The following is a 57,671-nucleotide window of genomic DNA, read 5'->3' as shown; positions in this document are numbered from 1 at the left end:
ATAAGCAGGACTTTGTTGGCGCCCTATTTTTCGCCACCACTGTCTTACATCTTTAAACCAATCTTTTTGCTCATGCCAAAAAGCTAAAGTATGAACGCCTTGGCGTTTTTGCGTCTCTATCCAAACAGCTACATAAGGTTTATGGTATGGCTGAGTTGTTATTTTTGGGATAGTGATTTCAACCGATATTTGCTGTGCCAAACTATTAGGACTGGCAAGTAATAAACAAGTACAAGCCAAAATAGGTAGTACTGATAAATGTGTTTTCATAGTTGTTCCTCTGCTGTTATTTAAACGTCATTAATTATTTTTTGTTCCTGAGGCTCTTGTACTAATTTTTCTTTAAATAACTCTATTTAACACCCTTCTATTACTAAGAAGTTACAGATTATTTACTGAGTACTTACCGAGCATTAAATGAGTATTAAATGAGTATTAACTGATTCGAGGCACCATAAATAAATAAGCAAACCAAGGGGCAAAACTGCCTAATAAGAGATAAATAATGCCCTTAACGCGTCGTTTATTGTTTTGTAATAAGATGACCAAACCAGTAAGTGAGAAAATCAACATGAGTCCAGCGCTTAGATCAATGAGCCACGACCAAAACTCACCACTGTGTCGACCTTTGTGAAGATCGTTTAGTAAACCAATTAGAGAGCCTGATTTTTTCTCTATTTCTATTTCACTGCTATCAAGGTAAACAGTGACAAAAACATAGCCAGCAGGGATAGGGTAATCGAAGCTAATTTCGCCCAGGTCTTTATCGACATCAATGCTGCGTACCTGATCAAGGCCAATAAGCTTTTCAATATGCTGTTGTAGGTTAAACAATGCCAACTCATCGTCATTTGTAAGTGAACTCAATAGTGATTGTGGTAAAGGCGCTATTTTTAGCTGTTGCTCTCCATCGTTTGAGAACCAAGCAGCATGATTTAAGGTGATGCCGGTAAAACAAAAAAATACCAACAAGCTAAAGAGCGCTGTTGATACATAAATATGTAACCATCGACTGAACGAAAACACTTTTTTAGCTATGAGAGTTTTAGTCCACTGCCAATATATTCGACCTGTTTTTTTAGATGTCTGCTTCAATGAGTAACCTCGGTTTTTTTTAACTTTGTTAGGACGTTTTTTAATTTCGTTATTTCAATTGGCTAGTTCATTTAGCTGGTTAAACCTGAACATTGTCATGTGGTTTTATTACGTACCTTTAACGCTATTTTGTACGCATAAATGAGCAGTCATATTGCTATGACTGCTCATTATTTTTAGTTAAGAATTTCAGTTATCGTAAAGCTATGTCCCTAGAACTGATAGGCTATAGTCGCCTTAATATTTCTACCTGGTTCATAATCCATTAAATACAGCTTGCCAAACAGTGGGTGAAATGAAGTACCTGTATGTGACGATTGTGAGGCATAAAATTCATCAAAGACATTATCAATACCAAAAATTATGCTCAAGCCATCAAGTTGATTTGGTTGCCAGCTGATTGATAAATTGTGAACTGCGTAGCTCATTTTAGCGTTATCAAGTGAAGGGCCATCAATGGCTAAACCATCTTCAACATCATCAACCATCAACATATCCCAATGTAGAGCAAGGTCTAAGTCGGTGAAACTATAATCAGCCGCGGCACTTAACGTATCGCCTTGTTGTCGATCGAGTCTACCGCCATCAAGTGATAAATAATCATCAAAAGCGCTTAACTCACTTTCAGCAACAGAATAAGTTAATTGCAGCTTTAAGCCACCTAACGAGTAACCGGTATAAAATTCAAAACCTTCAATCTCCATATTGCCAATGTTATCTTTCCAAGTATCTCTTGGTCCACCACCAGGTAGTTGTGCGTTATCATAGATATAATCGTCAATTTGGGTATTAAACAAGGTCAAGCCGGCAGTAAATGAATCGGCACCTAAAACATCATCTTCATAAGCGAAAGCTAACTCATTATTAAAGCCAGTTTCTGCTTTTATATTTGCATTAGCGCTATCTCTTGAGCCAGCACCGGTAAATACTTCACCAATTTCAGGGCCTTTAAATAACTGGGTGCTACTCGCTTTAACAATAAAGCTATTAGTAAAAGTGTACTGAGCTGCTAAAGCAGCTGAAACCTGAGTAAAAGTATCATCAACCACTGCTGATTCAATATCATAACTGTCATAACGTACGCCAGGAATAACAGCAAAGCCATTACCAAAATCGATTCTATCTTCAATAAAAATAGCGCTATTAAGTGCTTTTTCGTTTGATGTATTTACCTTGCCACTTATTAGTTTTGCTTGGTATTTAGTTTTATATTGCACTACATCTAAGCCATAAGTCAGCTCATGTTCAATAGCACTACCAAGTAAAGAATTACCTAGGATGTGTACACCAGAATTTGTCGCCGTACCGGTAATATCACCCGCCCAACCAGCAAACTTTGGGTTTTGAGCATAACCACTTTCATCGCGGTTTAACTCACTTTCATTAGTAAAAACAGCCGCTTTTATACTTGAGCTTTCGCCCCAATTAGCATCGTAATTTAGTGTAAATGTTTCTCGAGTAAACTCTGTCGGCCATAATAAAGGCACTTTTAATGACTCTGTAATTGCGGTGTCTGTCGCTAAGCCCATGTCAGGACGGTAGCTATAATCGCCTTTATCTTGATATAACTCATAACCCACTTCAAAACGTTGCTCTGCATCAAAGTCCCAACCAAACTTAATCAGTGCATCATTTACTTCCCCCTCAAGACCGGCTACTTCTCCTGAAGTACCAGCTACTTCATTACCATCAGCATCCAGTATTTTACCTCCACCTACGGTGTAATTATCTTTATCAACCAGGTTGTAATAGGCTAAAAAGTCAACGCTATCGCTCAATTGTCCATAACCCGTTAATGACAAACCCGAAGATGAGTTATCACCGTAATTAACTTGTACACGTCCACCAAAAGTTTCACCTTCATTAAGTAAGTCTTTTGCTTCTTTGGTTTCAAAATGGACCGCGCCGCCTAAACCACCATTAATAACAGAATTACTGCCTACCTCAATATCAACAGATTTAAGAATATCAGCATGAATTTGCAAGTTACCCATATGGTGATACATATAAGTATTTTGATTTGCACCATCAATTGTTATTTTTAAGTCTTTGTCATCCATACTACGAATAGTAATACGTTGATTTAGTGAATGAGCTCCGCCAACATCAACACCAGGAATGGTACGTAATAAATCACTGATATGATCAGCCTGCTTAATTTCAATAGCAGCGCCGCCCATATAGACAGATGAAGATTTAACTTCTGTGCCCCACACTTTCACTCGTTCAATGGCGGTAACTGCCTCTGAGCTTTGGTCAGCGACTGTTGATTTTTGTTGCTCAGCATAAAGTGCTTGGCTAGTAAAAAGGCTTGATATTGCTAAGGCTATAGCGCATTTAGCAAATGGTTTACGGTTCATAGGTTTTCCTTTGTTAATGAGGGCATCAAAATAACACAAAATAATTGATAATGATTCTCATTATTATACAAAATTGTTATGCTAGGTAACTCACTAATGATTTTGCTAAAACGTCAATTTATAATGCTAGATCGTCAAACTTAGGAAACAAGATGAACGTTAGTGCATCGGCAAGCCAAATATCTAGAAATGACCTAACTCGAAATAACTTATCTATAAGTGAAGTGCCTAGCGATAAATTATCTGAAATTGAATTGACCAGAAACAAATGTTCAATGAGTCAAGCATCATTTAATGACTTACCTATTAACATTAATAGCCAAGCTTTTAGTAGCCTAATTTCTTCGTCTGGTTTTATTAATAAACTAGTGGTAAATGATAATAAAAATAATCTCATGAATGGCCATTTTTTTCATAATGAGCTATTTTCTGGCCTTAGTATCCATGGTGGAGACGTTGTAGAGTCAAGTGATGCGATAAGCTCTACACAACTGCCGGCAAGCTTAAGTTTGAATATATTGTTTCACGGAAAAGTTAATTTTTGTTTAGGAAATAAAGCTTACGAACTCAATGCTGGGCATGCTAAGAGCACTAAAAATTCTGTGGCCGCCACTTGTGCTTTAAGTGTACTAGCAACAAGCGATTTATTAAGCCGAAAGATGACGACTGGTCAGGCTGTGAAAAAAGTTAACCTGTTTGTAAAACGTGCATGGTTAGAGAAACGCTGTACAGATGTACAAAGTAAAGTATTACTTAAGAAGTTATTTAGTAACCATACAGCATTATACCAATGGCAGGACAATGTCACTTTCACTAGCCTAGCGCAAAAGTTGCTGGACTTACCTACAGAGAGTTCTTTACAAATCGATTTACTGAAGGAGCAAATGGCTCTTACTTTATTAAATGAATTGTTAGCAATTTTACCGGATAAGATTGACCAACCACAGCCCCCTTTAACCGATAATAAAAACCTATGGTTAAACAAAGAAAGACATCAACTAAAAAAGAAAGCAAATATTGAGCGCTATATTGAACAAGAGTTAGAAAACGTTATAACCTTACCAGCAATCGCAAAACACTTTGCTTTGAGTGTTTCTAGCTTACAACGTTATTTCAAACAAACCTACAAGTTAACTATCACGGAATATATAAGGCAACAACGGTTAGATAAAGCCAAAATAGCCATTACCATTAAGGAATTAAGTATTAGTGAGGCGGGTTATCAGGCCGGTTATAATCATGTCTCGAATTTCACTTCTGCTTTTAAAAAGCAGTTTGGCATTACGCCTGCTAACTTATTAAAACTGCATCAAAAAATAACTCAGCAATAATCTTAACCTGTCACCTGTTACAACTATCTACAACGAAATTTATCAGTAAATTTTAATAATCATCACTATTTATCAATTATTACCAAGTCGTTTTAATTATGAACTGGCGTGATAAGTCGAGTAATACCGAAATCCCCTTAACCTTGTAATGCTTTAAGGAGTTTTTATATCGAATAATGATATTTACCTGCTATTTTGATAAAAATTCGATTAATAAAGTAAAAAAATGTAATGAAGATAAATACACACAAAAAAAAACAGCCCTAACCAGATAAAATCCCACAAAACGTAGGTATATATGCAAACAATAAATTCAATAGTATACAAAACAAAAAAACGACAAATAAAAACCTGCTGTAAACAAAAGAACACACCAAGTACAAGCAACCTATAAAAGAGATTAAAAACGTAGCATTAGAAGTAAAATACAAAAAAATCAAGTAAAAGCACGTGTAAATAATAATTTACAAAACATCAACACCAAGCCTAAAGTGAATAAATACACATAAAAACCTCATTTATTGCATATATAAAACACATATAAGACACATCATTAAACAGGGTATTTATTCAAATAAAATTAATTGTTGCCATATCCCCTGATAACGAGAGCCAATCACACTCATACAACAATCAACCTTAAAAGATATGCACTTAAAAAATTTATAAAGTTCTATATTTAAGCATTTTCTGCTTATAAATAAAACATGACAAACAACATATAACCTTTGGTTATAACTTAGTTTATTTTGTATAAAAATCCATTACTTAGTCGTAACCCCTTGTTTTGCATAAAAGTCCTATTGTCAGCCTTAATTCATATCTTTATAGTTTTGGTTGTTTGTTTGGGAAGGTGAAAGGACTTCACGGATGTAGTCCTTTCACCTTTCGTTTTTATCAGAGTAGAAATTGTGGGGAAATTGAAAGTTCAGCTTCAGTGAAAGGGCCACAGTTAATCCACCTTTTAAGTAAACAAATAACATTAAATCTAAACATGAATGAGCTTAGCGCAGAACCGAGCCATATAACAAAAGGTAACATCATGAAGAATAACAACATAACCAACAAAAAATCATTGATTTACATGGCAATAATAGCCAATTTATCAGCTTCAAGCCTGACTTACGCTGCAGAAGAAGTTACTGAAGAAAAAGCAACTAATGCAGTAGAAAGAATTCAAGTAACTGCGCGTCGTAAAACCGAAACAATTCTAGAAATTCCGATGGCGATATCCAGTATTTCAGCCATGGAAATTGCAGATAGAAACTATACCCAAGCTGAAGATTTATACAGAACTTTAGCTGGTGCCGCTATGCCAGGTGATGAGTTAATTTTGCGTGGTTTAAGCGGCGGTAACTCAGATTCCCCAGGAACTACGGCTACTTTCGTTGATGATATTCCATTTGAGTTTACCAACCTCTCTGATATTGAGCGTGTTGAAGTATTGCGGGGTCCACAAGGTACTTTGTATGGCTCAAATGCTATTGGCGGTACAGTGCGTATTATCACTAAAAAACCCAAGTTAGACGAGTTCGAATTATTTGGTTCTATGGTCGCGGGCGGAGAAAAGGATGTTGCCGGTTATGACTCGAACATGTCTTTGGGAATTAATGTTCCCCTAATGGACGATACTCTAGCATTACGTATTAACGGTAATTTAGAGCATGATCAAAAACAATACGTCAATATGAATACTGGCGTTCAGTCAGACGAAGACAATAGTTTTGTTCGCAGTCAATTATTGTGGCAGATATCTGACGGTATAGATTTTACCTTAGGTTATTCAAATATTAAAAGTGCAGCCCGTGGTAAAACTCAAGGCGATCGCTCGCAACCCGAATATTACTATGATTATGCGTTAACTGATAACCCTGATGCATTTCATGGTTATGACGTCGATATTTTCACCGTTGACTGCCCACAAGGTGTAGAAAGACCAGAGTGTCGTATGGGCACAGCGCCTATAGCACTTAATGGTGTTCCCAAAAAATTCCAAATATGGGAAGCAATGGACCCATGGTCAGAAGAAGAAACAGATCTTCTCACTCTAAATTTCAATGTCGATAATCTTTTTGAGATGGCATCACTTGCTTACGCGGGCTCGTATCGTAAAGTAGAAAACGCATCACTGCATGACTGGACCCGTTTAGACGGTGTTGACATGTTTCAAACCTGGATTATCAATGATTGGCCAACAGAAAGAACCACCCATGAATTACGTTTACAAAACTTTGATACTGTTAGTCCTTTAGCTTGGACCTTAGGGGTATTCTACGATCGGTCAGAACAGAATAATGTACCTAACTATCAGGTGCAATACCATGCTGGTGACGATATCAGCCTCAGTGTTTTTGAGCAATGGAACGAAACTGGAGAAGATATGGCTGCCTATGGCCAAAACTTATTCGGTAATCGCCAAGAACATTGGCAGAGCTCTGTTATCGACTCTTGGGATGAAGAGTTATCATTTTTTGCTGATGTCAGTTATGTCTTTGACCTAGGGAATGCCGGTGATCTTGAAGTAAATGGTGGTATACGTAATTACCATATCTCTGACAATGAGATCACATCATCACTTGGTCTATGGGGCACCAGTAACGATGAGCTAGGTGGTAAAGAAAGTGGTAATCGTTATAAATTCAGTTTGTCATATCGTCCGACAAATGACTTATCAGCTTACGCTTTATATTCTGAAGGTTACCGCCCAGGTGGTAACAATGCACCTTTAACTGGTGCTTGTCTTACTGATCCAACAGCGGGTGATTACACAGAACGTTATGAGTCTGATCAAGTTCAAAACTATGAATTGGGTGTAAAAGGTTTAGCGTTTGATAACCGCTTTAACTATGCAGTTGCAATTTATCAAATAAATTGGACTGACATGTTAACTGACGTATACATGGATGAGTGTGGTTTCAGCTATACAGCTAATGGCGGGAGTGCAAAAACCCAAGGTATTGAGTTTGAATCAACAATGCAGTTGACTGATGACTTAACCATGACCTTAAATTTCTCACAAACTGATAGTGAAATTCTAGAAGATAATGATGCGATAGGTGCTAAAAAAGGCGATGACATGACTATGGTACCAGAGTCAAATGCTTACCTAGCATTTGATCAAGGTTTCAGCATTATGGGTAAACAAGCCTTTGTTCGTGCTGATTACACCTATTATGGCGAATATAAAACTCATTTTGACGTAAAAGAGGAAGATATTGTGCCTGCATACGGTTATGTCAATTTATCGACCCGTCTTGAAGCAACCGAAGATGTCACCATCAGCTTTCATATCAATAACTTACTTGATGATGAAGCGATTAAATACAAGCGTTCAAGAAGTCGCTCTGACAGCACCATTGCTCAGCAATACATCACTTACCTACAAGGCCGTAGTATTTCAGTGCGTTTAGATTATACCTTCTTTTAAATTGGTGTAATCACAAGAACGTTTTGACTTAAACAAAACAACATTCAAATAAGCAAGGCACCTTAGGCATCATCAAGGCTGTCTTGTATCAAAAAATAACAATACTTATATAATTTTGGAGACAATATGTTTAGTAATACAAAGGTAGCTAAAGCCATTCGCTTAGCCATGATGATTGGTGCTACGGCATCAGTAGCAACACCAGCTTTTTCAGCCGAGCAAAGCCAAGCGGAAGCGGAAGCTGATGTAGAAAAAATTCAAGTTACTGGCTCTCGCATTAAGCGTACAGAGTTATCTACACCTGCACCTGTTTTAACTATAAATGCTGAAGAATTAATGCGTTTTGGTAACCCTGATTTAGGCAGTGTATTAGCTGAGTTACCGGCAATTGGCGCAACCAGTACAATTATTGGTAATAATAATAGTAACCAAAATGCCGGTATTAGCTCGGTAGATTTACGTCGTTTAGGCACAAAACGTACCTTAGTTTTGATTAATGGTAAACGTCATGTTGCTGGTGCACCTGGCTCATCACAAGTAGATTTATCAACCATTCCCGCAGCGCTTATTGAGCGTATTGAGGTTATTACTGGTGGCGCTTCAGCAATATACGGCTCTGATGCGGTATCGGGTGTTGTTAACGTCATTTTAAAAGATGACTTTAATGGCCTTGAGTTTAACCTTACCGGTGGTAATTCAACGGAAGGTGTTGGTAACGAGAATTATACCTTTAATGTACTTGGTGGTGGTGATATTGCCGATGGTAAAGGTAACGTTACCTTTTTCGCTGGTATTGAAGATATTAAACAAGTAATGAAGTCTGATATCCGTCAATTTGATAATTGGGGAATGTTTGATAATCCTGATGATACTGGCGAAGAAGATGGTATTTCCGATAGACTTTATGGGCCAAGGCGAGGCTCAGAAATGATCAATAATAATGGCGTTATGAACCCATTCGCTAGCAGTCGTTTTACTTTTGATACCGAAGGTAATCGCCATGATGCCTGTGAACGAGGCTTAAGATCTAGCTTTGCTTTTGGTCAAATCCCTGCAGAGTGTAGTGACTATTCTTTTCAAACTGAGGAGTTTGAGAACTACTCTCCGGGTATACAAAGAACAACGATTGGCTCAACAATAAACTACGAAATCAGTGAAAACATAAACTTCTTCGGTGACGTTAAATATTCAAGAGCAGATATACAGCAACAATACCAACCAAGTTTTAGCTTTGGTGGTATTGATATAAATGTCGCTGATAATGCTTATTTAAGTGATGATGTGCGCACTGAACTTGGTGGTACTGGCACAGCAAGTATGGCCAAGTTTTTTGGTGAATTGGGTAATCGTTCAGCTAAAAACACCCGAGATTTATTTCGCATAGTTACTGGTTTTGATGGCGGATTTTCAGTCGGTGACACCGACTTTGATTATGAATTGTTTTATATTTATGGCGAAACTAAAAATAAACGCGTAATGGAGAATGATTTAATTCCGGGCAATATGCACGCAGCAATTGATTCTGTGATTGATCCAGATACCGGCCAAGCAATATGTCGAAGTCAACTGACCAGCGCCCAAGGTGAAGATTATGTAGATTCTGCCACAGTAAATGCTGGAGCTTGTGCTGCTTATAACCCGTTTGGTTATGGTCAAGCTTCTGCTGAGGCCATGGACTGGATTTCTGCTGATGTAACCCGTGAAGATGTTATCAAACAAGAAGTTATTGGTGGTAGTTTATCAACCGATTCTTCGGCATTTTTTGAATTACCTGGTGGCGCCGTAGGTATTGCAGCAGGTTTTGAGTACCGCACTGAATCATCCGCTAGCTACACCGATGAGTTAACGAAAAGTGGTGTATTGTTAAGCTCTGCAACGCCAGATCAATTTGGTGAGTATGATGTGAGTGAAATGTTTGCCGAAGTAAGTTTACCCATTTTGGCAAACGTATTTTTAGCTCATGAATTAACGCTTGATGCCGCTTATCGTTATGCAGATTACTCTCATGCGGGTTCAACTGACGCATGGAAAGTGGGCATGATGTATGCTCCTATTGAAAGTTTTTCTTTTCGCGGCACAATTGGTGAGGCGGTACGTGCGCCAAATATTAATGAAGCGTTTAGCCCAATATCACCCGGTTTCGCTAGTATAGAAGATCCTTGTGATGCTAATAGAATTGATGATGATCCAGACAGAGTAGGTAACTGTGCTTCACTTGGGATCCCTGTTGGCTGGCTTGCCAGTGATAGTGTAAGTATTGATACATTATCAGGGGGCAATGATCAATTAACACCAGAGAGCTCAACCTCATTAACGGTTGGCGCCATATGGACCCCTGATTTTATTGAAAACTTTTCAATTACCTTAGATTATTACGATATTGAAATTGAAGACGCTATTATAGAAGTTGCATCACAAGACATTATCGATAATTGTGTTGATGCCACTGGTGGCATTGATGCTAATTACTGTGATGCTATCGATAGAGACCCATCAGATCATAATATTGATTTAGTTCGATCAGGCTTTTTAAATGCTTCTGCTTACAATGCCGCAGGTGTAGATATGGAAATTTTCTACGGCCTTGATCTTGGTGAGTTAGGTGCTGCAGGGCAGATGGATGTTAAATTATTTGTTGGCAAATTACTTGAGCTTGAGCGTTTTGAATTTCAAGACCGCCCTGATGAAATTGATGTTAAAAAAGGCGAAGTAGGAGACCCTGAATTACAAGCTCGCTTCACTGCAAGTTATAGCATAGAAGACATAAAAGTAAGCTGGACTGCGCGTTATATGGATAAGGTTGCAAATTTTGATGTATCACCAGGTGGCGGTTCACCAGAAGATATTTCACCTGGCTATGCACCTTCAATTACTACTCATGATATATCATTAGGTTATGTGGTTAACGATCATGTGCAAGTGAATGTTGGTCTGCGTAACATGTTTGATAAATTACCTCCGGGTTATATTGAAGACGCTTTATATGATCTAGTAGGTCGTCGTGCTTATGCAAACCTTAAAGTGAGCTTTTAATAAAAATGGTTAACTCATAGTAATCAATAATATTAGCTTAAGCTAAAACAAAAAAACCATAACAATCGTTATGGTTTTTTCTTTTTATCACTGAGAACTTAGCTATAACAGTTTAATGACTCACTGATTAGTCTTTAAAGTTAGTATACTGGAAAGATTGCTCTAGCTCAGCGGCTTTTAGTAAACGCATTACTGCTTGCAAATCATCACGTTTTTTACCTGTTACCCGTACTTGCTCACCTTGAATAGCCGCTTGTACTTTTAACTTTTCAGCTTTAATAAGTTTTACAACTTTTTTAGCCATATCTTGCTCGATACCTTCTTTAAAGGTTACTTGCTGACTCCAGTTTCTACCGGTAGCGCTCGCATCACCAACGTTCATGGCTTTAGCATCAATATTACGTTTAGCTAGTTGGCTGCGCAACATGTCGCACATTTGCTTTAATTGAAAATCACCTTCGGCTTTCAAGGTTATATTGGGCTTTTTCCACTCAAAACTAGCCTCAACACCACGAAAATCAAAACGTGTGGTTAGTTCACGACTAGCATTATCGACCGCATTACGAACTTCTTCTAAATCAGTTTCTGATACAATATCCATTGAAGGCATAATCTATTCTCTATAATGGTGTTAATTTATTCAATGCTCGCTATTATACCTTTGCAATTCAAGCACGCAACCATAGTGATGTCTTAAATATGCAACTAAGTATCTTACAAGCCCCAACAAGAAATTCAGAGTAAATCATGCTAGTATCTGATTACTTAATTACTTAGCTGTAGATTCTTTGTGAAAGCTCGTCAACATTATTACTTCTTTCTTACAGTAATTATCGTTTCAATAACATTACTCTTTGCCCATGAGTTCCTCCCCGATAATTTAAGAAAACGAATCTTTCAATTTCCTGAAATTGATACCATAGGGCACTTAACTAGTTTTTTCATTTTAACTTGGGTATGCCACTCGGTTATAAAACTATCCTTGACTGTCTGCATACCTTTACTTATTTTTTATGGCGCTTTGACAGAAATAGGCCAATCTTTCTTAGGTTTTCGAAGTGGTGAATGGGGTGACTTTTTTGCTGATGTTATTGGTATTAGTTTATTTGTATTAGCAAAATTTTTGTACCTTAATATATTTAAAAATAGCTCTCGACAGGCTAAAAACTAGCCTTACTGGCCCCTAGTAATTAAAAATGGTAGATAATAAGCTCATGACAAATAAACTAAATAATATTGTTGTTGTTGGGCAGGGAGCAATGGGCTTACTTTGGTACCACCATTTATCGCAAGCCAGTGAAAGTTTGAACATAAAACTCAGCCTGCTTGCCTCTAATCAAACATTATTAACTAAAGATCAGCTAAACTCAGCCAGCTATCAATTTACCCGGTATATACAAGAGCAGGCTGAAGATTCTAAACTTAACTCTCAGCTCAACTATCAAACTAGCTACCCACTTAGTTATAGTCAAACGACTGATATAAGTAGTGCCGAGGTCATTATCTTATGTCTTAAATCATTTCATATTGCTAATGCTCTCAAGCAAATAGCTAAAGACATTAATCCAAATTGCCTGGTCATTCTGGCTCATAACGGTATGGGGACTTTGGCGGATGTAGTTAAATTATTACCCAGTCAGCAAGCGATCCTTACTATGTTAACTACCCATGGCAGTTACCGATATGCACCTTTAGCTGTCACCCACACGGGGCTTGGTCAAAGTGATATAGGGCTACTGGCGGGCGAGCTAAGTTTAAGGCAACAAGAGCAATTGATCAGTCAGCTGAACAGCGCCCTACCCCAAGTAGACTTCCATCAAGATATAGTGACAAAGCAGTGGTTAAAATTGGCAATAAATTGTGTCATTAATCCAATTACGGCTATTGAAAATATTGACAATGGCAAAATAAATAACAAGAACTATAGTGAACAAATTAATTTACTATTAACTGAAATTATCGCAGTCAGTCAAGCAGAAAGCATAGATTTACTATTAAGTGACTTACAACTAACGGTGCATAGAGTAGCCCAATCAACAGCTAAAAATTGCTCTTCAATGCGTAGTGATGTTTTGGCGGGGAGATCTACAGAGGTTGATTACATTAACGGTTATATTCACCGTTTAGGTCAGCAGCATAATATTGCCACGCCAGAAAATACTCGGCTGTGGCAACAAGTACGAAATATTAAAAGTACGACTTGAGGCTAAGATTAAAACTAATATTTAGCGTCATAACTAATAGTTAAACCTTCCAATAAAGTAAACCATGAAACATTAATCATGGGATTAATGCTTCACTAGTTCAATTAAGGCTTAAATAAAACTTATAATAAGTGACAGTTAAGGGCGGTACACTTTTACGTTTTTGAAACCATTATCAAGTAAGTACAACGCTTGTAATTTACTCATCACACCGTGATCACAATAAAGTAAATATTCCTTTGACATATCTAAATCGCCAAACTGAGTAGCAAGTTTATAGAAAGGGATATGTTTCACTTCGACATCGCCAAGGTCTAGTGGTTTATCTTCCTCTTCTTCTGGACTACGGATATCAACAATTACCGCGTTCTCAGGGATATTTTCAATAAGATCTACCGCACGAATTTCTTCTTCAGTCTCTTTACCAATATCGCGAATATCATAGACACGCGTCTCGCTGACAACCTTATCTAAAACATCGAAATCAAAGTTAGATTCCTCTTCTTCAACTTTAGACAATACAGCTTTAACTGTTGGTTTTTTAGAGATAACACCACAATATTCAGGAATGGTTTTAGAAAACTCTTCTGTGCCAATTTTGCGCGCAATATCGATAATATCCTGCTTATCGTAAGCGGCTAAGGGACGTAATATTAAAGTGTCAGTTACTCGGTTAATTACGTTTAAATTAGTCAATGTTTGGCTTGATACCTGACCTAAACTTTCACCTGTAACCAGTGCTTGAATTTTTCCTCGTTCTGCTATTTTTGTCGCGGCACGAATCATCATTCTCTTTAATACCACACCCATCTGGCTATTTTCGACGTTATCTAATATCTCAGCAACAACAGGCTCAAAATCTACCGCAAAGAATTTTACTTTATGTGAAGCGCCATATTTGTTCCACAAGAAGTAACTTATTTGTTTAACACCCACTTCATGTGCTGAACCGCCAAGGTTAAAGAAACAATAATGCGTACGGGCACCTTTTTTGATCATTTGGTAACTGGAAACACCCGAGTCAAAACCACCAGACATAAGTGACAATACGTCTTCTTGGGTAGCGATTGGGAAGCCGCCTAAACCAATATGGCGCTCAGTGACTATAAATAAGTCTTTATTTTTAATTTCAAGACGTATGGTAACATCAGGATTTTTTAGTTTAACTTTGGCACTTTCTACCGCTTGATTTAAACCACCACCAACATATTGTTCGACTTTTAATGAGTTAAACTCATGATTACCTGTACGTTTAGCGCGTACACAAAAAGTTTTGTTTTCAATAGTTTCGGCGTGAACAGCCAAGGTTTTTTCATAAATATCATGAACATCAACAAACTCAGTTTGTTGAACTTCCAAAAACATTGGGATACCAGGAATACATTTTAATGCTTCAACTAGGCGTTCACGGTTTTCAGCTGAATTGTCTTTAGTATTAACTTCGATATTATCCCAGTTCATACGTGTAGTGACTTGCTCGTCAATACGACGTAAAACATTTTTAACGCTCGATTCTAATATTTTAGTGAAACGTTTACGGACGGGGCGAGATTTAATGGTGATCTCGGATTGAAGCTTTACGATAAATTTCATCGGTTATAACCTAAAAAAGACAAAAAAATAATGGCGCGGATTGTACACTATCTGTCAGTCTTTTTTAAGCTTTTAACGTTAAGACAACGAAATACCGCTAAAGTATTGCTTGTTAGTCTTTTGTAATGCCAATTCGCTCAGTTTCTTTCGCTTTACCTTGATTAATAGCAATTTCAACACGACGGTTTCGACGGCGATTCAGCGCATTGGTATTTGGTACTAACGGTCTAGTATCGGCGTGACCAGCAACCACTAACCGAGTCTGGTCAAAGTTTGGCACTTTAACGAGTACATGGGCGATTGCTACCGCACGTTTGCTTGAGAGATCCCAATTAGAGCTAAATAATTCGGAATCAACACCGCGGTTGTCAGTATTACCTGACACCATGATTTCACCGGGTACTGTATTTAGTAATTCGCCAATTTCTCTAATAACAGGGTGAAATTTAGGTTGTAAAAATGCCGAACCAGAAGGAAATGAACCATTTTCTCGAATACGAATAATGACCTGCTGACCTAATGATTCTAACTCAATTGCACCATCTTGAATTTGTTGCTCAAGTTGCTCAGCTATTTTTTTGACTAAGTCATTTACTTGCTCTTGCGCAGCTTCTTCCATATCCTGCTTAGCTTGATCCAGGGCCTGTTGTGAAAGAGCATCTTCGGTATTTTGAGACTGACCACCACGCTCGGTACCGCGTTGTTCTTGACGACCACCAGCCGATGTTTCATCACCCGCTTGAAACTCAAGCATTTGCTGGGTCATTTCCATGGTTTGTTGCTGAATGACTTCAATCGGCGTTGGCTCAGGTTTACCAGGGCGAAACTCTTGCGCGATAATACTAGTGCCTTTAGGAATATCTTTTACTTCAATTTTATTTTGCACACCAAAAGCAAACTTCATCGAACCTGCAATTTGTTTGAATTTTAAAACATCCATTTCAGAGAAAGATAACAGCAGCACGAAAAAACACATGAGCAGTGACATAAGATCAGCAAATGTGCCCATCCAAGCAGGGAGACCCGGAGGTGGGCACTTACATTCTTGTTCAGCCATAAGGTACTCCCCTACTCTTCGGTAGTATCGACTTTTCTTTTACCTTCAGCTAAATAATTTCTTAATAAGCCTTCGATAACACGGGGGTTTTGACCATCTTGAATACCAAGTACGGCATCGAGTACCAACTCTTGATTCATTTTTTCTTCGGCCATGCGAAGTTTCAATTTTGAAGCAATAGGAATGGCAATAACATTGGCTAGGAAGGCGCCATAAAGTGTTGTTAATAAAGCCACGGCCATTGCAGGACCAATAGATTTAGGGTCATCCATATTTGATAACATAGCAACTAGGCCAATAAGCGTACCTATCATACCCATTGCCGGCGCAACATCGGCAAGTGCCATCATCATATTTGAGCCAGTTTCATGGCGCTCTGTGGTTAAGTTGATATCTTTTTGCAAAGTTGCTCTGACCACATCAGCATCGTGACCATCAACCAGCATATCCACGCCTTTTTGCATAAAAGGATTAGTAATCTCGGCTTCTTCTAATGCAAGAAAACCACCTTTACGTGCGGCATCAGCCATATCTACTGCTTTTTCGATTAACTCTTCCGGCTTTTCTAGTTTAAACATGAAAGCTTTGCCGATGATTTTTCCTATCCCGAAAAACTGGCCAAGGTTATAATTAGATAAAACAATAAAGAGTGAACCACCGAAAACAATTATGACTGACTGAGTATCTGCAAACATCATGATGTCACCAGATAACACCATCGCCATGATTAATAAACCGATGGCACCTAAAATGCCGATTAACGTAGCTAAATCCACAGACTTCTCCTAAACAACCAACGATTTATAATTCAAGACCATACTTCAATAAAAGAATAGTACATTATGTGAAAACTATTCGCTAATACCTAACGAATAAATCACGAATAATAAAAAACACACAATAAGTATATTATCGCCCATAGTGTCAATAACTTAACACTAATGATAAAATATTTTTTAACATTTATTACCGTAGGTCAATTGACCCAAGTGGCAAGCTAGGGTAAGTTTGCCAAAATTATTTTTTCATTATCTGCTTAGAGTAAAAATCATGGCTAAAAAGAAATTAGAAAACCTCTCTTTTGAAGAGTCACTAAACGAACTTGACACTATAGTACAGAGTTTAGAGCAAGGTGAATTAAGTTTAGAAGAATCAATGGCACTTTTTGAACGTGGTTTAAATCTTAGCCAGCTAAGCCAGGTAAAATTACAAACTGCCGAGCAAAAAGTACAAATTCTGCTAGAAAAAAATGGCACTGCCCAGCTGACTGACTTTGATAGCAGTGCAGGCGAAAGTTAATGACAACGTTGACTTCCTATGAACACTATCAACAACGAATCAATAATTTTTTAGCTGGCAAGCTTGAAAGTCTTACCAGTAATGATCCTAAGTTACTTGAAGCCATGCGTTATGGATTACTGATTGGTGGTAAACGTATGCGCCCTTACTTAGCTTATATTACTGGTGAAGCCATATCCGCAAACTTAGATGATATTGATGCAGTTGCTGGCGCATTAGAATGTATTCATGCTTATTCTCTGTTACATGATGATTTACCCGCCATGGATGATGACGATCTAAGGCGCGGTAAACCTACTTGTCATAAAGCTTTTGATGAAGCCACTGCGATTTTAGCCGGCGATGCCTTACAGACACTGGCTTTTGATATATTAGTGAATCACAGTTTTGCCTCGAAAGATGACTCATCCAACTATCAGGTACAAATACAACTTATTCAGCAGTTGGTTCATGCCTCTGGTTACCAAGGTATGTGTGGTGGGCAGGCGCTTGATTTAGCTGCAACCAACAAAGCCATTCCACTAAGTGAATTGGAAAAATTACATTCTCTTAAGACGGGCGCGTTATTAAAAGCTTCTGTATTGATGCCAACGACATGTAGTGAACAAGTCACCAGTGAACACAAAAAAATATTAAGTGATTACGCCCAACTAATAGGCCTAGCTTACCAAGTACAAGATGATATTATTGACTTAACATCGACCGAAGAAGAGCTGGGTAAACCTGTAGGATCTGACTTAGCGGCAAACAAAAGTACCTATCCCGCACTCCTTGGTTTAGAGGGCGCACAAGACAAAGCGGAAAACTTATTACAACAAGCGCTTCAAGCTTTGACTAGATTACCTTACAATACCCAATCTTTAGCAGATTTTGCTACCTTTATTGTTAAGCGCAGCCACTAAGCGACTAGGCAGTGCAAAACCTTAAATAAAATAATTATTACCAATAGACAAACTATGACTACAAACCTTGCTGACTACCCACTACTTTCACAGATAAATACGCCAGAAGAGCTGCGCAAATTTCCGCAAGAGCAATTAACGCGTGTTAGTAATGAATTGCGTAGCTTCTTACTTAATTCAGTAAGTAAAAGTAGTGGCCACTTTGCATCTGGCTTAGGCACAATTGAACTCACCGTTGCCTTGCATTATGTTTATAACACACCATTTGATCATTTAATTTGGGACGTTGGCCATCAGGCCTATCCTCATAAAATACTGACCGGTCGCCGTGATCAATTACATACCATCAGACAAAAAGATGGCTTGCACCCTTTTCCATGGCGTGAAGAAAGTGAATACGACGTTTTAAGTGTTGGCCACTCTAGTACTTCAATTTCTGCGGCTTTAGGTTTATCTGTCGCGGCAGAAAAAGAAGCTAGGAATCGTAAAACCGTCGCAGTTATTGGCGATGGCGCTATGACTGCCGGTATGGCCTTTGAAGCGTTAAATCATGCAGGTGACATTAATAAAGATATGTTGGTTATCTTAAATGATAATGAAATGTCTATTTCACAAAACGTTGGTGCGCTAAATAATCACTTGGCAAAAATGCTCTCTGGCAGCTTCTATGCTGGCTTACGCGAGGGCGGAAAAAAGATTTTAGGCAATATCCCACCGATTAAAGAATTGGCTAGTCGTGCTGAAGAGCATTTAAAGGGCATGGTTGTGCCGAGTACTTTCTTTGAAGAACTTGGTTTTAATTATATTGGCCCTATTGATGGTCATGACGTAAATGGCTTAGTTGATACCATTAAAAACATGCGTAACCTTAAAGGCCCACAGTTACTTCATATTGCCACTAAAAAAGGTAAGGGTTATCAAGCGGCAGAGCAAGATCCAATTAAGTATCATGCGGTACCTAAATTTAATCCCGAAGACACAAATTTACCCAAAGCTAAGCCTAGTTTACCTAATTATTCAAAGATATTCGGTGACTGGTTGTGTAAAACCGCTGAAGTTGATAATAAATTAGTTGCTGTTACCCCTGCTATGGCCGAAGGCTCTGGTATGGTTGAATTTAGCCAACGTTTTCCAGACCAGTACTTTGATGTAGCAATAGCTGAACAACATGCAGTTACCTATGCTGCAGGCCTTGCTATTGGTGGTCAAAAGCCAGTAGTTGCGATTTATTCAAGTTTCTTACAACGTGGGTATGATCAATTTATTCACGATGTCGCCATCCAGAACTTGCCGATTATGTTTGCTGTTGACCGTGCGGGTATTGTTGGTGCTGACGGCGCTACCCATCAGGGCGTGTTTGATTTAAGTTTTTTACGTTGTATTCCTAATACCGTGATCATGGCCCCTTCTGATGAACGAGAATGCCAGTTAATGCTTAATACTGGTTTTAAACATAATGGCCCTAGCGTTGTTCGTTACCCTAGAGGTTGTGGTACTGGTGCGATGTTACCTAGCGTTGATGAAACTATTGAATTAGGCAGAGGTATAAACATCCTCACCGGTGAGGCGAGAGAAAGCAAAAATAAAGCAAGTAAATATATAGCCATATTAAGTTTTGGCTCTATGTTGGCAGAGGCTAAGAAAGCCGCGCTAGAACTTAATGCCACCTTGGTTGATATGCGTTTTGTTAAGCCACTAGATGAAACACTGATTGATGAACTCAATGCCAATCATGACTATCTAGTGACTATTGAAGATAATGCCATTGCCGGTGGTGCAGGCTCAGGTGTTAATGAGTATCTACTTTCACAAGGTAAACCAGTGAGTATTCTCAACATTGGCGTTGCTGATCATTTCGTTAAACATGGTACTCAAGAAGAAGTACATCATGAACTAGGCTTAGATGCCCAAGGAATTATTGCTAAGATACGCAAGTTTACTAGCTAGTTCTATTGCAATTCATATTGAATAATCTTACTAGGGCTAGCGCCCAATAAAAAAGGATAATGAATTTACTTCATTATCCTTTTTTATTAACAAAACATATAAAATCCAGCCTAGTTTAGCAATCGTAAACCGCTATAAAGCCCTCTCAATTATAAGTTTGTTACGTCAATTTTGTTTCTTAAGTTATCTTCAAGTGCTGCTTTTTTTTCTCGTTCTTGACGCTTTTCACAAGGGTTATCACAGTTACACTCTTTATCGATGCCAACACTTGCTAAACCACCACAACTCCCTGCTAATGTTCTGTTTTGAAAAATATAACCAACTGCCATTGCAGCGCCTACCACAAGGAAAAAACCAAAGGTAATAAAGAAAATCATCATAATGTTATGCTCTCAACTCGTTCAATTTGCTTACTTAACTAAAATAGCCAATGCTCTGGACAAGAGTCATTGTCATAAAATAAACCTTACACATTTTACTTTAAATATTGTTTGAATTTTACCGTAAATCGCTCATCAAAGCCATTTTCAGTCTTAGAAATAAATAATGCCGCCAGATCGTTATCCGCAGCAAAAGCCATGCCCTTTTCCATTCCCATGACCATTAAACTAGTAGACAAGCCATCTGCTGTCATTGATGAGGGGTGAATAACAGTAACGGATACTAAATTATGATTAATAGGCTTACCGGTATCGGGATCAATTATATGTGAAAACCGAACACCACCCGCCTCAAAATAATTACGGTAATCACCCGAAGTTGCTACAGCATTATCTTTAGGAATAATAACCTGTTGTACACTACGTTCTGTCGTTATCGGCTTTTCTATAGCAATAGCCCATAACTCACCCGTGTGTTTAAAGCCCTTTAAGCGCATTTCTCCGCCAATTTCTACTAAGTAGTTGGTAAAGCCATTACTTTCAATTAACTCAGCAACAATATCTACACCGTAGCCTTTTGCCGTGGTAGATAAATCAACATATAAATCAGGTACCTTTTTAGAAAGTAGGTTGCCTTCTAGTAATAAGTTTTGTAAACCAACGCGCTTTCTAGTTGCCGCTAATACCTCATCACTTGGCACTGTTTCTGGACGTTGCTCCGGGCCAAAGCCCCAAAGATTAACTAATGGCCCAACCGTTACATCAAGCTTGCCTTCAGTTAATTGACCAAGACGAATTGATTCTTTGAGCACACGTGCAAAGCCTGCTGATACTTCGATTGATTCGGTGGATTTTGACTGGTTAAACAGTGAGATTTCTGAGTTATTTATATAAGTCGACATTTCTTGGTTAACTTGCTTTAACACGGCATCAATTTTTTGCTTCAACTTCAGTGCTTCAACTTGCTCTTCGGTCGCAACAACCTTGATATTATACGTAGTACCCATGGTGCGACCTTGCAGTAATACTTCAATTTTATTTGAAGGATTACTCGGGAAACAAGCCGATAGCAACAACACTGATGCTGTAAAAAACACTAGTTTTAGTTTATTCATAAGGATTCCAAATTATTATTTATATCGCTATATTCTTTTGAAAAAAACATAGCGATATAAATAATAAGGACGACCGAAGTCGTCCTTATTTTAATGTGCTTCAACAGTATATTTTAACCTTAAGCGCTGACTGGGGGTGCTAATTCAAGGCGGATGCACGGAGCCTATGACTATAGGTGAGTACATCTAACGATGAAGTAGCGCCACTAAGCAAGCTTAAGTAAAATATTAGCCACCAAAGTCATCCAACATTATATTCTCGTCTTCTACACCAAGATCTTTAAGCATACCGATAACAGCAGCATTCATCATTGGTGGACCACACATGTAGTATTCACAATCTTCTGGTGCATCATGATCTTTCAAGTAATTTTCAAAAAGTACATTATGAATAAAACCTGTCATGCCATCCCAGTTATCTTCTGGTTGTGGATCAGACAAAGCAACATGCCATACAAAGTTGTCATTTTCAGCCGCAAGGCCGTTATAGTCATCTTCATAGAACATTTCACGTTTAGAACGGGCACCGTACCAGAAACTCATCTTACGCTTAGACTTAAGACGCTTAAGTTGGTCAAAGATATGAGAACGCATTGGCGCCATACCAGCACCACCACCGATAAAGACCATTTCATTATCAGTTTCTTTAGCGAAGAACTCACCAAATGGACCTGAAATAGTTACTTTATCACCAGCTTTAAGACTGAAGATGTACGAAGACATTTTACCTGCAGGTAAATGTAAGCGTCCAGGAGGAGGCGTAGCAATACGCACGTTCAGCATAATAATGCCTTCCTCTTCTGGGTAACTTGCCATTGAGTAGGCACGTAAAGTTTCTTCTTCAACTTTCGATTCAACATCGAAGAAACCAAAGTGTTTCCAATCGCCACGGTACTGCTCATCAATGTCAAAATCACTGTATTTAACATGATGTGCTGGTGCTTCAATTTGTATGTAACCACCCGCTTTAAACGGTACTGATTCGCCATCAGGAATTCTTAACACTAATTCTTTGATGAAGGTTGCTTGGTTATCATTAGAGATAACTTCACATTCCCATTTTTGCACGCCAAAGATTTCATCTTCAACTTCAATTACCATGTCTTGTTTAACTGCAACTTGACATGCTAAACGACAACCAGCTTTCGCTTGACGTTTATTGATGTGACCTTCTTCCGTTGGAAGAATATCGCCACCGCCTGAATGCACATCAACACGACATTGGCCACAAGTACCGCCACCGCCACATGCTGAAGGAATAAAAATCCCTTGATCAGCTAATGCACCTAATAATTTGCCACCCGCAGCAGTTACTACTGCTTTTTCAGGGTCGCCATTTATGCTAATCGTAACATCACCACTTGATACTAATTTAGACTTAGCAAATAAAATCACTAACACTAAAAGAACAACTATTGTGGTAAACATCGATACGCCGAGAATTATTTCCATCGACTTTTCCTTAAACTTCTCTAAGGGTGTAGTTCGCATTTTTGCGCACTACACCAACCAAACCTATAGGGAAATACCACCAAAAGATAGAAAGCCAAAAGCCATCAATCCTGAGGTGATAAACGTAATACCCAAACCTTTAAGGCCGTCTGGAATATCAGAGTATTTCATCTTCTCGCGCAAGCCAGCTAATAAAACAATAGCTAGTGCCCAACCAATACCAGAGCCAACTCCGTAAACAACACTTTCACCTAGTGTTAGGTTTTTCGCTACCATGAAAGACACGGCACCAAAAATTGCACAGTTTACAGTGATTAATGGTAAGAAGATTCCTAGTGCTTGATAAAGCGCAGGGAAGTATTTGTCTAGAACCATTTCCAAGATTTGAACTAAAGCTGCAATTACACCGATAAAGGTAATAAAAGATAAGAAGCTTAAATCAATTGATTCTTTTGGATCGGTAATGCCCATAAGGCTATCAAGTGCACCTGGTGCTAATACTGCTTGATAAATGATTTGGTTCATAGGAACAGCCAAACCAAGTACCACAACAACAGCAACACCTAAACCAATAGCCGTATCAACTTTTTTCGATACCGCAAGGAAAGTACACATACCTAAGAAAAACATTAAAGCGATGTTTTCAATGAAAATAGCTTTAACGAATAATGCAATATAATGTTCCATGCTATTAATCCTTCTCTACTTGTTCTGGTTTCCATTGGCGAATAGCCCAAATGATTAAACCAATAACGAAGAATGAACTAAATGGTAATACTAATAAACCATTCGCTTGATACCAACCACCATTTTGAACGAGTGGTAAGATCTCAATATTGAATAATGTACCAAAACCAAATAACTCACGGAAAAAGGCAACAGTCATTAAGATTGCACCGTAGCCTAAGCCGTTACCGATACCATCTAAAAAGCTCACTACCGGCTTTTCTTTCATAGCAAAAGCTTCAGCACGACCCATTACAATACAGTTAGTAATAATTAGGCCAACGAAAACGGCTAATTCTTTTGATAACTGGTAAGAGAATGCTTTCAATACTTGGTCAACCACAATTACCAGTGACGCGATAATCGCCATCTGCACGATAATACGTACACTTGATGGGATATGGTTACGAATAATTGAAATAAACAAGTTAGAAAATGCTGTTACGAAAACAACCGCTAAGGTCATTACTAACGCATTAGCCATTGAGCTTGTTACAGCCAATGCAGAACAAATACCCAGTACTTGTAATGCAATCGGGTTATTGTCAACAATAGGACCCGTTAATACTTTTTTAGCATCTGAAGACATTATTTAACCCCTTCTGCACGATAGTTAGCAATGAAAGTTTTAAAACCTTCTTTACCAAACCAAAACTGTAATGTGTGAGTAACACCGTTACTTGTTAACGTTGCACCTGATAACGCGTCCACACCGTGGATGTCATTAGCTTTAGCGCCACCTTTAACAAGTCTAGCTTTTACTTCACCAGCGTCGTTATATATTTTCTTACCTGGCCATAAAGCTTTCCATCTAGGGTTAAGTACTTCAGCACCTAATCCAGGAGTTTCTTTATGATCAGAATAGATAACACTTTTCACTGTATTTAAATCAGCTTCTAAGCCAACATAACCATACATTAAGTCCCATAAACCAGAACCTACGATAGGGAATACTACAGTGTCAATTGAACCAGCTTCGTTTTTAACTAAATAAACAACAGACGTATTTGAACGACGGTTGATACCCGCTAAATCATTTTCAGGTTTAATTGATAAAGCTTTATCACGAGCGTTACGACGTTCATCAAAGTTGATTACATCACCTTCAACGAATTCACCAGAATCAAGGTCAACTAAACGTGCCACAACAAATTCATTGTAAGTTTTTACAATGTCTTTGCCGGCTTTTTCTAAAAGCCCTGAAGCTTCTAAAATTTTAGTTTGTTGATCAAGTAACTTGTTTGCTTGTTGTAATGGTTTTAACTGCACTGCAGAAAAAGATACTAACAATGCACAAACCACACAAACAGCTAGTACAAAACCAACCGTTCCACCGAATGTTTCTTTTTTACTAGACATTGCGTGCAAGCCTCCGTTTTATATTGCCTTTAACAACAAAGTAATCAAACAATGGCGCAAACAAGTTAGCAAATAAGATAGCTAACATCATACCTTCAGGGAAAGCAGGGTTTACTACACGTACTAGTACAACCATGACACCAACTAAGGCACCAAACCAATACTTACCAGTGTTAGTAAATGACGCAGAAACTGGGTCTGTCGCCATAAACATCATACCAAAAGCAAAACCACCAATAACTAAGTGCCAATGCCAAGGCATAGCAAATAAAGCATTAGTATCGCTACCAATTAAGTTGAATAGCAATGATGTTGCCACCATACCACCGAACACACCTAATACGATGCGCCATGAAGCAATGCCTTTATAAAGGATATATGCACCACCAAGTAGGATAGCGAAAGTTGATACTTCACCTACTGAACCAGGAATAAAGCCCCAGAAAGCGTTCCACCAGTCAGCATTCATTGAGTAATCAACAAGACCTTGACCTGCAGAGCTAAGCATAGTTGCGCCAGAGAAACCGTCAGCAGCAACCCATACAGCATCACCAGAAATTTGTGCTGGATAAGCAAAGAATAAAAACGCACGACCTGCTAATGCAGGATTTAAGAAGTTTTTACCTGTACCACCAAAGATTTCTTTAGCGATAACAATACCAAAAGTAATACCAATGGCTACTTGCCATAAAGGAATACTTGCTGGCAGGATAAGTGCAAATAAAATAGAAGAAACGAAGAAGCCTTCATTCACTTCATGTTTACGCACAGCAGCAAATAGCACTTCCCAGAAACCACCTACGGCAAAAGTAACCGCATAGATAGGTAGGAAGAAACAAGCACCATACAACATCATGCTAAACCAGTCAGCACTTGCGGTTAGCGTTCCACCAAGCAAGGTAAATAAATCAACCTGCCAAGATTGTGGTAAAGCATAACCAGCGGCTAAGGCATCAACAGCTTGATAACCAATGTTGTACATACCAAAGAACATGGCAGGGAAAACCGCTAACCATACTGTGATCATGATACGTTTTAAGTCGATGCTATCACGAAGATGCGTTTTACCTTTGTTCACATACCCAGGAGTAAATAAGCCGGTAGCAACTGCTTCGTAAAGTGCAAACCACTTTTCATGTTTGCCGCCTTTTTCAAAATGCGGTTCAATATCTTCAATAAACTTTTTCAAGCCCATGACTAACCTTCCTTTTCGATTGTGGTTAGGCAATCACGTAGAATTACACCGTAATCTGTTTTGCCAGGGCAAACAAATGTACACAGTGCTAAATCTTCTTCGTCTAGCTCTAAGGCACCTAGTTGTTGCGCGCCATCGGTATCACCAGAGCAGATATCGCGTAAAAACAAGGTAGGTAAAATATCTAATGGCATAACACGTTCAAAGTTACCGATTGGTACCATGGCACGTGAGCTACCGTTAGTCGTAGTAGTCATATTAAATAACTTACTTGGAAAAAAGTGCGATAAATAGGCACGTGTTACCGAGAACTTATTTGCACCTGGATACATATAACCAATAAAGTCTTTTTCTCGACCTTCAAGAATTAATGATACTTGCACATTGTAACGACCTAAGTAACCGTGAACCGCAGTAGCCGTTGAACCCATTAATAATGAGCCAGATACTACACGTAATTCACCGTCAATTGCTTCGCCTGCTGATAATTCAGCAGTGCTTGCACCCAGAACCGTACGTATTAAACGTGGGTTAGTTGCTGCAGGACCGGCAAGAGAAATCACACGGTTATTATCAAGTTCACCGGTAGTGAATAACTTGGCAATAGCAATTACATCTTGGTAACCAACATGCCAAACGAAACGTTCTGCACTTGCTGATTTTAAGAAATGAATATGTGTACCTACAAGGCCTGCAGGATGTTTACCCGCAAATTCAGTTACAGTAGCATTGTCATCTACAGGGATGTTCGCCCCTGGTGCTTTGCTAACAAAAACTTCGCCTGTCGTTAAACGAGATAAAATGGTTAGACCATTTTTAAACGCTTCACTTTGCTCATTGATGATAACTTCTGAATTTGCAGCTAAAGGATTAGTATCCATAGCGCTAACAAAAATCGCAGCAGGAGTACTATCAACAGCAGGTACTTTGCTAAATGGGCGAGTTCTAAACGCTGTCCATAAACCTGAATCGACTAGGTTTTTTACAACATCTTCACGTGCTATTGAAGCGAATTCAGTTGCTGGATAAGCGGTAAATGTTTCTTGATCATAGCCATCTACATCGATAACAACTGATTGTAAAACACGTTTTTCACCACGGTTAATTTCTTTAACAACACCGGCAGCTTGAGCTGTGAATTTAACGCCAGGATTTTTTTTATCTTCAAAAATCGCTTGACCTTTTTTAACACGATCACCCACTTTTACAAACATGGTTGGACGCATACCCACAAACTCTTCACCGAGTGTTGCAACGGTTTTGATGGACGGACCATCATGGATTACCTGCTGGGGAGCACCTTTTACAGGTACATCCAAGCCTTTTTTTATCGTAATCATAAACACTTGCACTACTTTTGATGGGAGTATAAAAATCAGTTCCTTAGTTTATCTAATGAATACCAACTACCCTAAAACCATGTAAAAACAAAGCTAAAGTATAAATATCAATTAGATAAATATTAAGTCACCGACTTCAGTGTATTTCAGTGAACAATTAATTTTAGTGTTACCACTAAAGAAAAATATCCACTGGCTCTAAGTTAAAATTTTCTGGCGCGATAGTACCATAAAATGACCTTTTTATTCTACGGGCATTCGAAATTTTTCATTACAATTTAGCTCATTAATGTGTTTTTTGCGTAGCTTTTGTCGATAAATTAGTCTGAGTAACAAAATATCTATTGCATCAAATACGCTTTAGTTAATAATCTCATTAAATTAAGCTATGTATTAACTCGTCATTTTTTAAAAATCAAAGGTGAATAATGATAAATATCTGCAAATATTCTACCTAAAAGAAACTAACCGTTAGTGTAAACACAAACAGTAAAACACGTTAGTGAGATTAAATCAGAAGATGGTAAATACAGAGTTAAGTACCAACTACCTACGTATATTTAAAACAGGGCTTGCATAAAAATAACTACCTGAGTAAAAAGAAAGGTGGTGACTGTTGCTATTACAAAAAATAATTAAAACTAGCCTCCTAAGTCATCACATATCACTAGTTATCATATTTATGGTAAATATAACTATGTTTATCAAGCCTTGTAACATTTACTCAATAACAAGATCACTTGGTATGGTTATGCTCTACAAGTAACTACATTTGGTATGATGAATATGTGCTTCAATTACTTTGAGATAATTTACTTATTAACAATATTTCCCCACTTTCAACTTTATCGATTAAACTAAAAGTGCCAACACGGTCAAACTTATTTAGATCAAAGTGCTCACCTGCGGAGATACCTGCCCAACCATTTCGACCATTTTCCTTTACATAATAGAGCGCTTTATCAGCAACTTCAATTAGTTGCGAACAGCTCAAACGACAAGTTGCAGCTCGTTCAAAGGGAATAGTAGTAAAGCCAATAGAGACAGACTTTTTGATGGTTGTGCCATTTGAAATTCTAAAATCAGCCTTATTGACTTGAATACGCAAGCGCTCCGCCATTTCTTGAGCTCTATTAGCCTGAGTAAATCGTGAAACAATAAGAAACTCCTCTCCTCCCCAACGAATAATATGATCAGATGAGCGAAAAACAGCCATTAATAGCGCTGAAAATTGTTTCAAAATCATGTCACCGGACTCATGACCGTAGTCATCATTAACCTCTTTAAAAAAATCAATATCGGCAAAGAAAAAAGTTACATCTGCATTAGGCGTATTATCCTTCTTCAAGCGCATTGACTGAGAGATATCTTGATCTATTGTACTCTCTAAAAAGCGCCTATTTTTTAGACCGGTTAAAGAATCAGTTAATGCTGCCTGTTCATAAGCAATGAAAAGGATCCTGTGCTTATGTAATTGATAACTAATCTTAAGAAACATTAAAACAAGCAGAACATAAATAATTTTTGCCCACCATGTCCACCAGAGCGGTGGTAATATAGTTATAGAGAGTTCAGTGCTTTCTCCCCAAACCGGATTAAAACTAAATGCGCCTTTAATCGACAAAGTGTAATCGCCTGGAGCTAGGTTAGTATAGGTAATACGCCTGTTTTTAGCGGTACTTTCAACCCAAGCCTCATCAAAGCCAAGTAACCTATGCTGATAGATAACTTTGTTCGGTTTCCTAAAATCTAAAGCCGATATATCAAATGAAATAATATTTTCGTTATGAGCTAGCGTTAAATGTTCGGTTTGATCTATAGGTTTTGTAAGGATTTGACTTTCTTCATGCACTTGCACTGATTTATTTGCGAGTAGCAGATCATCAATAGTAATTTTAATCTGGTGATTTTTTACCACTATATTGTCAGGTTCAAAGGATAGTAACCCATAGTTAGAGCCAAAATATAATTGGTTATTTTCCGATAGACTGTGAGCTGCGTTATTAAAGCCGCCCTGTATGCCATCTAATATACTAAAGGTATCAAATTGATGATTTATCGGTGAAAAGCGGTATAGGTTATTATTGCTGGCCAGCCAAAGCATACCCTCTTTATCTTTTTGCATTCCTGACAATATAGTTGATAAATACTGCTGTAGTTCTAAAACGGTTTTACCATTATGACTTTTTACAATTTCCTCTATTTGCCATAGGCCTGTATTGGTGGCCAGCCAAATATTACCCTGCCCGTCTTCCAATACATTGGCTACTCTTGAAAACCTAGCGCTATTCGCCGCAAGCTTTTCATTAAAACTAAGCACTAATTCAAATGGCTTCCCAAATTGTTTTAAATAAATGCCCTCAGTGGTCGCCAACCACAACTTCAACTTGCTATCGAGGAAAATAGCATTAACAGTGCCATTACTGTTATTTTCTTGATTCTTACCAACAAGGTTTATCTGCTTTATTTCATTATCCTGTAAATTAAACTCATATAAACCACTAGCAGTACCAATGAGTAGCATATCTTGATATTCAAAAATGACGCTAATATAATCGCTTGCCTGACTTCCTCCCTGTTTATTAAATAAAGTATATGTAAGAAAACCACCTGATTCTTTTTGGTACTTATTAAGGCCGCCATTCATAGTGCCAACCCAAACATCACCATTTTGCTGCTGTATAATCGTGGTTATTGCATTATCCGACAATGAATTATTATCTGTAGTTTGATGTTGAAAATGTTTAATTAATTGCATATTGGCGCTTAAATAGAGAACACCACTTGTTTCGGTGCCGAGCCAAATATTTCCAGAGTGATCCGTAAGGATTGACGATATCGACTTTTCATGAATAGTGCCTGGAAAATATTCAATTAAATTCTCCAAATAAAAGTTATGATCATCTAAAGCAAGGTAATGTAATTTCCCATGCCAACTTCCTAGCCAAATGCTGCCAAAATCATCACTCATTAAAGCGTAGTATGCGGCGTGTTCTAGCATTGAGAATTCTGAGTACTCATCTTTTAAGTAGTGAAATTTTTTTGTCGTTAAATCAAAGTAAGCAACCCCGTTAAGCGTACCCAACCACAAAGTGTTTTGCGTATCCCTCATCATAGAAACAATTGTTCGTGGTCCAGCTATATTAGCATCAGAGTTACCTGAGTAGAGTCGCCTTACGCTACCTGTATTGATATCAAGCAGATTTAAACCACCTCCCCAAGTACCAACCCACAAATTTTGTTTATCAACATCAAAGGTTAATGCTTGAATCATATTACTCGATAGGGTGTAGCTATCTGATGGGCTGCTTTGAAAGTAAGTTAGCCGACCTGTTTGTTTAGCTCTTTTAATAACACCAAAATCACGAGTGGCTATCCATAAATCCCCATTAGTATCCTCCACCAAATCCCGTAAATATAAAGTCGCCGGATTGTGGTTTTTATCCAACTGTATTCTTTGAAAGTTATTTTTAGCTGCATTGAATTTATTTAAACCTCCACCAGATGTTGCAATGTACAACTCCCCTTCTTGAGACAGTAAAAGTTTCCGAATATTATTATGACTTAAGCTGTTTAGATTATTTTTATCATGCTGAAACAGTGTGATTTTTTGACTGTTATTTGCCAGCTTAACTAAGCCTTTATTGCGTGTTCCAAACCATAGGTCATTATTTTCATCTTGTATGATAGACCAAACCTCTAGCTGTTCTAAGTCTGTACTAGTACTTTTGAACTCGTAGCCGTCATAACGTAAAACACCTCCAGAGGTGCCCAGCCAAATAAAGCCTTGATGGTCTTGATACATGGTAAAAATGGTTAAATTTTCAACATCCAAAGCGCCTAATGGGCTTTTCGCATGATATTTGGCGGATAACACAGAGCTTGATTGTAAAGTGGCATTAGCGGATTGCAGCAAAAAAAGCAGCAAAACAATTGAGCAAGCAAGGGAAGCTTTGACTAACTTACGGCTCAATTAATACCCCTAACGGACCAATTTCAGACTTGATCAATTAAGTAAAGTATAAGAGCTGAGTTAATGCAATAAGCACAAGCAACCAAATTAGTAGCATTGTATTTTTAGAACAAAAAAAAGCAGCAAATATTATTGCTGCTTTAAACGTTATAGCGTGATTTTTAGACTTTTAATAAACAGACCATACATCACCTATAATGCAATTAGGCCTGAAATATAGCTTCTATGGACAAATTCTGCTGCGATAAGATATCACGTAGTCTTTTTAATGCCTCAACTTGAATTTGACGAACACGCTCTCGTGTTAAACCAATTTCACGACCTACATCTTCAAGGGTTGCGGCTTCATAGCCTAATAAACCAAAGCGCCTAGCTAACACTTCTCGCTGCTTGGTATTTAATTCATTTAACCAATGAATAATATTATTACTCATATCTTCAGATTGTAAGTCTCGCTCTGGACCAGCACTTTTTTCGTCAGCAATAACATCTAATAAAGCTTTATCAGAGTCTCCTGCAAAAGGAGTATCGACAGAGGCAATACGCTCATTTAAACGTAACATTTTATTAACGTCTGCGACGGGTTTATCAAGGTGAAGAGCAATATCTTCGGCGGTAGGTTCGTGGTCAAGCTTTTGAATTAACTCACGTGAAGCTCGTAAATAAATATTAAGTTCTTTAACAACATGTATGGGTAAGCGAATGGTACGGGTTTGGTTCATTATTGCCCGCTCAATGGTCTGACGTATCCACCAAGTAGCATAAGTTGAGAAACGGAAGCCTCGTTCAGGATCAAATTTTTCAACCGCTCTGATTAAACCTAAATTACCTTCTTCAATTAAGTCTAATAAGGGTAGACCCCGATTATTATAACGTCTGGCAATTTTCACAACTAAACGCAGATTACTTTCTATCATACGTTTTCGTGATGGCTCATCTCCTTTAAGGGATAGGCGTGAAAAATATACTTCTTCTTCAGCGGTTAATAATGGTGAAAAACCAATTTCGCTTAAATAAATCTGCGTCGCGTCTAAATTTGACGGTACGTCTTCCTTTGATTCTACAGTACTTTTTTCTTCTTTTAATTTGACCATGCTATTCTCCCAAATTTGCAAAGCTTACTTTTAATATTTAAATATTCACGATAACTCCGATTGTTTTTAGTATTTATCTTAAGGTTTAATATGTACTGCTATTATTTTATAGCATTAATTTTAACATCATTTTTTTGGTAAATATTTTAAAGGATTAACTGACTTCCCTCGAAAGCGTATTTCAAAATGAAGCATAACTTTGTTGGCATCTGTATCTCCCATAGTAGCAATAACATCTCCAACATTAATTAATTGTTGCTCTTTAACAAGAATTCTATCGTTATGGGCATAAGCGCTTAAGTAGTCATCATTATGTTTAATAATAATGAGTTTACCGTATCCCCTAAGAGCATTACCCGCATATACCACTTTACCTTTCGCCGAAGATTTTATATTTGTACCTCGACGGCCAGCAATATTAATGCCTTTATTACCTTGAGCGCTATTAGAAAAATACTCAACAACTTTGCCTTTAACGGGCCATTGCCATCGGTTAATTTTTTGTGAAAAACTTTCCGATGCTAAAGTGCTGTTTTGGTATGATTTTTGAGCGCCTACATTTTCACCATACGCCTGCTTTTTAGCAGATGCAAGCGTATTTTTTTGACTGTTTTTATTGTTAGCTGTAGAGCTTTTATTCGAATTTTTATTCGGTACCTTATTCTTACTTGCTTTCGTTGATTTTTTAGCCTTGAGTTTAACTAAGAATAATTTTTGTCCGGGATAAATTCTGTAGGGTGAAGAGATCTTATTTAATTGAGCAATTTTTCTAACATCTGAATTTGCACGCCAAGCAATGGAGTAAAGTGTTTCTCCTTTTTTTACAACATATTGTCTAGATTTAATTGCGCTTTTATTACGTTCACCAAGCACACTAGTACTGTAAATACTTGATACAGGGGCAGGTGTATTCCGACTGCTACAAGAAAATAATGTCAGTGTGAATAAAACGTAAGCAAATGTGTATTTCATTAGGCGAAATAGGCTCAATGAGGCTCCCTTTTGAGGTGTTCCCCATAGTTTACTTCCGATGAGAACTTATTAATAATACACATAAACAGAATAATCATTCAAATTATCGTAAAGTTAGATAGCCAATAACAATAACACCAACAAAGCCCCAACCTAAAACATCAACCCATTGACGTATTTTTTGCTCCATGGCACTACCTCCCCACTTTATCAGACCTGCAACCAGAAAAAATCGCATGCCACGACCAACCGCTGAAGCAATAAAAAAGGGTAAGAATGCCATATGTAAAAAGCCGGCACTGACAGTAAATAGTTTATAAGGAATAGGCGAAAAACCAGCAATAAAGACTACCCATACGCCCCATTCATTAAACCAACTAATTGCCGTATTAAAGCGGTCTTGGTAACCAAAATCAGTAATCAATGGCTGAATCCACGGTTCAAACATTAAATAACCAAGCCAGTACCCAACCGCCCCTCCAAAAATAGAAGCGACAGTAGTTAAGCTAGCGTAATACCATGCCTTTTGGGGTTTAGCTAATACCATGGGAGCAAGCAAGACGTCAGGAGGAATAGGAAAGAAAATGGACTCAGCAAAGGTAAGTACAGCTAAAAAACGTGGTGCAAATTGATGTTCAGCCCAACGTAAAGTCCACTGATAAAGACTAGAAAAAATTTTCACTACAATAAATCTCCGGGTACTAAAGGTACAAAGCGTACTGCTTCTACTTGTTTTTCGTTAACAACATCACCATTACGGGTGATGATTTTTAATATTTGTGTTTGCTCTCCTACGGGGATAATTAAACGACCACCATCGGCAAGCTGCTCTAATAATGCAGGAGGAATGCTAACCGGCGCCGCAGTAACAATAATAGCCTCATAGGGCCCCTTACTTTGCCATCCCTGCCAACCATCGCCATGCTTCATTGCCACGTTATGCAAATCCATTGCCCGCAAGCAACGCTTTGCTTGCCACTGCAAAGCTTTAATTCGTTCAACTGAAAAAACCTTATCTGTAAGTTGCGCTAAAATGGAGGTTTGATAACCCGATCCAGTGCCTATTTCTAGTATATTTTTCGGTCTGCCTTTAGCCAGTAACAACTCAGACATCTTAGCCACGATATAAGGCTGTGAAATAGTTTGCCCTTGCCCAATAGGTAGCGCTGTATTGTCATAAGCTTTGTGCGCTAAAATTTCAGGAACAAAAATATGTCGAGGAGAGTAAGCGATAGCCTTTAAAACGGCTTCGTTACTAATCCCTTCGCTTTGTAGTTTTTTCGCCAGCAACTCACCACTGCGCTTTGATTTTCCGCCTATGCGACTAGACATCATAAAAATAACTCTCGAATTAATCTGATAAGTTGAGCTCACTGAGCCAGCTTTTAACATGATTTATACTACGGTGCGCTGTCATATCAACAGTTAGTGGTGTTACAGAAGCATAACCATTGGTGATGGCATGAAAATCAGTGCCTTCCCCTCCATCTAATTCTTGCCCTAATAAACCATACCAATAAATATCACGCTGCCAAGGGTCTTGCATTTTTTGCATACTTTCAGCTCTGTGCCTGTGACCCAAACGCGTTACTTGTATGCCTTTAAGCTCAGATAATGCAACATCAGGCACATTAATATTTAAAATTTGATCTGCAGGTAATGGGTGAGTACGCAGACGTTGTATTATTTTTGCCGTAACGATCGCTGCTGTTTGATAATGTTGCTCACTTTTACCCGCTAAAGATACAGCAATTGCCGGCATGCCCATATGACGTCCTTCGGTTGCGGCAGCGACAGTACCTGAATACAAGGTATCATCCCCCAAATTAGCGCCTTTATTAATACCGGCAACCACTAAGTCACAATCAGTATAAAGCTGGCTAATACCTAAGTGTACTGAATCCGTTGGCGTGCCATTTACTGAAGTAAAACCATTATCTAGCTGTTGAGCACGTAATGGATTAAGTAGAGTTAAAGAGTTACTGGCACCGCTACAGTTTCTATCTGGCGCAACAACGTTAACTGTGAAGAACTTAACCAGCTCCTCATAAAGTACTTTGATACCTAAGGCATGTACGCCATCATCGTTACTCAGTAATATTTTCATCTTACTTACCACTGGTTGCTTATCCATTGTTTACATCTGACATTGTTAGTTTTGGCTCAACGCCCGTTTCTCTTTTATCCACTCGCAAAGTCATGTCTTGGTATGCTAATAGCTCACGTAAAATGGTAGTAGCATAACAGCCGGCTGGTAAAAAGAACTTAATTCTTATTGCGTTAACACTTTCTTTTGATGAGCTTTCTTGTGATGAGCCTTCTTTGGTTGATAATAATTCGATATCTGTTTCGCTGACAGTTAAACGAATGCGGCGACGCTCTTGCTTTAAACCAAAACGGGGCAGCCCTTGGCAAAACTCTTGATGATCTTGCGCTATTTTTTGCTCTAGCATCAGCGGTTCATGACTAGTCATCAGCTCACCTGCTCCCCACATAGGTGCAGTAATATCGATATCTTTATCAATAAAGCGTTGTTTTATAGTGTCGTCTAAGGTATCAAGATGAAATACGGATTGTGTACCTGCTAACATTAATACATCACCAACAGCGACGGTATCAAAACAATGTTGTTGAATTCGTTCATTCAGTGCAGAGTTAAAAATGTGTGAGCGGGCAGCCGATAAATATATGCCACGCTTTTTTTTATCTTTTACTTTCTGACCTGAAAACAAAGCTAAAGCACGCTCTATATTACCGCCACCAATGCCAAAGCGCTGTTCACCAAAATAATTTGGGACGCCATTATCAACAATTTTTTGCCAACGTTCGGTAAATGCTTTTACAGCGGTCACATCGCGTAAAATAAGTTCAAAGCGATTTCCTGTTAATGCACCTGTACGTAATTTCTTATTGTGTCTTTTGTAGGACAGCACCTCGACGCCTTCAATGTCTAGGTCGTCTAAATTGTATTCTTGTTTACCTGGCACATGCACACCAAACCATTGTTCGGTGACTGCAAAGCGATCTTTCAAACCAGCATAAGAGATAAGTTGCTCTTTCACCTCAAAATATTTAGCAAGCTCTCGCGCAACAAATAAGGTATTAGCACCTGTTTTTCGAATATGAACAAACAAGTGTTCTCCTTCACCACAGGGTAAAAAAGGCAATTGTTCAAAAACTTTAAAGTCACTTATTTGGCTACGTAATAAACCACTCGATTCCGGTTTTCCGTGTAAGTAGGCGTGCTGTGTTAACATGTTATCAATCTTCTTTTACTTCGTTGATGAGTTCGCTAAAAGGCATAAAGCCAACTAAATATTTTGTATCTCGTCAAGAGATGGTAAGGGTTGTTCAATTGCTACCAATAAAACCACAGCATGTACTGAGATACCTTCTTTTCGCCCGGTATAACCCAATTTTTCTGTGGTGGTCGCTTTTACATTAACTTGTCCAATACTGGTTTGTAAGTCTTCACTTAAGCAGGTGCGCATGGCTAATAAATGTGGCGCCATTTTAGGTGCTTGGGCAACAATGGTAATGTCGGCATTACCTAGGTGAAAACCCTTACTTATCATTAATGACACGACATGGCGCAATAATATTCTGCTAGATATATTTTCATATTGACCATCGGTATCAGGAAAGTGATTACCAATATCAGCCAAACATAATGCCCCTAAAATAGCATCACAAAGAGCATGAATAGCTACATCGCCATCTGAGTGAGCAATGAATCCTTGTTCAAAAGGTATTACCACACCACCAAGCACTATCGGCCCTTGCCCACCAAATTTATGTACATCAAAACCATGACCTATTCGCATTGTTTCGTCCTTTATCTAGCTATTTCTTTGCTTATTTAAATAAAATTCAGCTAATGCTAAATCATTAGGGTGGGTTATTTTTATATTTTCACTACTTGCCGATACAAGTAAGCTATTATGATTCGCGTGTTCCATAGCGGATGCTTCATCGGTAATTGGCAAACCTTGTTTCAACGCAACTTCAATGGCGCTAGTTAATTCTTGGGTTTTATAAAGCTGTGGCGTAAGAGCATGCCATAATTGCTCTCGGTCAACCGTATTTTTAATTGTGTTCCGTTCACCTTGTTTGGCAATACCACGTTTCATGGTGTCTCGAACAGGTGTCGCCAAAATACCACCACAATCATTTTGTTGGCATTGGCTGATGAGTTTGTCAATATCCTGATGAGTAACGCAAGGACGTGCAGCATCATGGACCAAAACCCAAGGGTATTCTTGTGTGTTAACTGCTTGTAAACCACTGAGTACAGAATCGACTCGTTCTGCACCACCTTTTACTCTGATAATATCTTTATGGTGCGCTAAATTAGATTCACTAAAATATTGGTCGTGCTCACCTAGAGCAAGAATAACTTGCGTTATCAATGGGTGGCTCAATAACCTTTTCACTGTATGGTTAAGTACGGTTTCATTATTTATGAGCAGGTATTGTTTTGGACAATTGGCTCGCATTCTTTTACCAACACCAGCAGCTGGCACAATAACAATAAATTTTTGTGCTTGTTCTATAAAACAGTTAGTTACTTTGGGTTTTATCATCTTAGTTTCGATTGCCATCATCTTTAGGTATTAAACGAAAAAATGTTTCATTTTCTTTAATCATACCCAATTCGTTTCGTGCACGCTCTTCAATAGCCTCAAGGCCTACTTTCAAATCGTCAGTATCGGCATAAAGTAACTTATTCCGTTGTCGCAACTTTTCATTAGCACTTTGCTGGTGTAGTAAATTCTCTTTCAGGGCAAGATAATCAGGCACACTATTTTTGCCAAACCAAAGTCGGTATTGGAGTAATACTAATAGTATCAGCAAAATAGCGGTAAATACGCGCATAATAACCTAAGAAGATGATATAAAAATTTAGTGAATAGTGCGGTTATTATACCTAACTAAAGACAGAGTTAAATAGCTAAGGTTTTTTTGAAGTTTTTCCAGTTAATTGAGCAAGATAGTAATAATTCTCGCAAACTCGGAATAATGGGAACTTGCTGGCTATTGTGTTGCCAACGATGGCCTGCGCAAGCTGAGATCATGATTTTTTTATTCGGCATAAGAAGCTTCTTATCCGCCTTCATACCTTCGTTAATAACATTGTTAGCTGTTAACGAAAACCAACCGCCAACATTTGTACGTAACCTGCACTTATCAAGGTCAATACGATCAATGCAATCTATAATAATGTGTTCATCGAGCAAAACTGGCACAACTAAACCAACACAAATATACTCTTGTCGATACCAAGCAAAAACCATATCTCGTTCTTGTGCTGTTTCTTGTCCCACTATCGGTGAGTTTTTACTCTGCTTAGCCGACCAACTTGCATTTAGACTATCAAGTTGCATGGGTGAAGTCCCTTGAGACTCCACTTGTGTCATGGCATGAGCCGTTCGATTGATATAATAAGGCAAACTTTTTAACCGCGCCTGAACAGCCGGAACACTAACATAATCAGCCTTAGCAATAAGACCGATTTCTCGCTGATAAAGACCATTGCACAATTCTGCAAAGTCGCCTGTTTCAGTGTGTGTTTGCCAAAAGCTAGACTGTGTCATAGGCGCAAGTCTTATTTCGTTATAGATATTCCAGTATTAAACAACACGCTGAATAACCAGCGCCAAATGAGCATAGAACACTCTTATCCCCCGCGACCAAGCCTTGTTTATTCTTATGTAAAGTGATGATACAACCTGCTGAGCTAGTATTGGCGTATTCATCTAAAATAATAGGCGCTTCACTAATAGTAGGCTCTCTGCCTAATACTTTTTTAGCAATAAAATTATTCATATTAATATTAGCTTGATGTAAATAAAGTCGTTTAATATCATTAGCACCAAGGCTAAGTTTTTCCATTTCTGTAGTGATCAAACTAGAGACCATAGGTAAAACTTCTTTAAACACCTTACGCCCTTGTTGGATAAAATATTTATCAACATCATCAACATGGTCTGGACTACAGGTATTCATATAACCAATGTTACTACGGATGTTATTAGAGAAGTTAGTGATAGGTTTTTCACTAATTATTTTAAAAACATGCTCCGCATTGGCGGTACTCTCATCTTCAATGATTGATGCTGTGGCAACATCACCAAAAATAAAATGACTATCTCGGTCACGATAATTTATTTGAGGTGATAGTATCTCAGGGTTGATCACCAATACGGTTTTAGCTGTGCCACTACGAATAGCATTGGCAGCATTGATAATACCAAAAGTAGCGGCAGAACATGCTACCAACATATCGAAACCCCAACCACCACAGCCTAATGCTTTTTGTATTTCAATGGCCATCGCGGGGTAAGAGCGTTGTGTATAAGCACAAGCAACAATAATAAGGTCAATATCACCCGCGGTTTTGTTGGCAGCCGCCATCGCTTTTTGAGCTGCTGCGACACCGATCTCAGCTTGCATGGAAAGCTCATCATTACTGCGTTCAGTAAAACGCGGCGACATCACATCAACATTTAAAATGTCTTCTTTAGCCATAACATAGCGACTTTTAATACCAGAAGCTTTTTCAATAAAACTGCTGTCGGAAGGAGATAATGCCGTTACCTTACCCTCTTCAATCTCCTGACTATGGGTTAGGTTAAATTTTTCTACATATTGGTTAAAACAGTGTACTAATTCATCATTTGAGATGCTCTGCGAAGGAGTGTATAAACCCGTTCCGCTAATCACAACAGCCATAATAGGTCTCTCAATAAAAGGGATAAACACTGGTAGTTATTTAGTATAACTACCTATTTAAAATCAAGTATACTGGTATGACCATGTAATTACCACCAACTCAGTTGATAGAATAAAGCGGCAAAACACCGACTTTACTTGCTTATTTATAATACTAATATACACCTCAACACTATCCTTTCAATGCTAGTATGATTAGTCAATTACTCTGATATTATACTTATTGAAAAATATTTATCGTTCGGTATTCCAACTAAATAAATATGCCCCTAGCAGTAAAAAAACACTACTCATCAGCATTAACATACTGATATGAAAGCTAATATCATTCAACGATGCCCCTTCAGTAATTACCGCCCTTGCGCCAGCAACCATGTGGGTCAATGGCATAAAGTTAGCTAATACCTTTAGTCCATCAGGCGCCCCTTCTAAACTGAACCAAACCCCTGAAAGCATCATCATAGGCCAAGACGTTAAATTCAATAAGCCGCCAATAAGCTCCTCACTTTTACTACGACTTGCCACCAGTAAACCTAAACTAATTAAACAAAAAGCGCCTAAGGCACCAATGATGAATAAGTCTATATAACTACCGAGCATAAAAAAATCAAAAAACAGATTACAACCACTGTAAACTACCGTCGACATAAACATCACGATAAATAAGCGCGACAGTAATTGCGCCGATACAAACTCAAATGCCGATAATGGCGTCGCCTTCAAGCGTTTTAATACTGAATTTTTTCGATAGCGCACAATCACATAACCAACACCAAATAGGCAGCTAAACATCATATTCATGCCTAAAATCCCTGGTAATACCCAATCAACATAGCGAATACTTTCACCGCTACTTTCTAAGCGAGTAAAGCCGGGTTGTTGGCTTAGCTGCTGGCCGAGGAATATTTTTTCGACTAAATAACTTTTTGAAGACTCTTCGTTCACCCAATAACGCTGAGTACTATAATCAACTAACAAATCAAGACTGTGCCGGCTGAGTTTTGCTTTTGCTAAATCAACATCCTTATAGTCAATAAAATCAATAAAGCGTAGTTGCGTTAATATTGTTTGTGCCGAACTTTGGCTTTGATCTTGTTGGCTAAGCAAACCTATTTTATAAGCAGGACGACCGTCACCAGAAAATATAAATGAAAAGCCAACTAATAATAAGACCGGGAAAAATAAGTTCCAGCCAAGAGCTGACTTATCACGGAAAAACTCAATATTACGCGCTTTAAATACAGCAAAAAAACGATTGAAATTCATAAAACATCCTAAGCTATAAAGCTACTTTGGCAACTAGGCTTGAAGAGAATGGCCTGTTAACTTCAAAAATAAATCATCAAGGTTGGCTGACTTAACATGTAAACCATCAAGAGAAACACCTTGCCCCATCAACAACGTTAACGTTTGTTCAACGTTTTTACTGGTTATTTCAACCCGGTCAGCCAATTTATTCCAACCATGTTTTGCTACTAGCACTGTTGAGATCTGGGATTGGGGCAGGTATATAAAAATATCATCAAAATGTTTGCTTAATAATTGGTGAGGTGTGCCTGCCTCAATTATTTTACCTTTATCCATAATGACAATATCGTCGCAAAGCTGCTCTGCTTCATCCATATAGTGGGTTGTTAGGATAATGGTTTTATTCTGCGCTTTAATATTTTTGATTAATTGCCAAAAGTTACGCCTTGCATGAGGGTCTAAGCCGGTAGTTGGCTCATCAAGAAAGATAATTTGAGGATCATTGATCAAAGCTAAAGCCAGTAAAAGTCGCTGCCTTTGCCCACCAGAAAGCAAACGATTATCACGATTTAAAAATTCAGTTAAGTCACATAACTCAATTAACTGTTCTTGCGGTACTGTATTTTGATAGAAAGCAGCAAATAGATTAAGGGTTTCTTTAACCGTTAAATAGTCTTGTAAGGCGGTATTTTGAAACTGTATACCTATTTGTTGTGAAATTTGCTTATCGACAAGTTGTCCTTGATAAAGCACTTGTCCTGAAGAAGCACTAATAATACCCTCCATAATTTCAATAGTAGTGGTTTTCCCTGCTCCATTAGGCCCAAGTAAACCAAAACAGTGACCCTGTTGTACCTCGAAACTGACATTATCAACGGCGCAAACATCTTTATAATGTTTACAAAGTGACTGCACGCTAACAGCTGCGCTCATAAACTCGTTCCTTATCCTTCAATATCTATCCATATTGTACTACTAACCGCTGTTAGTAAAATTAAATAACATTTACTTTCAATAACTTTACCAACAAACACCAGGTGATAATAGTTATCATTTGCATTCATTGATTTCTTTGTTTATGCTTAATAAAAACACGGGGGATAGATATGAACACTATAGCTATTAATAATACCGATAAAGTACAAGTTGAGATATCGAGTAATTTACTTACTCATTTACTTGATTCAGGCCTACTACACTGCGGTGACTGTAAATGTCTAAATGCTAAAGCAAAAGCCGTTATTTGGCATACCTTACTGGCAAGTAGCACTAACAGTGATGTTATCTAGGAGAGAGATAATTATGTGTCTAACCACATCAACAGAGTTTACTAATATAGAAAATTGGTTAGTTATGCTGCTAACTACTTATAAAAATAATCCAAGCAGTGGTTTAGCGCAAACGATCTGTTTTTATTTAAACAAGTTACTGCACCACGATGATATCCACTTTTGTGGAGATAAACGTTGCGAATATATAGCTATGCAGCGTTTTTGGCATTGGCATGCTTTAAAAAGAGAGAAACCAGTAAGCGAATAACTGCCATTAGCTTACTTTGATTAATTATACATTCGATATTTAATCATCACTATCAAGTTACGACAGCTTTAGTCTCATACAGATATAGTCTTTAATGTATTGATTCAACATTTTTTTGCCCGTTAAACCATATAACTGACAAACAGTGTCAGTATCATGCTTTTGCACCAACCTTGCAATAAGCACTAAAGATTGCCCGATAACTTCACCAGATTCATATTTACTCTGAATAACTAAGTCATGTTTGAGCCATAAATACAGACTATAAGCGCAACTACTATATAAACGTTCGCCTTTTGCATAGGCATGAACACTTACAATATCAGCTGTCGATAACTCAGCTAGGTATTCCTTCTCATTTTGTCTCAATAGCAAATGCACAAGTTTACTGTTCAACGACTTGTATTCTTCTAACAGTAAATAATCAAAGCTACGGTAAAAATCCCTTTTAAATAGTTGCTGTCTTTGCTCCGCGAGTGCATTTACCCCCAAAATAACTAAGGCTGAGTGCTCACCACTGGCTTTATCTTTAGTAAAGCCGATACGAGCAATAGTAAAATCTACTTTTAGCCAAAAGGCTAATAACTGATGATTAACACCAAAGCTAGAGCCAATAAAATCAGCGCCCTGCCCTGCCGCTAACTGCTGTATTTTTGCTAGAAAATGTAGGCCAATGCCTTGCTGCTGTATTTGTGGGTGCACTGCAATGCGCATAATTCGTAAATAGTTATAATCAAAGGCTTGTTCAAAGCCACAATGACTCAATAATGATTGAGGTAAAAAGTGACTACGTAAACGACGTTGTGAGCTTTTTATCGCCCTGACATCCGCCTCATCAACACCATTGTTTTTCCCTTCATTCATTAGTAAGGCAACCGCGATAACCTCTAACTGCGCACTATTTGTTGAAAAAAGACAAGCCAGTTGTACCTGTGGATTATCTAGTAACAACTGTAAATCGCTCGGCTTAGTTTGATAATGTGCAGTAACTAAAATAGCAAAAACTTGTTGCAACAAGCCCTCGTCATTAAGTAACTCTTTTGCGGTGATAACTTTAAACACTGAAAATTCTAGGTAATTGCACTTTTTATTAGCGCTATCAGCGGTATTTATTTTCAAGGGAGGTGTTAATACCGATAGTTCGGCATTTAATAAACAGCCATCAAAGACTAACCGCTCAAGCGGATCATCTTGTCGCCAGCGAATAGGCTGCTTAATATGTAAGCTTTTCCACTGTGGGCATAATCTAGCGAGAGTTTTTTGAAATTTCAAGGTAAAACCGCGCCCTGCCCCTTCATAACCGTGAACAGTACTAGCAAAAACCATGCGGTGGTTATAGGCAAGTAATTGCTCGAGTAGATATACTGGAATTGCAGCCGCTTCATCGACCAAAACAAGATTCACATTTACGGGTTGTTTCAATAGTTGATCGACAGGGACAAATACCAGACTAGCATTACCAAAAGTAAAAGTATTGCCTCGCTGTTCAGCTTTAGGCAAGCTATCACTTAGTTGCCTAAAGAAAACCGCTAAAGCTTGAATATCTGGCGCGGTAATAACAATTTGAAATACACTTTCTTCATTCGCTTGCAATAGCTGAGCACAGCTAATAGCTAAAGCCGACGATTTACCTCTGCCACGATCAGCAGTTAACACCAACGGTCTTTTTCTATGACCGGTAACGACCTTAACAATGGCTTGTACCGCACTGTACTGCTCGGCAGTAATGCAGCCTAATGGATAATTCTCGTGTACATCTTTATGTTCTGGCTCAACGAGGCATATGCTTGGTGGTGAAAGCTTAGCTTGTAATTCAGTGATAATAGTATGGCAAGGCATCACTTGAATTAATGCATAAAACCGTTTAAAAAACAGACTCTCTTGAGAATATTTATTGAGTTCTGTTAGCACTATAAAGAATAATCCGCCAGCTTTTAAGGTGCCTGATAATGCCGCAAAAGCATCAATAGTAAATTGGCTGTCGACAAAAATAATGACATCACTTTCACTGCCTAACTTATCTCGATAGCGCTTTTTCTGCACATTTGCAGGAAAGGTTGCACTATCTCCATATATTAAGCAGGTCGAATGAGGGGCAGATAAATTCGACTCTTCATGAGCACTACCTTGTAAAAACTCAGATACTACATCGATAGACCCTATTAATGACAGTGCCCATGTTTCACTGCCAGATAAAACAACTAAGCGACGTTCATTGTTTAATAAGGCTTGCTTAGCATAATCTTTAAGCCAATGAGTGAAGTGTTGGACTTGCATTGGTTTTTAACAGCCTAAAATAGCAAAGGAGAATAACATTAAGTTTATCAAGTATATTAAGACAAAAATATAAAAAACACCCTAGCTATTTCCAATATTTAACATCTATACTGGATAAAACCACAAATGAACTATGGTTATTTTACAAAGTTTGATCTACGTCAATATAAGCGAACTAACAAAGGATTAAAATCAGTCCTAAATATAGCTTAACTTAATCATAAACTTTCGAGAGCATTATGAATCAAGCAACATCTCCTGAACAACAAAAAAAGTATGAGCGAAATACATTTATTTTTTTAGCGGTATTTTTAGCGCCAATTTTATCGGTAATTATCGTTGCCGGTTTTGGCTTTGCTGTATGGTTCAGTCAACTAGCCTTCTTAGGCCCACCGATATCTTAATCACTTGTTTACTAATAAGACTAATACAGTGGAACGCTTAGCAGACCCATCAAAAAGACGTTTTTTTCGCGGTAGTGTTAAAACTAAGCAAGAGCTGCGCTTACCTTGGGTAATTAATGAAGCGGTATTTACCTCAGGCTGCACACAATGCCAAGACTGCATTAGCAGTTGTGAAAGTAACATTATTGTAAAAGGTGAAGATGGCTTTCCAAAGGTCGATTTTAGCTTAGGTGAATGTACCTTTTGTAATAAGTGTATCGAGACTTGTCAGCAACCACTTTTTTCGGGCACTTTCCCTTGTATTGAAAGTCATGAAGGTAGTTCTACAGAAGCTGCGGCTAAAGTTTCGATTAAAGAGAATACCTTAGATAAGAATAAAAAAGCTTGGCCAGTAACGTTAGAGATTAGTGATAAGTGTTTAGCTAAAAATAATATTTATTGTCAAAGTTGCCGTGATGAATGTGAAACAAGCGTAATTAAATTTAATTACCTTAACTCAAGCATTCCTCAACCGAGTTTAAATGACCTTGATTGTACGCAGTGTGGTGCATGTATTAAAAGCTGCCCACAAGATGCCCTAGCATTTACATTCGAACCAAACGCAAGCTGACTTAATTCAACTTAACGTAATTTAAGAATCAATATGACGAAAAACACTGAAGATACAACATCTGAATATCACGTAGCGAGCTTTGTAGCTTACCCTTTATTGGCGCAGTTGGATGAAGTGAAACAAGCTATTACAGATGTTGAAGGTAGTGAAATTCACGCGACTAGTGAAGAAGGTAAAATCGTTTTCACTATAGAAGGCAATAGTTATAGAGATATTGGCACAAAAATGGACATTATAAGAGTCCATAAAGGCATCATTAATTTATCACCAGTTTATCATCAAATCCTAGATGAGAGTACTGGTGACGATGTCGCCCCTTTATAGAAAAAATAATAATAATAAATAAACGTATTAAAGAAAAATTATTTAAATCAATCAAACATAACCATATTTTAAAACCGAATCAAAATAAGCAAAAGGAAGGTGACACGATGACAATTAATCGCCGAGAATTTATTAAAGCAAATGCAATAGCTGCTGCCGCGGCTGTCGCTGGGGTATCTGTGCCTGCAATAGCCTCAAACTTAATTACTAGTTCTGATATTACTAAATTAAAGTGGGATAAAGCTCCCTGCCGTTTTTGTGGTACCGGCTGCAGTGTTAATGTTGGTGTAATGGATGGCAAAGTTGTTGCTACCCATGGTGATATCAAATCACCGGTTAATAAAGGCCTTAACTGTGTTAAAGGTTACTTCCTTTCAAAAATCATGTACGGCAAAGATAGATTAACAACACCGCTACTTCGCATGACCAATGGCAAGTACGATAAAGAAGGTGAATTTGCTCCAGTCTCTTGGGATCAAGCTTTCAATGTGATGGCAGAAAAAGCTAAAGATACATTGAAAAAGGACGGACCAGAAGCACTTGGTATGTTTGGCTCTGGCCAATGGACAGTGCAAGAAGGTTATGCTGCAGTTAAGTTAATGAAAGCTGGCTTTCGTACTAACAATATTGACCCGAACGCTCGTCACTGTATGGCCTCTGCTGTGGGTGGTTTTATGCGTACATTTGGCATCGATGAACCTATGGGTTGTTACGATGATTTAGAAGCTGCTGATGCCTTTGTATTATGGGGCTCTAACATGGCTGAAATGCATCCTATTTTATGGACGCGTTTAACCGATCGTCGTTTGAGTTCTCCCCATGTAAAAGTAGCTGTATTATCAACTTTTGAGCATAGAAGTTTTGATTTAGCCGATAATGGCATGATTTTCACTCCGCAAACTGATTTAGCAATATTAAATTACATTGCTAACTACATCATTAAAACCGATCGTGTTAATAAAGATTTTGTTAGCAAACACACTAACTTTAGATTGGGTGAAACGGATATTGGTTATGGTTTACGTCCAGAACATCCATTAGAGCAAGCAGCTAAGAACAATGGCAAAACTGCCGGTAGCTCAACACCGATAGATTTTGATGAATATGCGAAGTTTGTTAGCACTTATACCGTTGAATACGTTTCTAAGCTATCAGGTGTACCTGAGCATAAATTAGAAGCATTGGCTGAGTTATATGCGGATCCAAAAATTAAAGTAACCTCTTTTTGGACCATGGGTTTTAATCAGCATACACGTGGTGTTTGGGCCAACAACCTTGTTTATAACATCCATTTATTAACAGGTAAAATCTCAACGCCGGGTAACAGTCCATTCTCATTAACGGGGCAACCTTCTGCTTGTGGTACTGCACGTGAAGTAGGTACTTTCTCACATCGTTTACCAGCAGATATGGTCGTTAATAACCCTAAACATAGAGCTATTGCTGAGAAAATTTGGGACCTACCGGAAGGTACTGTTCCGCCAAAACCGGGTTACCATGCAGCATTACAAAATCGCATGTTAAAAGATGGGAAATTAAACTTTTATTGGGTGCAATGTAATAATAACATGCAAGCCGCAGCCAATATTAATGAAGAAGGTTATCCAGGTTACCGTAATCCTAAAAACTTTATTATTGTGTCTGACCCATACCCAACAGTTACCGCACAAGCCGCTGACTTAATTTTACCAACAGCAATGTGGGTAGAAAAAGAAGGTGTTTATGGTAATGCTGAACGTCGTACTCAATCTTGGTATCAAATGGTTGAAGCACCGACAGGCGCTAAATCAGATTTATGGCAACTCGTTGAATTCTCTAAACGCTTTAAAGTTGAAGACGTTTGGCCAGAAGAACTGATAGCCAAAAAACCCGAGGTACGCGGTAAAACGTTATATGACGTGCTTTATAAAGATTCGTCTGTTGGTAAGTTCTCCATTGATGAAGTGCCTGAAGATCGTTTAAATGATGACGCTCGTGATTTTGGTTTTTATATTCAGAAAGGCTTATTTGAAGAATATGCAACTTTTGGTCGTGGACATGCCCATGATTTAGCTCCGTATGATACCTACCACAAAGAGCGTGGTTTACGCTGGCCGGTAGTTAATGGCAAAGAAACGAAATGGCGCTTTAAAGAAGGATCAGATCCTTACGTTAAATCGGGTAGTGGCTGGGATTTTTATGGTCACAAAGACGGTCGTGCGAGAATTTTTGCACTCCCTTATGAGCCGGCAGCAGAATCACCTGATGAAGAGTACGACTTATGGTTATCAACTGGTCGTGTATTAGAGCATTGGCATTCAGGCTCTATGACTCAACGTGTTCCTGAGTTATATAAAGCCATGCCAGATGCTTTAGTATATATGCATCCAGATGACGCTAAAAAACGTGGTATGCGTCGCGGCGATTTAGTGAAACTCATTTCTCGTCGCGGTGAAGTACAAACACGCGTAGAAACTCGTGGCCGTAACAAGCCACCAATTGGCTTAGTGTTTATGCCATGGTTTGATGCTAGTCGTTTAGTAAACAAAGTCACTTTAGATGCCACTGATCCGCTGTCAAAACAAACGGATTTTAAAAAGTGTGCTATCAAAATTGTTAAAGTTTAGGAGAGTGATATGAAAAATTTAAACCTAGCATCAATCGCCGGCTTAATGGCAATAGTTTTATCACCAGTATTTACGTCTTTTACCGTTACCGCAGCCGATAAAGCAGAAATAAATACGGTCGCAACGTTACGCGACCATACAAAAATTAATACGCAAAAAGAACCAAACCCTATCCCGAAAGTGGTTAACAAGGATATCAAAAAAGCACGTAATTATCCGATGCAGCCGCCAGTGATACCGCATACTATCCGTAGTTATGAGGTAAACAGATATAACAATAAATGTATGTCATGTCATTCTCGTCAACGTACAGAGAAATCACAAGCACCTATGGTAAGTGTGACTCACTTTATGAATCGTGATGGTAATTTTTTAGCCGAAATTTCACCGCGTCGTTATTTTTGTAACCAGTGTCATGTTACCCAACTTGATACAAAACCTTTAGTTGAAAACACCTTCACTGATATGCATAGCTTAATGAAACAAAAAACAGCTAACACTAAAGAGCATTAGGAGCAGCCATGAAAAATATATTAATAATTGGCTGGAAAACACTCACTAAACCGAGTGGTTATTACAGCCTAGGTGCATTGGTTATCGGTGGTTTTATTGCTGGTATTATTTTCTGGGGTGGTTTTAACACGGCTCTGGAAGTGACCAATACCGAAGCGTTTTGTATTTCCTGTCATGAAATGGAAAACAATGTTTATGAAGAGTTAAAAACTACCATTCACTTTACTAACCGCTCTGGTGTGCGTGCAACCTGTCCTGATTGTCATGTGCCACATAACTGGACCAGTAAAATAGCGCGTAAAATGCAGGCATCTAAAGAGGTTTGGGGCGCTCTTTTCGGTACCATCAATACTCGAGAGAAGTTTTTAGTGCATCGTAAACGTTTAGCACAAAATGAGTGGAATCGCTTAAAGGCTAATGACTCTTTGGAGTGTCGTAACTGTCATAACTTCGATTACATGGACTTTACTGAGCAAAGTGAACGTGCTTCTTATCAACATTCTACCGCATTAGCCAGTGGTGAAAAAACCTGTATTGATTGTCATAAGGGGATTGCTCATCAATTACCTGACATGAAAGGCGTAGAAGGTTGGTAAATAACTTTACTGGCAATAGTCTAAAATAATGAAAACCAGTGCTAGCCACTGGTTTTTTTTATTGCCCACACTTAACAGTTTCTAACTTTAATAAACCTTTCAAACCACATTATGAAATATTCATTCAATATTAGTTTACTTCCCTAAGTCTATATAAACTGTAAACACAAAGAGTTAACTAGTTATTATTATTGATTTTATAGCCAGTAAATTTTAAAAGTCATGTAATGCGATCTGTATTTTATTTTTTGTTTTTTTTTGTAAAGTGACATTGAAAATTGCACTTTTCTTACCTATGTTAAGCAATATACTTTGAAATACCTTCTCAATTTTCAAAAAAGGTTGGACCCATGGTAAGCGATATTAACGATAATTTATTTGAAGATTCAAGTGATATTAACTCAACTGAACATGCTGATAACATGAGTCTGAAGGGAGTTTCTTTAGCTGAAAAAAAAGCCCAAGAGCAAGCACAAAAAAACCTTTTAGCGCGCAAGCGTATTGATGAATTACAGGAAAAGAGGCGCCTCAAAGACTTACTTGATGATAGTGAGGATTGGTAAGCAATGACAAATTATGCTTCATATTTATATAACTTGGATTTAAGCAAATATAAGCTAGCTATAACCTTGCAATAACATCATTTAAGCATAAAATAACCGCACTATTTCATACTCACTCACTTTTAAATATTATGACGTTATTTGAAAAACTTCGTTGTCTGTTCACTTTTGGTCAAGGCGTCGCTTTACCACTCCCTGAAATATCCACCGACACCACTCCTAAGCAATTATTTGAACAATGGTTTAATGATGCCAATAAATCGGGCATATTACTGCCTGAAGCTATGTCTGTTAGCAGTTGTAGTTCGGATGGTCAGCCAAGCTCACGTATGGTATTACTTAAAGGGTACGATGATGAAGGTTTTGTTTTTTTTACCAACTACGCCAGTCGTAAAAGTAATGAGCTGATTGAAAATAATAAGGTGGCCTTATTGTTTCATTGGAACGTTTTGCAACGACAAATTCGCATTGAGGGTACGGTAGAAAAAATATCAGCGAAAGAGTCTGCTGATTACTTTCATAGCAGAGACAGAGGTAGTCAAGTCGGTGCTTGGGCGTCTAAGCAGAGTCAAAAGCTAAAACATGATGATGAGCTAAAAGAACGAATGAGCCACTACCAGGATAAGTTCGCCGAAGGTGAAGTTCCCCTCCCTGAATTTTGGGGCGGCTGGCGCGTTAAACCGCACGCGATTGAATTTTGGCAAGGTCGAGCCAATCGTTTACATGATAGAATATGCTTTGAAAAACAAAACGAACAGTGGGCACAACATAAGTTACACCCTTAAGAAAAATAAACTTGGGGAAAGAATTCGTTTCCCCAAACCTTATGACGATATGCTAAGACTTAGGTGTTGGAATCACACTAGGTTTTTGGCATTGTGGTTTATTACCCGTTTGATAATATTTCATCGACACAGGTAAATGCTCTGTTAATTGTTTTATACGTGTTTGGTTAGATGGATGGGTTGACATAAATTCAGCAGGAGCATCTTTACTAAGTTTCGCCATATTTTGCCAAAGCTTAATGCTGGCACTCGGTTCAAAACCGGAGCGAGCCATAAGGTCTTGACCAACAATATCAGCTTCACTTTCATGAGCGCGGCCATAAGGCATAATTACCCCATATTGCAGCCCTAAACCTAGCCCTGCCATCCACATACCTTTATTTTCTACATCAGCCATACCAACAGCAACAGTTGCCGCCGACATACCCATACTTTGCAACTTATTAGCAGATAGACGTTCATTTGAGTGATGCTCGATGACATGACCAACTTCATGGCCAATAATAGCACCTAACTGATCTTGGTTTTCAGTAACATTTAAAATACCCGTATAAACGCCTATTTTACCACCGGGTAAAGCAAAAGCATTTACTTGCGCTGAATCGAAAATTACAACTTCCCAATCACCTTTATGCACAGATTTCGCTACATTTTGGGTTATGGCGCTGGCAACACATTGTACAAAGTCGTTAGTTGCTCTGTCTGTGCTAATAGGTGTTTGCTTTTTCATATCTTCAAATGAAGCGGCGCCCATTTTATCGAGCTCTGACTCTGAAAATAACATCACTTGTTTGCGACCTGTGCTTGAACTTGTACAAGCGGTAAGCGCTATTATTGCGCTGAGCATAATGAGAGGAAGTTTCATGGCTAACTTAGTTAATCCTTAAATTGTAAGTAGTACTATTTTATGACGATGCGTAGAGATTTACTAGTCTGTAATGTTTTAAACTTGTCTTCGCAATAAAACAAAAAACCGAGCAAAGCTCGGTATTTTAATAATTTCACAGGCTATTTTACTCGGAGAACTTAACCACCAACTAGGGCTAATAACACACCCGCAGCAACAGCTGAGCCAAGCACACCCGCAACATTGGGTCCCATGGCATGCATTAGTAAGAAGTTATGTGGATTAGCTTCTAAACCAACCTTATTGGCTACCCTCGCAGCCATAGGTACTGCAGAAACACCTGCTGCGCCAATTAATGGATTAATAGGGTCTTTAGAGAACTTATTCATCGTTTTAGCCATGATAACCCCTGATGCAGTACCAATAGAGAAGGCGACTGCACCTAGCGCAAGAATGCCCAATGTTTCAACATTCAAAAATGCTTCAGCACTTAATTTTGAACCTACACCTAGACCTAAAAAGATAGTGGTAATATTAATCAGCTCATTTTGCGCAGTGGAACTTAAGCGATCAACAACACCCGACTCTCGCATTAAGTTTCCTAAACAAAACATACCCACTAATGGTGTTGCTGCTGGTAAAAAGAAGATAGTCATCATTAGAACACCTAATGGAAAAATAATTTTTTCAATTTTAGTTACAGGGCGTAACTGCGCCATTTCAATTTTGCGTTCATCTTCAGTGGTTAATGCTCGCATAATGGGTGGTTGAATGATTGGTACCAACGCCATGTATGAATATGCGGCAACAGCAATAGCGCCTAGTAATTCAGGTGCTAATTTTGAGGCTAGAAATATAGCCGTTGGACCATCTGCGCCACCAATAATGGCAATAGCAGAAGCATCTTTTAAGGTAAATTCAATACCAGGAACGTAATTTAAGGCAATTGCGCCAAACAGAGTTGCAAAAATACCAAACTGGGCTGCCGCACCTAAAAGCAAGGTTTTAGGATTTGCAATTAACGCGCCAAAGTCGGTCATAGCACCAACACCCATGAAGATAATGAGTGGGAAAATTCCCGTATCAATGCCTGCATAGTAAATATAATGCAATAAACCACCTACTTCAGAGAAACCAGCAACAGGAATATTTGTTAATATTGAACCAAAGCCCATTGGCAATAATAATAACGGTTCAAAGTTTCGGGCTATAGCAAGATAGAGTAAACCACAGCCTACCAACATCATCACGACTTGCCCTAGCTCAAAGTTCGCTAAGCCAGTTGACAGCCATAATTTATTTAATGAATCCATGAGAGTTCCTATGAAAAGCTAAGTAAGGCATCACCAACGGCAACAGAGTCACCCTCTTTGGTAAATAACGATACAATTTCGCCGGCAGTAACTGCTCGAATCTCAGTTTCCATTTTCATTGCTTCCATGATGATAACGACTTCCCCCGCTTCCACATGGTCGCCTTCATTAACCATGACTTTAAAGATATTACCCGCTAATGGTGCATTTAACGTTTCTTCAGCTGAAATTGAAGCGGATTGCTTCATAGCGTCATCACCTGCTGGGTGTGTTATTTCATCGATAGAACCACCCGGTGCAACAACAACATTGTAAACTTTGCCATCAACACTGACCGCATAGTTTTCAGGTGCAGTTGAGATACTTGCTTCACTGACTACCTTACTTGCTTTATTTACTTTGGTTGGAATTGGTTCAAATGCCGCGGGATTGTTTCTATTTTCTAAGAACTTCAAGCCAATTTGAGGGAATAAGGCATAAGTTAATACATCATCAATGCTTTCATCGGCTAGCTTGATATTTTTTTCTTTCGCCAACACTTGTAGTTCTTCTGTAAGCTTATCGACCTCTGGATCTAACAAGTCAGCAGGACGACAGGTAATGACTTCTTTGCCATCTAACACACGTGCTTGTAGTTCTGCATCAACAGGGGCTGCTGTAGCGCCGTACTCGCCTTTTAATACACCTGCGGTCTCTTTCGTTATAGATTTATAACGCTCACCCGTAAGGATGTTGAGCACAGCCTGAGTACCAACAATTTGTGATGTTGGTGTTACCAAAGGAATGTAGCCTAAATCTTTGCGCACTTTAGGGATCTCAGTTAACACTTCATCAAATTTGTCTGCTGCACCCTGCTCTTTTAATTGGTTTTCCATGTTAGTTAACATACCGCCTGGCACTTGTGCCGTTAAGATACGAGCATCAACACCTTTCAAACTGCCTTCAAATTCTGCATATTTCTCTCTAACATCACGAAAATATGCGGCAACTTCTGCCATTTTTTCAATATTAAGGCCTGAATCCCTTGGACCACCTTCAACAATAGCAGCAATGGTTTCAGTTGGTGAATGGCCGTATGTCATACTCATTGATGAAATCGAAGTATCGATAACATCAATATCGCTATCAATGGCTTTCATTTGCGTAGCAACACTTAAGCCCGTTGTAGCATGACAGTGTAAAGCGATAGGCAAAGACACTGTTTCTTTTAATTTACCAATCAATTCAGCTGCATCGTATGGTTTTAACAAACCTGACATATCTTTAATACACAATGAGTGTGCGCCCATATCCTCAATTTGCTTGGCCATAGTTAACCAACCTTCAAGAGTATGTACCGGACTCTCGGTATAGCTCAAAGTTCCCTGTGCATGAGCACCCACCTTAACGGCGGCTTTAATTGAAGTTTGTAAATTACGGACATCGTTCATTGCATCAAAAATACGAAAAACATCAACACCGTTAATATGAGCGCGTTCAACAAATTTTTCTACAACATCATCCGCATAATGGCGATAACCGAGAATATTTTGACCACGAAATAACATTTGCTGCTTAGTGTTAGGCATAGCCTTTTTAAGCGCGCGAATTCGCTCCCAAGGATCTTCACCTAGGTAACGAATACATGAATCAAACGTAGCACCACCCCAAGACTCAATTGACCAGTAGCCAACTTCATCTAGCGTTGCCGCAATAGGCAACATATCTTCTAAACGCAACCTAGTGGCTAAAATTGATTGATGTCCATCTCTTAAGACAACTTCGGTGATACCTAATGGCTTACTCATGTTTACGCCCTTTTATCTAACTTTTAATTGTAATGTGAAGAAGTGTTATAATTGCAGTCAAGGCTATTTATCTTGACCATGCTGTGTGCGATAACGTTTGACGGCGCCGCTAATAGCCGCAACGACTGCCGGCGATATATCGCCGTGAGGTTTATTATGGCTCTTACTTTTTCTATTAGTACGAGATGGCGGTGCTACAATAGGATCTGGAAACTTGATAGCAAGTTTTGCCAGTACGGTATTAATAAAAATAATTAATATACTTAAAAATACAAATACAAAAACCATTCCCGCTAACATTAGAGTGCCAGCCTCTAAAAACTGCTGCTGCATATTGTCCATTATTTATTCTCGTTCAAATTCACTGTAACTTCTTGTAATTAGAATAATCACTCCAATAGCTACTTTGCAAACAATTTTATCTAGTTTCATAAAAATAATCATACGTCAACCCCAAAAACAGCATATATGCACTACAACAGAAGAAATATACACATCATTTTGCATACTTTAAATATTGTATACATTATCAAAACCATGAATGTAGGGTATCATAAAAAGATTAATTGAGATGATATACAATATACCGATATATCAGAATCATTCATAATGTGGAATATAAATACGAAGAGACTAGTAGTCAAACTAATAAACCGTATTTTAAAACAGCAATAAACATATAAGAATGACTCGTTTTTTATGCCAAATAGTACAGAATTCGACCAACCCCCTTCACAATTTCACTTACTCAACCTAATATACTTTGATAGATTTTATTGGAAGGGCTTTCTGAGAACAAGCTGCAATAGTTGAGATTATAAAGAGTGCAATAACTATCAGAGTCGGCTTACTATTAAACATAAGCATATTCAGCTTATCTCATAATTAGCACATTCATCACACATTAAATTTGAATTCACCTATGTAATTTTAAATTCAACTATCTTTCAGGCGTAAATTGGTGGGCGCGGCAGACATGTGCCTATAAGAGAAATCTGCGACCGCACAGTGAACCATCGTAGCCAACTTCCTAGATAGATAAGTCTATCCAGCTGAGCAAAGTATTCATTACACAAAAGAGGTCTTCTGGTTATTTCAGGCATAACAAACCTAGCAGAAGCTAGGTTTGTTTATATCTACGTGAAGTATAAAAATGTTGGCCGCGAAAGACAGCTACCTACAAGAGAAAGAGAAATCTGCGATCGCAGAGTGAATCGTCGTAGCCAACATGCTAGATAGATAAGTCAATCTAGCTGAGTAATGCCCACAGCGTGAAAGGGCTATTCAACTTATTTCAGGCATAAAAAAACCTAGCGGATGCTAGGTTGCTTTATATCTACGTGAAGTAGAAAAATGGTGGGCGCGGCAGGAGTCGAACCTGCGACCGCCTGGTTCGTAGCCAGGTACTCTATCCAGCTGAGCTACGCGCCCTTAATTCAAGTTATATTTTATATCGTTACTTAGTCGATATACGAACGTTGCTCGTAGCCTTCAGATTATACAATCTATCTAGCTGAACTACCCGCCCAAAGTATAAAATTTTATCCAGCTTTAACAATAGCTGCTCTTCATTATTTAATCACTTGAAGAAAGTGGTGGGCGCGGCAGGAGTCGAACCTGCGACCGCCTGGTTCGTAGCCAGGTACTCTATCCAGCTGAGCTACGCGCCC

At 38.4% G+C, this 57,671-nt stretch carries 52 protein-coding genes and 2 tRNA genes (1 of these 54 running past the window's edge); 18 read left to right on the top strand and 36 right to left on the bottom strand.

Features of this window, described 5'->3' with window-relative positions; all coding sequences use genetic code 11:
* The 3 genes from GAB14E_RS05940 to GAB14E_RS05950 form a co-directional block, all read right to left on the bottom strand.
* On the bottom strand, positions 1 to 270 hold the 5' portion of the coding sequence (locus GAB14E_RS05940) for a DUF2271 domain-containing protein (RefSeq protein WP_033083513.1). 240 nt of this gene lie to the left of the window's left edge; 270 of the gene's 510 nt are visible here — the first part of the coding sequence; the start codon lies at positions 268 to 270; its stop codon lies beyond the left edge, outside the window.
* 165 nt (positions 271 to 435) lie between these two features.
* The gene (locus GAB14E_RS05945) at positions 436 to 1,095 is read right to left on the bottom strand and encodes a PepSY-associated TM helix domain-containing protein (protein WP_052093906.1); all 660 of its coding nucleotides are present in this window, start codon (positions 1,093 to 1,095) and stop codon (positions 436 to 438) included.
* 212 nt (positions 1,096 to 1,307) lie between these two features.
* Positions 1,308 to 3,455: a TonB-dependent receptor domain-containing protein gene (locus tag GAB14E_RS05950; protein ID WP_033083512.1), complete on the bottom strand. Its 2,148-nt coding sequence runs from the start codon at positions 3,453 to 3,455 to the stop codon at positions 1,308 to 1,310.
* A gap of 152 nt (positions 3,456 to 3,607) precedes the next feature.
* On the opposite strand from GAB14E_RS05950, the gene GAB14E_RS05955 reads away from it, so the two are divergent.
* From GAB14E_RS05955 to GAB14E_RS05965, 3 genes are all read left to right on the top strand, one after another.
* The gene (locus tag GAB14E_RS05955) at positions 3,608 to 4,786 is read left to right on the top strand and encodes a helix-turn-helix domain-containing protein (RefSeq protein ID WP_033083511.1); all 1,179 of its coding nucleotides are present in this window, start codon (positions 3,608 to 3,610) and stop codon (positions 4,784 to 4,786) included.
* Between the two features lie 1,042 nt (positions 4,787 to 5,828).
* Positions 5,829 to 8,213, top strand: coding sequence for a TonB-dependent receptor (locus GAB14E_RS05960; protein WP_033083510.1), 2,385 nt, complete (start codon positions 5,829 to 5,831; stop codon positions 8,211 to 8,213).
* Between the two features lie 126 nt (positions 8,214 to 8,339).
* The gene (locus GAB14E_RS05965; protein WP_033083509.1) at positions 8,340 to 11,246 is read left to right on the top strand and encodes a TonB-dependent receptor plug domain-containing protein; all 2,907 of its coding nucleotides are present in this window, start codon (positions 8,340 to 8,342) and stop codon (positions 11,244 to 11,246) included.
* A gap of 127 nt (positions 11,247 to 11,373) precedes the next feature.
* On the opposite strand, the gene GAB14E_RS05970 is transcribed toward GAB14E_RS05965, so the two are convergent.
* Positions 11,374 to 11,856 carry a YajQ family cyclic di-GMP-binding protein gene (locus GAB14E_RS05970; RefSeq protein WP_033083508.1) on the bottom strand — a complete coding sequence of 161 codons (483 nt, stop codon included), beginning with the start codon at positions 11,854 to 11,856 and terminating at the stop codon, positions 11,374 to 11,376.
* A gap of 180 nt (positions 11,857 to 12,036) precedes the next feature.
* Here GAB14E_RS05970 and GAB14E_RS24260 point away from each other — a divergent pair, with 180 nt between their 5' ends.
* Together GAB14E_RS24260 and GAB14E_RS05975 are read left to right on the top strand one after the other, a co-directional pair.
* The gene (locus GAB14E_RS24260) at positions 12,037 to 12,417 is read left to right on the top strand and encodes a VanZ family protein (RefSeq protein ID WP_052093904.1); all 381 of its coding nucleotides are present in this window, start codon (positions 12,037 to 12,039) and stop codon (positions 12,415 to 12,417) included.
* A 43-nt stretch (positions 12,418 to 12,460) separates the two neighbouring features.
* On the top strand, positions 12,461 to 13,450 hold the full coding sequence (locus GAB14E_RS05975) for a ketopantoate reductase family protein (protein WP_231562080.1): 990 nt from the start codon (positions 12,461 to 12,463) through the stop codon (positions 13,448 to 13,450).
* A gap of 138 nt (positions 13,451 to 13,588) precedes the next feature.
* Here the strand turns inward: GAB14E_RS05975 and thiI are convergent, their stop codons facing one another.
* The 3 genes from thiI to pomA form a co-directional block, all read right to left on the bottom strand.
* Entirely contained in the window at positions 13,589 to 15,043 is a 1,455-nt protein-coding gene (gene thiI / locus GAB14E_RS05980; protein WP_033083506.1) for a tRNA uracil 4-sulfurtransferase ThiI, read from the bottom strand.
* A 112-nt stretch (positions 15,044 to 15,155) separates the two neighbouring features.
* Positions 15,156 to 16,100, bottom strand: a complete 945-nt coding sequence (locus GAB14E_RS05985; protein WP_033083505.1) for a flagellar motor protein MotB — start codon at positions 16,098 to 16,100, stop codon at positions 15,156 to 15,158.
* Between the two features lie 11 nt (positions 16,101 to 16,111).
* On the bottom strand, positions 16,112 to 16,876 hold the full coding sequence (gene pomA, locus GAB14E_RS05990; RefSeq protein ID WP_033083504.1) for a flagellar motor protein PomA: 765 nt from the start codon (positions 16,874 to 16,876) through the stop codon (positions 16,112 to 16,114).
* Positions 16,877 to 17,150: 274 nt separating this feature from the next.
* On the opposite strand from pomA, the gene GAB14E_RS05995 reads away from it, so the two are divergent.
* From GAB14E_RS05995 to dxs, 3 genes are read left to right on the top strand one after another with little or no spacing between them, the layout of a single operon-like run.
* Positions 17,151 to 17,399, top strand: a complete 249-nt coding sequence (locus GAB14E_RS05995) for an exodeoxyribonuclease VII small subunit (protein ID WP_033083503.1) — start codon at positions 17,151 to 17,153, stop codon at positions 17,397 to 17,399.
* Positions 17,399 to 18,301, top strand: coding sequence for a (2E,6E)-farnesyl diphosphate synthase (gene ispA / locus GAB14E_RS06000; protein ID WP_033083502.1), 903 nt, complete (start codon positions 17,399 to 17,401; stop codon positions 18,299 to 18,301). Before GAB14E_RS05995 ends, ispA begins: the two co-directional genes overlap by 1 nt.
* 54 nt (positions 18,302 to 18,355) lie before the next feature.
* Positions 18,356 to 20,248 (top strand): 1-deoxy-D-xylulose-5-phosphate synthase, encoded by a 1,893-nt coding sequence (dxs, locus tag GAB14E_RS06005; protein WP_033083501.1) that lies wholly within the window; start codon positions 18,356 to 18,358, stop codon positions 20,246 to 20,248.
* A gap of 149 nt (positions 20,249 to 20,397) precedes the next feature.
* Here dxs and nqrM read toward each other — a convergent pair whose 3' ends face one another.
* The 22 genes from nqrM to GAB14E_RS06115 form a co-directional block, all read right to left on the bottom strand.
* The gene (gene nqrM / locus GAB14E_RS06010; RefSeq protein WP_033083500.1) at positions 20,398 to 20,628 is read right to left on the bottom strand and encodes a (Na+)-NQR maturation NqrM; all 231 of its coding nucleotides are present in this window, start codon (positions 20,626 to 20,628) and stop codon (positions 20,398 to 20,400) included.
* Positions 20,629 to 20,723: 95 nt separating this feature from the next.
* The gene (locus tag GAB14E_RS06015; protein ID WP_033083499.1) at positions 20,724 to 21,743 is read right to left on the bottom strand and encodes an FAD:protein FMN transferase; all 1,020 of its coding nucleotides are present in this window, start codon (positions 21,741 to 21,743) and stop codon (positions 20,724 to 20,726) included.
* Positions 21,744 to 21,971: 228 nt separating this feature from the next.
* Entirely contained in the window at positions 21,972 to 23,195 is a 1,224-nt protein-coding gene (gene nqrF, locus GAB14E_RS06020; RefSeq protein WP_033083498.1) for an NADH:ubiquinone reductase (Na(+)-transporting) subunit F, read from the bottom strand.
* 63 nt (positions 23,196 to 23,258) lie between these two features.
* Positions 23,259 to 23,882 carry an NADH:ubiquinone reductase (Na(+)-transporting) subunit E gene (gene nqrE, locus GAB14E_RS06025; protein WP_033083497.1) on the bottom strand — a complete coding sequence of 208 codons (624 nt, stop codon included), beginning with the start codon at positions 23,880 to 23,882 and terminating at the stop codon, positions 23,259 to 23,261.
* Between the two features lie 4 nt (positions 23,883 to 23,886).
* Entirely contained in the window at positions 23,887 to 24,510 is a 624-nt protein-coding gene (locus GAB14E_RS06030; protein WP_033083496.1) for an NADH:ubiquinone reductase (Na(+)-transporting) subunit D, read from the bottom strand.
* Positions 24,510 to 25,280 carry a Na(+)-translocating NADH-quinone reductase subunit C gene (locus tag GAB14E_RS06035; RefSeq protein ID WP_033083495.1) on the bottom strand — a complete coding sequence of 257 codons (771 nt, stop codon included), beginning with the start codon at positions 25,278 to 25,280 and terminating at the stop codon, positions 24,510 to 24,512. The genes GAB14E_RS06030 and GAB14E_RS06035 overlap by 1 nt, the downstream gene beginning before the upstream one ends.
* Positions 25,273 to 26,475 carry an NADH:ubiquinone reductase (Na(+)-transporting) subunit B gene (locus GAB14E_RS06040; RefSeq protein ID WP_033083494.1) on the bottom strand — a complete coding sequence of 401 codons (1,203 nt, stop codon included), beginning with the start codon at positions 26,473 to 26,475 and terminating at the stop codon, positions 25,273 to 25,275. Before GAB14E_RS06040 ends, GAB14E_RS06035 begins: the two co-directional genes overlap by 8 nt.
* A gap of 2 nt (positions 26,476 to 26,477) precedes the next feature.
* The gene (locus tag GAB14E_RS06045; protein ID WP_033083531.1) at positions 26,478 to 27,815 is read right to left on the bottom strand and encodes a Na(+)-translocating NADH-quinone reductase subunit A; all 1,338 of its coding nucleotides are present in this window, start codon (positions 27,813 to 27,815) and stop codon (positions 26,478 to 26,480) included.
* Positions 27,816 to 28,608: 793 nt separating this feature from the next.
* A complete protein-coding gene (locus tag GAB14E_RS06050; protein ID WP_033083493.1) occupies positions 28,609 to 31,788 on the bottom strand; it encodes a ligand-binding sensor domain-containing diguanylate cyclase in 3,180 nt (1,059 codons plus the stop codon).
* Positions 31,789 to 31,991: 203 nt separating this feature from the next.
* On the bottom strand, positions 31,992 to 32,882 hold the full coding sequence (rpoS, locus tag GAB14E_RS06055) for an RNA polymerase sigma factor RpoS (protein WP_033083492.1): 891 nt from the start codon (positions 32,880 to 32,882) through the stop codon (positions 31,992 to 31,994).
* A gap of 126 nt (positions 32,883 to 33,008) precedes the next feature.
* The gene (locus GAB14E_RS06060) at positions 33,009 to 33,872 is read right to left on the bottom strand and encodes a peptidoglycan DD-metalloendopeptidase family protein (protein ID WP_052093902.1); all 864 of its coding nucleotides are present in this window, start codon (positions 33,870 to 33,872) and stop codon (positions 33,009 to 33,011) included.
* A gap of 85 nt (positions 33,873 to 33,957) precedes the next feature.
* Entirely contained in the window at positions 33,958 to 34,536 is a 579-nt protein-coding gene (locus GAB14E_RS06065; RefSeq protein ID WP_033083490.1) for a YqaA family protein, read from the bottom strand.
* Entirely contained in the window at positions 34,536 to 35,186 is a 651-nt protein-coding gene (locus GAB14E_RS06070) for a protein-L-isoaspartate(D-aspartate) O-methyltransferase (RefSeq protein ID WP_033083530.1), read from the bottom strand. Before GAB14E_RS06070 ends, GAB14E_RS06065 begins: the two co-directional genes overlap by 1 nt.
* Positions 35,187 to 35,205: 19 nt before the next feature.
* Positions 35,206 to 35,961 carry a 5'/3'-nucleotidase SurE gene (gene surE / locus GAB14E_RS06075; protein ID WP_033083529.1) on the bottom strand — a complete coding sequence of 252 codons (756 nt, stop codon included), beginning with the start codon at positions 35,959 to 35,961 and terminating at the stop codon, positions 35,206 to 35,208.
* Positions 35,962 to 35,980: 19 nt separating this feature from the next.
* Positions 35,981 to 37,111 (bottom strand): tRNA pseudouridine(13) synthase TruD, encoded by a 1,131-nt coding sequence (gene truD / locus GAB14E_RS06080; protein WP_052093900.1) that lies wholly within the window; start codon positions 37,109 to 37,111, stop codon positions 35,981 to 35,983.
* 54 nt (positions 37,112 to 37,165) lie between these two features.
* Positions 37,166 to 37,678 carry a 2-C-methyl-D-erythritol 2,4-cyclodiphosphate synthase gene (ispF, locus tag GAB14E_RS06085; RefSeq protein ID WP_033083489.1) on the bottom strand — a complete coding sequence of 171 codons (513 nt, stop codon included), beginning with the start codon at positions 37,676 to 37,678 and terminating at the stop codon, positions 37,166 to 37,168.
* A gap of 15 nt (positions 37,679 to 37,693) precedes the next feature.
* Positions 37,694 to 38,437, bottom strand: a complete 744-nt coding sequence (gene ispD, locus GAB14E_RS06090) for a 2-C-methyl-D-erythritol 4-phosphate cytidylyltransferase (RefSeq protein ID WP_052093909.1) — start codon at positions 38,435 to 38,437, stop codon at positions 37,694 to 37,696.
* Position 38,438: 1 nt separating this feature from the next.
* The gene (gene ftsB, locus GAB14E_RS06095; RefSeq protein WP_033083488.1) at positions 38,439 to 38,729 is read right to left on the bottom strand and encodes a cell division protein FtsB; all 291 of its coding nucleotides are present in this window, start codon (positions 38,727 to 38,729) and stop codon (positions 38,439 to 38,441) included.
* Between the two features lie 68 nt (positions 38,730 to 38,797).
* Positions 38,798 to 39,448 carry a hypothetical protein gene (locus GAB14E_RS06100; protein WP_033083487.1) on the bottom strand — a complete coding sequence of 217 codons (651 nt, stop codon included), beginning with the start codon at positions 39,446 to 39,448 and terminating at the stop codon, positions 38,798 to 38,800.
* Between the two features lie 19 nt (positions 39,449 to 39,467).
* Entirely contained in the window at positions 39,468 to 40,586 is a 1,119-nt protein-coding gene (locus tag GAB14E_RS06105; RefSeq protein ID WP_033083486.1) for a beta-ketoacyl-ACP synthase III, read from the bottom strand.
* Positions 40,587 to 40,820: 234 nt separating this feature from the next.
* Entirely contained in the window at positions 40,821 to 41,852 is a 1,032-nt protein-coding gene (locus tag GAB14E_RS06110; RefSeq protein WP_033083485.1) for an ABC transporter permease, read from the bottom strand.
* Between the two features lie 33 nt (positions 41,853 to 41,885).
* On the bottom strand, positions 41,886 to 42,767 hold the full coding sequence (locus GAB14E_RS06115) for an ABC transporter ATP-binding protein (protein WP_033083484.1): 882 nt from the start codon (positions 42,765 to 42,767) through the stop codon (positions 41,886 to 41,888).
* A 173-nt stretch (positions 42,768 to 42,940) separates the two neighbouring features.
* Between GAB14E_RS06115 and GAB14E_RS06120 the strand changes: the two genes are divergently transcribed.
* Positions 42,941 to 43,123 carry a hypothetical protein gene (locus GAB14E_RS06120; protein ID WP_033083483.1) on the top strand — a complete coding sequence of 61 codons (183 nt, stop codon included), beginning with the start codon at positions 42,941 to 42,943 and terminating at the stop codon, positions 43,121 to 43,123.
* 13 nt (positions 43,124 to 43,136) lie between these two features.
* On the top strand, positions 43,137 to 43,373 hold the full coding sequence (locus GAB14E_RS06125; RefSeq protein WP_033083482.1) for a hypothetical protein: 237 nt from the start codon (positions 43,137 to 43,139) through the stop codon (positions 43,371 to 43,373).
* Positions 43,374 to 43,430: 57 nt separating this feature from the next.
* Here GAB14E_RS06125 and GAB14E_RS06130 read toward each other — a convergent pair whose 3' ends face one another.
* Complete coding sequence (locus GAB14E_RS06130) at positions 43,431 to 45,650, bottom strand: tRNA(Met) cytidine acetyltransferase TmcA (protein WP_033083481.1); 2,220 nt, start codon at positions 45,648 to 45,650, stop codon at positions 43,431 to 43,433.
* Between the two features lie 239 nt (positions 45,651 to 45,889).
* Here GAB14E_RS06130 and GAB14E_RS06135 point away from each other — a divergent pair, with 239 nt between their 5' ends.
* The 8 genes from GAB14E_RS06135 to pdxH all read left to right on the top strand — a co-directional run bounded on the left by GAB14E_RS06135 (position 45,890) and on the right by pdxH (position 52,054).
* Entirely contained in the window at positions 45,890 to 46,054 is a 165-nt protein-coding gene (locus GAB14E_RS06135; protein WP_033083480.1) for a periplasmic nitrate reductase, NapE protein, read from the top strand.
* A gap of 28 nt (positions 46,055 to 46,082) precedes the next feature.
* The gene (locus GAB14E_RS06140) at positions 46,083 to 46,664 is read left to right on the top strand and encodes a ferredoxin-type protein NapF (RefSeq protein WP_033083479.1); all 582 of its coding nucleotides are present in this window, start codon (positions 46,083 to 46,085) and stop codon (positions 46,662 to 46,664) included.
* A gap of 33 nt (positions 46,665 to 46,697) precedes the next feature.
* The gene (locus GAB14E_RS06145; protein ID WP_033083478.1) at positions 46,698 to 46,991 is read left to right on the top strand and encodes a chaperone NapD; all 294 of its coding nucleotides are present in this window, start codon (positions 46,698 to 46,700) and stop codon (positions 46,989 to 46,991) included.
* A gap of 107 nt (positions 46,992 to 47,098) precedes the next feature.
* Entirely contained in the window at positions 47,099 to 49,597 is a 2,499-nt protein-coding gene (gene napA / locus GAB14E_RS06150) for a nitrate reductase catalytic subunit NapA (RefSeq protein ID WP_033083477.1), read from the top strand.
* Positions 49,598 to 49,606: 9 nt separating this feature from the next.
* A complete protein-coding gene (locus GAB14E_RS06155) occupies positions 49,607 to 50,110 on the top strand; it encodes a nitrate reductase cytochrome c-type subunit (RefSeq protein ID WP_033083476.1) in 504 nt (167 codons plus the stop codon).
* An 8-nt stretch (positions 50,111 to 50,118) separates the two neighbouring features.
* Complete coding sequence (locus GAB14E_RS06160) at positions 50,119 to 50,706, top strand: cytochrome c3 family protein (RefSeq protein ID WP_033083475.1); 588 nt, start codon at positions 50,119 to 50,121, stop codon at positions 50,704 to 50,706.
* Positions 50,707 to 51,056: 350 nt separating this feature from the next.
* Positions 51,057 to 51,269 carry a PA3496 family putative envelope integrity protein gene (locus GAB14E_RS06165; protein WP_033083474.1) on the top strand — a complete coding sequence of 71 codons (213 nt, stop codon included), beginning with the start codon at positions 51,057 to 51,059 and terminating at the stop codon, positions 51,267 to 51,269.
* 131 nt (positions 51,270 to 51,400) lie between these two features.
* Positions 51,401 to 52,054 (top strand): pyridoxamine 5'-phosphate oxidase, encoded by a 654-nt coding sequence (gene pdxH / locus GAB14E_RS06170; RefSeq protein ID WP_033083473.1) that lies wholly within the window; start codon positions 51,401 to 51,403, stop codon positions 52,052 to 52,054.
* Positions 52,055 to 52,106: 52 nt separating this feature from the next.
* Here the strand turns inward: pdxH and GAB14E_RS06175 are convergent, their stop codons facing one another.
* The 6 genes from GAB14E_RS06175 to GAB14E_RS06200 form a co-directional block, all read right to left on the bottom strand.
* Entirely contained in the window at positions 52,107 to 52,919 is an 813-nt protein-coding gene (locus tag GAB14E_RS06175; RefSeq protein WP_052093896.1) for a M48 family metallopeptidase, read from the bottom strand.
* 161 nt (positions 52,920 to 53,080) lie between these two features.
* Positions 53,081 to 54,214 (bottom strand): sodium ion-translocating decarboxylase subunit beta, encoded by a 1,134-nt coding sequence (locus tag GAB14E_RS06180; RefSeq protein WP_033083472.1) that lies wholly within the window; start codon positions 54,212 to 54,214, stop codon positions 53,081 to 53,083.
* 8 nt (positions 54,215 to 54,222) lie between these two features.
* Positions 54,223 to 56,001 (bottom strand): sodium-extruding oxaloacetate decarboxylase subunit alpha, encoded by a 1,779-nt coding sequence (oadA, locus tag GAB14E_RS06185; RefSeq protein ID WP_033083471.1) that lies wholly within the window; start codon positions 55,999 to 56,001, stop codon positions 54,223 to 54,225.
* A 63-nt stretch (positions 56,002 to 56,064) separates the two neighbouring features.
* The gene (locus GAB14E_RS06190) at positions 56,065 to 56,343 is read right to left on the bottom strand and encodes an OadG family protein (protein WP_033083470.1); all 279 of its coding nucleotides are present in this window, start codon (positions 56,341 to 56,343) and stop codon (positions 56,065 to 56,067) included.
* Between the two features lie 1,012 nt (positions 56,344 to 57,355).
* Positions 57,356 to 57,432 (bottom strand) — tRNA-Arg (locus tag GAB14E_RS06195).
* A gap of 162 nt (positions 57,433 to 57,594) precedes the next feature.
* Positions 57,595 to 57,671: transfer RNA gene (locus GAB14E_RS06200), tRNA-Arg, on the bottom strand.

It is taken from the genome of Colwellia psychrerythraea, assembly GCF_000764185.1.
Taxonomy (GTDB): domain Bacteria; phylum Pseudomonadota; class Gammaproteobacteria; order Enterobacterales; family Alteromonadaceae; genus Colwellia; species Colwellia psychrerythraea_B.
This window is presented reverse-complemented; position numbering and strand designations above follow the sequence as displayed.

Excerpts from the sequence above, each read along its gene's own strand:
- GAB14E_RS06190 (WP_033083470.1), bottom strand. The coding sequence starts at position 56,343 with ATGGACAATATGCAGCAGCAGTTTTTAGAGGCTGGCACTCTAATGTTA.
- GAB14E_RS05975 (WP_231562080.1), top strand. The coding sequence starts at position 12,461 with ATGACAAATAAACTAAATAATATTGTTGTTGTTGGGCAGGGAGCAATG.
- GAB14E_RS06135 (WP_033083480.1), top strand. The coding sequence starts at position 45,890 with ATGAATCAAGCAACATCTCCTGAACAACAAAAAAAGTATGAGCGAAAT.
- GAB14E_RS05995 (WP_033083503.1), top strand. The coding sequence starts at position 17,151 with ATGGCTAAAAAGAAATTAGAAAACCTCTCTTTTGAAGAGTCACTAAAC.
- GAB14E_RS06045 (WP_033083531.1), bottom strand. The coding sequence starts at position 27,815 with ATGATTACGATAAAAAAAGGCTTGGATGTACCTGTAAAAGGTGCTCCC.
- GAB14E_RS06115 (WP_033083484.1), bottom strand. The coding sequence starts at position 42,767 with ATGAGCGCAGCTGTTAGCGTGCAGTCACTTTGTAAACATTATAAAGAT.
- GAB14E_RS06015 (WP_033083499.1), bottom strand. The coding sequence starts at position 21,743 with ATGAATAAACTAAAACTAGTGTTTTTTACAGCATCAGTGTTGTTGCTA.
- GAB14E_RS06160 (WP_033083475.1), top strand. The coding sequence starts at position 50,119 with ATGAAAAATATATTAATAATTGGCTGGAAAACACTCACTAAACCGAGT.
- GAB14E_RS06145 (WP_033083478.1), top strand. The coding sequence starts at position 46,698 with ATGACGAAAAACACTGAAGATACAACATCTGAATATCACGTAGCGAGC.
- GAB14E_RS06180 (WP_033083472.1), bottom strand. The coding sequence starts at position 54,214 with ATGGATTCATTAAATAAATTATGGCTGTCAACTGGCTTAGCGAACTTT.
- GAB14E_RS06030 (WP_033083496.1), bottom strand. The coding sequence starts at position 24,510 with ATGTCTTCAGATGCTAAAAAAGTATTAACGGGTCCTATTGTTGACAAT.
- GAB14E_RS05950 (WP_033083512.1), bottom strand. The coding sequence starts at position 3,455 with ATGAACCGTAAACCATTTGCTAAATGCGCTATAGCCTTAGCAATATCA.
- ispA (WP_033083502.1), top strand. The coding sequence starts at position 17,399 with ATGACAACGTTGACTTCCTATGAACACTATCAACAACGAATCAATAAT.
- ftsB (WP_033083488.1), bottom strand. The coding sequence starts at position 38,729 with ATGCGCGTATTTACCGCTATTTTGCTGATACTATTAGTATTACTCCAA.
- GAB14E_RS06100 (WP_033083487.1), bottom strand. The coding sequence starts at position 39,448 with ATGACACAGTCTAGCTTTTGGCAAACACACACTGAAACAGGCGACTTT.
- ispD (WP_052093909.1), bottom strand. The coding sequence starts at position 38,437 with ATGATAAAACCCAAAGTAACTAACTGTTTTATAGAACAAGCACAAAAA.
- napA (WP_033083477.1), top strand. The coding sequence starts at position 47,099 with ATGACAATTAATCGCCGAGAATTTATTAAAGCAAATGCAATAGCTGCT.
- nqrE (WP_033083497.1), bottom strand. The coding sequence starts at position 23,882 with ATGGAACATTATATTGCATTATTCGTTAAAGCTATTTTCATTGAAAAC.
- GAB14E_RS06175 (WP_052093896.1), bottom strand. The coding sequence starts at position 52,919 with ATGAAACTTCCTCTCATTATGCTCAGCGCAATAATAGCGCTTACCGCT.
- rpoS (WP_033083492.1), bottom strand. The coding sequence starts at position 32,882 with ATGGTCAAATTAAAAGAAGAAAAAAGTACTGTAGAATCAAAGGAAGAC.
- dxs (WP_033083501.1), top strand. The coding sequence starts at position 18,356 with ATGACTACAAACCTTGCTGACTACCCACTACTTTCACAGATAAATACG.
- GAB14E_RS06120 (WP_033083483.1), top strand. The coding sequence starts at position 42,941 with ATGAACACTATAGCTATTAATAATACCGATAAAGTACAAGTTGAGATA.
- oadA (WP_033083471.1), bottom strand. The coding sequence starts at position 56,001 with ATGAGTAAGCCATTAGGTATCACCGAAGTTGTCTTAAGAGATGGACAT.
- GAB14E_RS05970 (WP_033083508.1), bottom strand. The coding sequence starts at position 11,856 with ATGCCTTCAATGGATATTGTATCAGAAACTGATTTAGAAGAAGTTCGT.
- nqrM (WP_033083500.1), bottom strand. The coding sequence starts at position 20,628 with ATGATGATTTTCTTTATTACCTTTGGTTTTTTCCTTGTGGTAGGCGCT.
- GAB14E_RS06165 (WP_033083474.1), top strand. The coding sequence starts at position 51,057 with ATGGTAAGCGATATTAACGATAATTTATTTGAAGATTCAAGTGATATT.
- GAB14E_RS05965 (WP_033083509.1), top strand. The coding sequence starts at position 8,340 with ATGTTTAGTAATACAAAGGTAGCTAAAGCCATTCGCTTAGCCATGATG.
- GAB14E_RS06130 (WP_033083481.1), bottom strand. The coding sequence starts at position 45,650 with ATGCAAGTCCAACACTTCACTCATTGGCTTAAAGATTATGCTAAGCAA.
- GAB14E_RS06105 (WP_033083486.1), bottom strand. The coding sequence starts at position 40,586 with ATGGCTGTTGTGATTAGCGGAACGGGTTTATACACTCCTTCGCAGAGC.
- ispF (WP_033083489.1), bottom strand. The coding sequence starts at position 37,678 with ATGCGAATAGGTCATGGTTTTGATGTACATAAATTTGGTGGGCAAGGG.
- GAB14E_RS06110 (WP_033083485.1), bottom strand. The coding sequence starts at position 41,852 with ATGAATTTCAATCGTTTTTTTGCTGTATTTAAAGCGCGTAATATTGAG.
- pdxH (WP_033083473.1), top strand. The coding sequence starts at position 51,401 with ATGACGTTATTTGAAAAACTTCGTTGTCTGTTCACTTTTGGTCAAGGC.
- GAB14E_RS06035 (WP_033083495.1), bottom strand. The coding sequence starts at position 25,280 with ATGTCTAGTAAAAAAGAAACATTCGGTGGAACGGTTGGTTTTGTACTA.
- GAB14E_RS06155 (WP_033083476.1), top strand. The coding sequence starts at position 49,607 with ATGAAAAATTTAAACCTAGCATCAATCGCCGGCTTAATGGCAATAGTT.
- nqrF (WP_033083498.1), bottom strand. The coding sequence starts at position 23,195 with ATGGAAATAATTCTCGGCGTATCGATGTTTACCACAATAGTTGTTCTT.
- GAB14E_RS05955 (WP_033083511.1), top strand. The coding sequence starts at position 3,608 with ATGAACGTTAGTGCATCGGCAAGCCAAATATCTAGAAATGACCTAACT.
- GAB14E_RS05985 (WP_033083505.1), bottom strand. The coding sequence starts at position 16,100 with ATGGCTGAACAAGAATGTAAGTGCCCACCTCCGGGTCTCCCTGCTTGG.
- GAB14E_RS06125 (WP_033083482.1), top strand. The coding sequence starts at position 43,137 with ATGTGTCTAACCACATCAACAGAGTTTACTAATATAGAAAATTGGTTA.
- surE (WP_033083529.1), bottom strand. The coding sequence starts at position 35,961 with ATGAAAATATTACTGAGTAACGATGATGGCGTACATGCCTTAGGTATC.
- GAB14E_RS06070 (WP_033083530.1), bottom strand. The coding sequence starts at position 35,186 with ATGTCTAGTCGCATAGGCGGAAAATCAAAGCGCAGTGGTGAGTTGCTG.
- GAB14E_RS05960 (WP_033083510.1), top strand. The coding sequence starts at position 5,829 with ATGAAGAATAACAACATAACCAACAAAAAATCATTGATTTACATGGCA.
- truD (WP_052093900.1), bottom strand. The coding sequence starts at position 37,111 with ATGTTAACACAGCACGCCTACTTACACGGAAAACCGGAATCGAGTGGT.
- GAB14E_RS06040 (WP_033083494.1), bottom strand. The coding sequence starts at position 26,475 with ATGGGCTTGAAAAAGTTTATTGAAGATATTGAACCGCATTTTGAAAAA.
- thiI (WP_033083506.1), bottom strand. The coding sequence starts at position 15,043 with ATGAAATTTATCGTAAAGCTTCAATCCGAGATCACCATTAAATCTCGC.